Consider the following 57,671-nt stretch of genomic DNA (forward strand, 5'->3'; position numbering starts at 1 on the left):
GGGTGCTTCGCACCGCCGACCAGCCGAACGCCGGCATGCTCATCGACGTGCTGCACTTCGCGCGGTCAGGATCGAGCGTCGACGAGCTCCGCGCCCTGCCGCGCGAATGGTTCCACTACGCGCACGTCTGCGACGCTCCCGGCGAGATCCCGACGACGACGGCCGGGCTCATCCACACGGCGCGGTTCGAGCGGCTCTATCCGGGCGACGGCGATCTCGACATCCACGCGATCCTGGGAGCGCTGCCCGCGGGCATCCCGTACGCGCTCGAGATCCCGCGCGCGATGCTCGTCGCCCAGGTCGGCGCGAAGGAGCACGCGCGGCTCGCGATCGGCGCCGCCCGTCGCGACCTCGACGACGTGGCGGCTCTCGCCGCGATGTGAAGCACCCGCGGGCTGATGCTCGCGGGTGCTTCACCACAGCCGGGGTCAGTCGGTCGCGACGTGCTCCAAGCTCGCGCCGGGCGAGTAGATGTCCATGATGTTCCAGTGCCCCGCGGTGGGCGTGGGGACGTTGACCATCGACACGTCGATCACCACGGGGCCGCCGTCGGCGATGGCACGCTCCAGTGCGGGCTTGAACTCCGCGGCGGACGACACCTTTATGCCGGTGACACCGTACGCCTCGGCGATCGCCGCGAAGTCGGTGTACATCGGATCGCCGTCCGTGCCGAACACCGTGCCGTACGTCGTGTCGAAGGCCGCCTTCTCGAGGCCCGCGATCGTGCCGAAGGCGTTGTTGTTCATGACGACCCAGACGGCCGCGACATTCTTCTCGCGAGCGGTGGCGAGGACGGCCGGATTCTGACCGAAACCGCCGTCGCCGACGAGCGAGACGACGACGCGGTCCGGACGGGCGATCTTGGCGCCGACGGCCGCCGGCGCGCCGAAGCCCATCGTCGCGAAGCCGCCCGGGGTGAGGAACGTGCCGGGGGTGAGGATGTCGAACTGCTGCCCGACGCCGTTCTTGTTCCATCCCACGTCGGTGGTGATGATCGCGTCGGCGGGGAGCACCTCCCTCGTCTCGGACAGGATGCGCTCCGGCCGCATCGGCCAGGCGTCGGATGCCTGGGCCTCGGTGTTGCGACTGCGCTGGTCGGCGCGGTCGGCCGCGATCTTCGCCAGCAGCTCCGGGCGGTCGACGCCTGCGGGTGCGAGGCGCCGGGCGACCCGCAGGAGCACGGTGAGGGCCGCCTTGATGTCGGCGATGGCGCCGATCTCGAGCGGATAGTTGCGACCGAGCTCGGCAGGATCGATGTCGATCTGCATGAGCTTCGTCGCGGGGATGTCGAAGGTGTACTCGGCGTACCACGAGCTGGAGTCGGCCTCGGCGAAGCGGGTGCCCAGCGCGAGGATCCAGTCCGCGGTGCGGGTGGTCTCGTTGACGAAGGCCGTGCCCCAGAATCCGGTCATGCCGAGGACAAGCGGGCTGTCGTCCCGGAGCGCGCCTTTGCCCATGAGACTGTGAGCGACCGGGAGCGACAGGAGCTCGGCGAACTCCTCCAGCTCGGCGGCGGCGTCGCCGCCCACGATCCCGCCTCCCACGTAGAGCACCGGCCGATTTGCTGCGAGCAGGTTCTTGACGATCCGCTCGGCGACGTCCTCGTCGAGACTGGGCTTGACGAGCGCCCTCGTGTTGCTGAGCACCTTGTCGAAGAGGGCGGTGTCGACCTCCGCCGAGAAGACGTCCATGGGCACGTCCACGAGGACCGGACCCGGCCTGCCGCTCTCTGCGAGGGTGAACGCCTTGTCGAGCACCTCGGCGACGAGGTGCGGCTGGTCCACGCGCCAGGCGCGCTTCACGAACGGGCGATAGATCTCGTACTGCGCGGCATCGGCGTGGAGGTTGATCTCCTGGTGCGGGTGCTTGCCGAAGTAATGGCTGGGAACGTCGCCGGCGATCACCACCATCGGAATCGAGTCGAGGGCGGCGTTCGCGACGCCGGTCGCGGCGTTCGTCATGCCGGGTCCGAGGTGGGTGAGCACGACGGCGGCGCGCTGAGTGACCCGTGCGTAGCCGTCGGCGGCGTGGGCGGCGATCTGCTCGTGGCGCACGTTGACGAACGAGATGCTCTCGCTCTTCTCCAGTGCAGCCAGCAGAGCGATGTTCGTGTGACCGCACAGGCCGAAGATGTGCTCGACGGCGCGCGCTTCGAGATAGCGGACGATCTGGTTCGAGACCAGGTCTTTCATGGCGTGCTCCTTCATTGCTCGCGCTCGAGGGGAACGGATCGGCGTGCCGGCCCGGTGTACGTGTAACCGATCGACTTCGGGGTGGGTCCTTTGATGCGGCCGCCCTGCAGCAGCTGCTCGTTCGCGTGGGCGAGGATGCCCACCGAGCGCGACAGGATGAAGACGCCGCGACCGAGCTCCGGAGTCAGGCCGAGCTCGCAGTAGATGACCGCTGTCACACCGTCGACGTTCATCGGGATGCGCTGCGGGCGTCCTTCGCTGATGGCGTCCTCCACGGCGCGCCCGATGGCGGCGAAGCGTCCGTCGACGTCGTCGCTCGCGCTCGCGGCGTCGACGAGGGCGAGCAGCCGCGGGGTGCGCGGGTCGAGCGGATGCCAGCGGTGGCCGAATCCGGGGACGTAGCGCTCGCCGGCGTCTCGTCTGCGCTGCAGCACGGTGCGGACCGCCGACGCGAGGTCGCCGTCGTCGCCGAGCTCCGCGTCGACGGCGTAGTACAGCTCCATGCACTGCTGTCCGGGGCCGCCGTGCACGTCGTCGAGCACGTTGATCGCCGACGCCATCGCATTGTTGATGCGCGCACCGCAGGTCATCGCCATCCGCGCGATCGCGATCGACGGCGCCTGCGGGCCGTGGTCGACCGAAGACACGAGTGCGGCTTCGAAGAGCGCGGACTGCGCGCGTGTGGGCAGGTCGCCGCGGAGCATGAGCCAGATCGCGTCGACGAAGCTCACGTTGCCGATCAGCTCCTGGACCGGATATCCGCGCAGGTCGATCTCACCCGGGCGCACCTCGATGATCTCGGTCTGCCACCAGCGACGCGCTTCGTCGACGAGTTCCTCGGGCGTGCCGCCGGTCATCGCCCGGTTCCCGTCGCCTCGAGCGCGGAATCGTAGAAGTCCCCGAAGAGCTCTTCGTCGGACGGGCGGTCCTCCGCGATGGTGCGTGAGACCCAGGTCGAGTTGAGGTAGTGGCGCAGCGAGACGTTCTCCGAGGTGATGTTGCCGCCCCAGGTGCCGCATCCCATCGACGAGGTCATCGGCATGCCGTTGGTGAACGAGCCGGCGTTTGCCTTGGAGTTGGGCTGGCGGACCATGATGCGCGAGACCGGCATGTGCCGCGCGAAGTAGTCGATGTGCGCGTCGTCGGTCGACGCGATGCCGCACGAGTGCCCCTTGCCGCCGATGTCGTAGAGCCGCTTCGCGACCTCGACGCCGTCTTCGAAGCCGCCGTCGTACGGATGGACGGCCATCAGCGTGGTCAGCTTCTCTTTGCAGAACTGCCGGTCCTCGGCGATGCCGTCGCCTTCGACCACGATGAATCGCCTGTCGTCGGGGATGTCGAAGCCTGCCGCCCGCGCGAGAGCTTGAGGCGACACGGCGACGGTGTCGGCGAGACGGTGCCCCTCGGCATCCCACATCACGGACTTCAGGGCTGCCCGCTCTTCGGACGTGGCGAGATACCCGCCCTCGGCCACGAGCGCGTGGAGCATGTCGGAGTAGCGGGATGCCGGCACCAGCACGTTGCCGTCGGCGGAGCATCCCGAGCCGAAGTCCGACGTCTTCGAGAGCATGCAGTTGCGGGCGGTCTCGGCGATGTCGGCCGTCTCGTCGACGAACTCGGTGGCGTTGCCGGCGCCCACTCCGTAGGCCGGCGTGCCCGAGCTGTACGCGGCACGCACGAGACCCTGACCGCCGGTCGCGATCACGAGATCCGACCGGCGCATGATCTCCTGCGACGCCGTGAGGCTCGGGAGCGTGATGCACTGCAGGATGTCTGCCGGGGCGCCTTCGGATTCGAGGGCCTCACGCATGAGGCGCACCGTCTCGAACGTGGTGTTCTTCGACCGCGGATGCGGCGAGAACACGACGACGTCACGCGCCTTGATCGCGTAGATCGCGTTGCCTGCGGGCGTGAGGTCGGGGTTCGTCGTGGGGACGACGCATCCGATGATCCCCACCGGCTTGCCGTACTTCACGAGGCCCCGCGCAGCATCCTCCTCGATGATCCCGACCGAGGGGCTGCGGAGCGCGTCGCGGAGCACACCGCGGATCTTCATGCGCTTGTTCATGCGGCTCCCGTAGTCCCCGAGGCCGGATTCCTCGATGCCCATCTCGACGAGGCGATGGAACGAGGAGCGGTTCGCCACCGCCCAGGCGACCGCGCGGATGAGGCGATCGACGCGCTCCTGGTCGTAGGTCTCGATGACAGCCAGAGCAGCGCGGGCGCGCTCGAACACATCGTCGAGCTCCGCCTCCTGCTCGCTCGAGAGCACTCTGCTCGCCGGTTCAGCCATGACAACTCCGTTCATCGGCATCGATGTCGACGGCCGAATGCTATTGAGCCGCCGACGGCTGCGGCAAAGCGTGTCTCACTGGGCAGGAATCCAGGCTCGACGACCGCGGTGTCGACGCCGCGTGTACCACTCGCTGGGCCGAAGGGTTGCCGCCGCCAGGGAGCGGGAATAGCGTCCGAGCGCTGACCGTCCCGGCCGATTCCCCAGATTCGCCGGAGCGATCGCACCCAGTGAGATGACGGAAGGCGCCTCCGCTCGACGTCATCGGATCAACGACGATCAAGGAGTCATCGATGCGCAAGCGACTGACCCGGCGGTTGGGTGCTGCAGGGATCGGAGCACTCGTCGTGCTCGCCCTCGCGGCCTCACCCGCGTACGGAATCGGGAGTCCCGCCGAGCCCGTTCCCCCAGCAGGACTGTCGGGACTGGATCCCACGGGTGCCGACATGCCCACTGTCGGCGGCAACCTCGGCAACCAGCACTACTCCGGGCTGACCGACATCACCAAGAAGAACCTGAAGAAGCTCGCGCCGGCGTGGCGCACGCATCTCTCGGAGGTGGCACCCGCTTCCGACGACGTCGGTCAGCAGACCACGCCGATCGTCGTCGACGGGATCATCTACCTCGACACGCCGAGCGGGGGAGTCATCGCCGTCGACGGCGCTTCGGGCGCACCGGTGTGGAAGTGGGAGAACGACGTCTACGGCCTGTCGGGCACGCGCCGGGGCGTGGCAGCCGGAGACGGGAAGATCTTCACCCTGGGGGGCGGCAACCGCGTCGTCGCACTCGACCAGGAGACCGGCGCCGAGGTGTGGGCGGTGCAGCCCACCGGGCCCGCGGGCGAAGACCTCGGTCGCGTCGGCAAGGTCGCGACCGTCTACTCGGACGGCATCGTGTACGCGCACGCCGCCGACGGTGACCGCGGCGCCGTCGTCGCGCTCGATGCGAGCGACGGCTCGTACGTCTGGCACTTCTTCGGCGGCCCGCCCCGCGGCGAGGTGTTCACCGGGCTCGACGGCGTATCCTTCGACGCGTCGGCGACCTGGGGGCCTGTGCTCGCCGACGGCACCGACTGCTCGGAAGAGGGCGGGGCGACGTCGTGGATGCACGGCGCCGTCGACCCCGAACTGGGCATGTACTACATGACCTTCGGCAATGCGCGCAGCTGCACGTCGTCGCAGAACGGGTCGCTGCGGCCGGGCGACAACCTGTTCTCGAGCACGCTCGTGGCGGTGGATGCCGCGACCGGCGACTACAAGTGGCACTACCAGTCGATCCATCACGACGTGTGGGACATGGACAACGTCCACCCGCCGACACTGGCCGACATCGAGATCGCGGGCGAGGAGCGCAAGGTCCTCTTCTACGGCAGCAAGTCGGGCCACCAGTTCGTCCTCGACCGCACCGACGGCACTCCGGCGCTCCCCGTCGTCGAGAAGGAGATGATCACGGACTCGCGCCAGGCTCACTCTGCGACGCAGCCGTTCCCCGAGAACCGGCTCCTGCCGGACTGCGTCGTGTGGGAGAAGCTCGACCCCGACAACATCCCCGGCGATCCCTGGCGCGCCGTGCCCAACTACAACGGCTACCAGCCCGACGCCGAGGGCAACCTCGTCTTCAACCCCGACAGCTACGTCGCGGCGGACGAGCCGTTCCTGACGTATCCGGCCGGTTCGGCCGATCACCGCGAGGGATGCATGTACGACCCGCAGTGGGATCTGCCGATCCTGTCGACGACGAGCCAGAACGGTGGCGCGGACTGGTCGAACAACGCGTACAGCCCGCGGACGAACCTCGTCTACTACCCCTACGGCACCAACCCCGTGGCCCACTGGAACGGAGCGGCGGCCAACGGTCAGCGCGCGATCGGCCAGTACCAGACGGGTGGCATCCTCGCCTACGACGCCTCGACGGGCGAGGTCGCGTGGCAGAACCACCTCGGCACCGACATGTCGCACGGTCAGGGGCCCCTGGTCACGGCGACCGATCTGCTCTTCGCCGGGCAGATCGACGGGCGTCTCCTCGCGTTGGATGCGAAGAACGGCAAGCAGCTGTGGGAGTTCCAGACCGGATCGGGGATCGCGGGAGCGCCCGTGACGTACGAGGTCGACGGCGAGCAGTATGTCGCCGTCATCGCGGCGGGCTCGACGAACCCCTACGGCGCATCGGTGACGCAGGGCGACTCGCTGTGGGCGTTCAAGCTGGGCGGCGACCACGTCACCGCGTCGGGAAGCCAGGAGGGGCCCGACACGGCACCGCTGACGATCCGGCGTCCGGTGAGCGGGGCGGCTGTCGAGGGGGCGACCGTCGGGAACACCGTCCTGCTCGCGCGCAGCAGCCGTACGGCCGACACCGCGGCGGCACGGGACAGTGTGGCGCAGAGCGCGATGCAGCCGACGCACCTGCGAGTGCCGGTCGGCAGCACCGTGACCTTCCTCAACCCGGGGGCCGAGACGTTCCCGAGCTTCCCGAACGTCAAGGCGCACTGCGCGACGCAGTTCTTCGAGGGCGAGTTCAACGTGCGGCTCGAGCCGGGGGAGTCGTACCAGCACACGTTCGACCGTGCCGGGGAGTACTACTTCAACGACTGCACCGACCCGCGACCCACGGGCAAGATCGAGGTGTACCTCGAGGCGGAGGATCGTCCCGGTGCACTCACCTTCATCCCGAAGCGACTGGATCTCGGGGCTCGATCGGGGCTCTTCACCGATGTGAAGGGTCTGGTGATCGCGCACTTCGCGGTTCCGCGCGGCTATCGCTACGACGGTGGGGCGATGCTGACAACCCCCCTGTCGGACAGCCCGCTCCCCGCCGGGAAGGTGGTCGGCCTCGGAAAGCATCTCGTCGTGACGTTCGACAAGGCCGCTCTCGACAACAACGTGCCCGAAGGAGAGGTGTCGTTGACGCTCGTCGCCGACTTCACCCATGACGGTGTCCAGAAGCGCCTGTCATCGACCGCGACGGTGACCGTCGTCAAGTAGGCCGGCCCGCCCGAACATCGGTCCGTCCTCGCCGCCACGGCGGGGGCGGACCGATGTGCGCGAGTGGTGTCCCATTCGGCGAGACTGTGCTTTGCGCGCATCGAATGGGCGGCCAGAGTCGCAGGGGCGGCAGCGTGTGCGAGCATGTGCCGCCCCCCGCATCAACAGAGAGGTTGACTATGCACCCCGACACCGTGGCGGTTGCGCCATGACCGAGAAGGATCCCGGGGACAAGCCCGAGGAACCGTCGGGCGTCGACCCCGCCGTGGCCGCGGAGTCGGGCCTCGGCGACTCGATCTACGGGCACACCAACACCGTGTTCACGGTTCCGAAGTTCAACCAGGATGTGCCACCCGACCCGCGCGTGCTGCGCGTGCTGTCCGCCATCGAGATCACGGTCGGGGTCACGCTCTTCGCACTCATCGTCATCGGCGTGATGTACCAGGTGCTCGGGCGGTACTTCCCCGGGGTGTCCTGGGTCGGCGCAGGCGAACTCGCGCTGCTGTCGATGGTGGCGATGACCTTCGTCATGACCGGTTATCTCGTCGGCCGCAACGGGCACATCGTCCTCGAGGTCTTCGATGAGCTCCTCGCGGGTCGGAGGCTGTTCGCGGTCCTCCGGATCGTCTCGGCGGTGATCATGGTGGTCACGTGTCTCGCGCTCGCCTACGAGGCCTGGGTCAAGATCACCATCGAGTGGGGCCGAGCCAGCGCCGCGATGCACATCCCGTTCGGCGCGCTCTACATCTTCGCTCTAGTCGGGTTCCTCTCGGCGGCGATCCACTCCGCGTGGAAGATCCCGTACGCGAACCGCCCCGAGCGCAAGCTCGACATCGGCGAGATGGAGGGCTAGGTCGTGGATCTCTGGCTCTACATCCTGCTGCTCGTCGTCTTCCTGCTCCTGCGGGTGCCCGTCGCCTTCGCGATGATCGCCGCGAGCATGCTGTACTTCTACAGCCACGACCTGTCGGCCGGCTACGCGATCACGTCCGTGGTCAACGGCATCAACAGCTTCCCACTCCTCGCCGTGCCGCTGTTCATCTTCGTCGGCACCATCGCGAACAACCTCGGCATCGCCACCCGGCTCTACGACTTCGCGCGGGCACTCCTTCCTCGTCTCCCGGGGAACCTCGCGTACGTGAACCTCGGCACGGCCATCGGCTTCTCGTGGATCAGCGGCTCCGCCCTCGCCGATGCCGCCTCCACGAGCAAGGTTCAGATCCCGCAGATGCTGAAAGCGGGATACCCCTACGGCTTCTCGGCGGGACTCACGGCGTCGGGCTCGCTCATGAGCACCGTCATGCCGCCGAGCATCCCGGCCGTTCTGTTCGCGGCCACGGCGTCGATCTCGACCGGCGCCCTGTTCGCCGGATCGATCATCCCGGCCGGCCTGATGGCGCTCGGCCTCGCGCTGTACGTGTTCGTCTGGGTCCGCTTCCACCCCGAGGTCGCCTCGAGCCGTCCATTCGTCGCGGCGATGCTCGGCAAGGCGAGCGCGCGGGTGATCGGGCCGGCGCTGCTTCCGGTGATCATCCTCGGCGGCATCTTCAGCGGGTGGTTCACGCCGACCGAGAGCGCGGGCATCGCGGCCGTCTACATGCTGCTGCTCGGCCTCATCTACCGCACCCTCACCTGGCGGGTGTTCTGGAAGGCCGCGAAGGAGACGGTCATCATCTCGGGCGGCATCCTGCTGATCCTCGGAGCGTCGAACCTCATGGGTCAGGTGCTCGCCCGCGAACAGGTCTCGCGGGCGCTCGGGGAGTGGCTGACGGGGCTCACCGACAACCCGATCGTGTTCCTCCTGCTCCTGAACGTGCTGCTCATCCTGTTGGGGATCTTCCTCGAGGCGCCGCCGGTCATCCTGGTGCTCGTGCCGATCCTCATGCCGATCATCGGGCAATTCGGGATCGACCCGGTGCAGCTCGGCGTGATCATGATCCTGAACCTCATGATCGGCTCGCTCACGCCACCTGTCGGCGCCGTGCTGTTCGTCGTCGGCTCGATCACCCGCAGACCGATGGGAGAGCTGTTCCGCGGCATCCTCCCCTTCCTCATACCACTGGGCGTGGTGCTCCTGCTGCTCACGATCTTCCCCGTCGTCGTCACGCTGGTGCCGACGCTGCTCGGGTTGATGTAGCGCCACGAGCGTCGATCCCGAGGACCCCCGTGGCGTGCGAAGCCGGCGCCGCGGGGGCCTCGCGCGTGCGCGCCGGTGCCCGGGAGCGTGGATGTTCCACTCGACGGGACATCGCTATGCGAAGCGGCGGAAGTCCGCGAAAGTCGGCACTGGCACGAGACAGTCTCCCGACAGCGCGGTCGACGTGAACCCGCCTCCGGGCGGGGGAGGATCGACCCGGATGCCGCGAGCCGACAACCGAAAGTCACATCCGCACCTGCACGATGGCGTGCACACAGTAAGAGGAGAGTCACATGGGCACAGCCCGATCGACGCGCCGGAGCCGGTTCGCGGCGTCGGTGCTCGCAGCATCCGCCCTCGTCGTCACCGGCTGCGCCGGCGGCGGCACCCCCGAGAGCACGACGAGCGAACCCGCCGCCGAGAGCGAGCCGGTGACGCTCACCGTCGCCACGAGCCAGAACGAGGAGACCCCGAACTACTACTGCGGCGTAGAGCTGCTGAAGGATCGTCTCGAGGCGGCCGACATCGGCTTCACGGTGGAGCTCTACCCGGCGAGCCAGCTCGGTCCCGACGCCGATCGCTTCCCCCTCGTGCAGGCGGGTGACATCGACATCGACCTGCAGGGCGCATCGGCGCTGAGCTCGACGTTCGAGCCCATCGGCGTGGTCGACGCCGCCTACGCGTTCGACGACGTCGACCACGCATTCCAGTGGATCGACGAAGGCTCGGAGGAGCTGTTCACGTCGTTCCACGAGGCGACCGGGGTGAACATCGTCGACGGCTGGTTCTTCGGCAACCGCACCTTCACGACCAAGGACGTCGCGGTGACGAGCCCTGACGATCTCGATGGCGTCGCGATCCGGTTCCCGAACTCGCCGCAGTTCCTCGCGAACGCCGAGGCGCTGGGGGTCACGAACCCCGTGTCCGTCGCCGTCGAGGAGGTCTACTCGGCGCTTCAGCAGGGCATCGCCGTCGGCCAGGAGAACCCGATCGTCGCGACCCACTCGTCGAGCTACGACGAGGTGCTCAACACGGCGGTGCTCAACAACCACAACGTCGGCATCCACTGGATCCTCGTGAGCGACAAGACCTACGAGAAGATGAGCGAGGAGCAGACCGCGCTGCTCGAGGAGACCATCCACGAGATCCGCCCCGAGAACGAGACCTGCGTCGACGAGGCGACCGAGGAGATCCTCGACGACTACCGCTCGAACGCGGACTTCACGGTGATCGAGCAGGAGGACATCGACATGGATGCCTTCATCGAGAAGGCCGAGGAGTTCTTCGGCACCTACTTCACCGGTGAGAACCTCGCGGCCTACCAGGCCATCCGCGACATGGCGGACTGACCGAGAAGTGAGGGAGTGGCGGGTGCGGATCGCACCCGCCACTCCTTTTTTCTCCGGGTCAAGACACGTGGTCCGCGGCGATCGCGCGTCCGAGCGCAATGCCGGCCGCCCGCACCGCGGGAGCGACACGTTCGGGGGCGACATCGGCGATGAGGCCGGTGATGGAGATCGCCACGAGCGGTGAGGAGACGGCGCCGACTGCGGTACTCGCCACGCACAGCCGCCCGGGCATGCACTCCTCGCGCTCGACGGCGACGCCGGCGCGCCGGATGTCGGCGAGCTCCTGCTGCAGCACGGCCGGGTCGCAGATCGTGCGGGGTGTGAGCGGCCCGAGGCCGGCGCCGACGACGCCGGCGACGACAGCGTGGGGGGAGAACGCGAGGAGTGCCTTGCCGAGTGCGGTCGCGTGGGCCGGGAGCCGTCCGCCGACCCGCGTCGGCGGCTTCGATGTCGGCTCCCCGCGCACCGTGGCGACGATGATCACGTCCGCCGCCTCGAGCACCGCGAGATTGACGGTCTGACCGGTGCGGTCTCGCAGCTCGTTCATCACCGGAAGGGCGGCGCGGCGCAGTCTCCGCGGCATCTCGACGGTCTGACCGAGCTCGAACAGCCGAACCCCGATGTACAGCCTGTCGCCGTCTCGGTCGAGGAATCGCTGCCCGACGAGGTCGGCGGCGATCCGCGACACCGTCGACTTCGGCAGATTCGCGCGGCGCGCGAGCTCTGAGACACCGAGTCCGTCGTCATGCTCGCCGAACGCCTCGAGCACCGCGGTGATCCGATCGAGGACGCTGACCGAATCGGTCCAGCCTGATGTGCGCACGGGCTATGCGGCGGAGAGTCGTCGGGTGAGGGTGGCACCGGCGGCGCGAACCAGCGGTGCGAGGCGTTCGGCGTCCATGGTCGAACTGGGCCCCGCGAGCGAGAGCGCGCCGAGCACGGCATGATCTGCGGCGAGGACGGGGCTCGCGACCGCGAGGATCCCCGGGTAGGCGACCTCGCGATCGATCGCGACGACCGACGAACGAACGTCGTCGAGTTCGTGGCGGAAGTCGTCAGCGGCGTTGCGGACGAGCGGAGCGCTGAGCCTGTCGATCAGGCTCTGATCGGCGCAGAAGGCGAGGTAGGCCTTTCCGCTCGCCGTCGTGAGCGCGGGCGAGCGCGTGCCGGGGCGGCTCGGGAGCATCGGAAGGCGTCCCGCGAGCGTCGCGAGCGCGACCATGTCGTCGCCCTGCTGAACCCAGAGTCCGACACGCTCGCCGGTCGCGTCCCGTAGGTTGCGGATGACCGGGGCTGCTGCCGCGAGCAGGCGCCGGGGGATGCTCGCACGCGCGCCCAGCTCGAACAGTCGCAACCCGAGCGTGACGCCCGAGGGCGTTCGCGCGAGGTAGCGCTGCCGGTCGAGGTCTGCGACGAGGCGCGACACTGTGGACTTCGCCATGCCGGTGCGCAGGGCGATCTCGGTGATCGAGGTCGATCCGTCGTCGCAGTCTCGGACCGCGTCGAGGATCGAGATGATGCGTTCGAGCACGGAGACAGGAGCGCCCGACGCTGCGGGGGTCGTGTTCCACTCGGCGGGACTCGTCATCGAGGATCACCTTCCAACCGGTTGAATCGTCGTCGATCACCTGGTGGATTCGAACGTACTAGTTAGTACGTATCCATGCAATGCTGTTCGGAGATCGCGCGGCACCAGCGTCGGTGACCGCAGGAAGGCGTCATGCGCACATCGATCGACCACCGACCGTGGCGCGGACGGATGCCCGGGGTCGCGGCGTGATCCGTGTCGGTCTCGTGGGGCAGGGCATCACGGCCTCCCTCACCCCTCCGATGCACGAGGCCGAGGCTGCAGCGCTGGGCCTCGCGTACGAGTACCGGATCTTCGACCTCCTCGATCTCGGTGTGCCCGCCGAGCGCGTCGGGCGCATCCTCGAAGAGGCGCGGGAGTCAGGGTTCGCGGCGATGAACATCACGCACCCGTGCAAGCAGCTCGTGTTCGACATCGTCGAAAGCCTCGATGACGATGCCGCGCGCCTCGGCGCGGTGAACCTCGTCGTGTTCGCAGACGGGCGGCTGGTCGGCTACAACACGGACTGGATCGGCTACCGCGACGGACTCGTCGCGGGGCTCGCCGGTGCGTCGTTCGAGCGTGTCGTGCAGATCGGGTGCGGGGGCGCCGGGGCGGCCACGGCGTACGCGCTGCTGTCGCACGGCACTGCGCATCTCGTCCTCACGGACGCGGACGTCGACCGCGCGGAGGAGCTGACTGAGCGGATGCGTCCGCACTTCCCCGGGCAGGTGGTCGAGACGGTGCAGCCTGGCCGGCTCGAGGCGGCGATCAGGACGGCGACCGGGGTCGTGCACGCGACGCCGATGGGCATGCTGCACCATCCTGGAGTCGCGTTCGACGTCGGGCTCCTCCAGCCCGCCGCCTGGGTCTCGGATGTCGTCTATCGACCGCTCGAGACCGCGCTCGTCCGCGAGGCGACGAGGCGCGGGCATGCGGTGCTCGACGGCGGTCTCATGGCCGTCGGGCAGGCATGCGCTAGTCTCCAGATCATCACGGGCGCGAATCCTGATCGCGCACGGATGGAGCGGCATTTCCGGGCACTCATCGGCGCCGAAGAACAGGCCGCCGGAGGGAGCATCCGATGACGGGTCGCCTGGGAGAGGTGCGCGAAGGGGGCGTGACGCAGCGGGCCGAGCGCACCCGGGAGGACATCCTCGAGGTCGCCACGGCGGAGTTCGCCGCGAACGGCTACGCCGGGGCGCGGGTCGACGAGATCGCGGCCCGCACGCGCACGACCAAGCGCATGATCTACTACTACTTCGGCTCGAAGGAAGGGCTTTACCTCACTGTCCTCGAGCGCGTCTACGCACAGATCCGCCAGGTCGAGCGCGGGGTGGAGATCGACGAGCTCTCACCCGACGAGGCGCTGCGACGACTCGCCGAGGCGACCTACGAGCACCACACCACGCATGAGGCGTTCATCCAGCTCGTGAGCATCGAGAACATCCACCGCGCAGAGCATCTGCGTCAGTCCGAGACGATCCTGCGCGAGAACATCGCGGTGATCACCCTGCTCCAGCAGGTCATCGAGCGGGGGGTGCGGGAGGGGATCTTCCGCGACGACGTCGACGCGCTCGACGTGCACATGATGATCAGCGCCTACGCCTGCTTCCATGTGGCCAACCGGCACACCTTCGCCGCGATCTTCGATCGCGACATGCTCGCGCCGGCGCTGCAGGAGTCGCATCGGAGACTCATCGGCGACATGGTCGTCGCGACGATGACCGACCCGCGAGCCGTTCCTCACGGGTGATCGAGGGCGGCTGCCCGTCGGTGCGCGTCAGCGCTCGGCGTCGAGCACCATACGGCGCGTGAGTGCCAGGGCGGTCTCGTGCACCGACGCCGCGGTTGCCCGAGGATCGAAGACCTCCGCGTCGCCCGACACCGCGAGCGCGGCGACGAGCGTCCCCGACGCCGTGAACACCGGGCTCGCGACTGCCGAAGACGTTGCCGAGAACTCCCTCGCCTCCACGGCGAACCCTGCGCGGCGGACGCGTGCGAGCTCCCGTCTCAGCTGAACTGGGTCCACGATCGTGTGCGGCGTCCACGGCGTCAGCGCCGCCGCGATCACGGCGTCGAGATCGGCAGCCGTGGCGTGCGCGAGTTCGATCTTGCCGAGCGCGGTGGCGTGCAGTGGGACGCGGGTGCCGATGCGGATCGCGATCGGTGCCGCGAAGCGTCCGCGCATCCCCGCGATGCAGACCATCTCGTGCCCGTCGCGGATCGCCAGGTGCACACTGTGGCCGGTCCTGTTGCGGAGGTCGGCCATGACCGGCGACGCCGCCGTGCGCAGGGCGCGTGGCCGCTCGGCGAGCTGACCGAGTTCGAAGAGCCGGAGTCCCAGGTGGATCCGGCGTCCGTCGCGTTCCAGGTACCGCTCGCGGACGAGCGTGGCGACCAGTCGAGAGACTGTGGACTTCGGCAGGTCGGCGCGTACGGCGAGCTCCGAGATGCCGAGTCCGTGGTCGTCCTGGTCGAACGCTTCGAGGATCGATGTGACGCGGTCGAGGACGCCGAACGGATCGGAGCCGGCGTCGTCGAGCACGATCACGCCACCTGCAGGGCCAGACGGTGCGTCAGGGCGAGAGCCGCGTGCCTGACGAACGGGGCGACGCGACGGGGGTCCATGTCGGTGACAGGTCCGGCGACGGAGATCGCGGCGACCGGGATGCGATCGGGCGACAGGACGGGGCTCGCCACCCCGACGACACCGGGGAAGGTCTCGCACCGGTCGATGGCGACCCAGCCGGCGCGGACTCCCGCGAGCTCCTTCTCGTACGAGTGGCGGGTGCCGGGATCGAACTCGCCGATCACTCCGCGCAGGACCAGATCGTCTTCGGTGAATGCCAGCACGGCCTTCCCGAGCGCCGTCGTCGCTGACGGAACCCGCACGCCGGCGCGCGACGGCACCGGCCGCAGACGGCCCCGCACCGAAACCACCGAGAGCATGTCGCACCCCTCCTGGACCGCGACGTTGAGGTGCTCTCCCGTCGCGTTGAAGAGCTCGGCGAGCACCGGCAGCGCTGCCGCGCTGAGGCGTCGAGGCGTACTCGCCCGTGCTCCGAGCTCGAACAGTCTCAGCCCGATCGCCACGCCCCCGGCCGATCGCGAGAGATAGCGCCGGCGCACGAGATCGCCGACCAGGCGCGAGACCGTCGACTTCGGGATGCCGGTGATCACGGCCACCTGCGTGATCGTCGTCGTTCCGTGGGACTCACGCACGGCCTCGAGGATGGCGAGGATCCTGTCGAGCACCGACACCGGCTCGCCCTGGGGCGCGGATCGCATGTGTGCAGTATCCGACGCTGTCGACGCAGGCGGCAAGCATCCCGCGATGAGATCCGTGCATCGTCCCGCTGAGTGGAACACCGAGCATTCGGTGCCCGGCGGCCGGCGGCCGGCGCTCGGCGCTCGGCGGCGGGCATGCCGAGAGGGCCCGGACCTGCTTCGGGACAGGATCCGGACCCTCTTGCGCCGGCGGATCGAGCGATCTGCCGGCAGGCCCTCAGGCCGCGCAGAAGGGCTTGATGCCCATGGCGCTCTCGAGGCCCTCCATCACGTGCTGCTTGAAGAACTCGTCGCCCGCGAGCGGCGCATCCGTCCACGCCGCGGCGTCGTGGCCGAGGGTCGTCAGCCAGGAGCGCCCGCCGTCGTAGTACTGGCACCAGCTCACCGGGTGCGACTTGCCGTGACCTGCCACGGTGGCCTCGCTCGTGGCCTGGTCGACTTCGAGGAGCACATTGACGTAGCTCGGGTACGGCACGAGGTTGTACCACTCGTCCTTGAACGCCCACGTCTTGGGCATGAACTTCGTCGACACGTCCTTCTTGTTGATCACCTCGACCGTTCCGTCTCGGTTGGGACCGTGGTTGTAGAAGTTCGCGCCGCCGAGCAGCCCTTCGTAGTACGGCCAGTGGTACTCGGCGCCGAAGGCGTTGTGGATGCCGACGAAGCCGCCGCCGCCGCGGATGTACTGCATGAGAGTCGTCTGCGTCGTGTCGTCGAGCGTGTCACGGTTCGAGCTGAGGAACACGACCGCCTGGTAGTTGCCCAGGCGGAACTGCGACAGGTCCTCGGTGTAGTCCGCGGCGATGCCGCGCTCGGCCGCCCAGGCGATGAGCGCCTTCTGCGCGATGTTGTTGTCGGCGAGCGGAGGGTTGAGTCCTGCGGGGAGCGGTGAACCGAGGTGCGCGTGGCGGGGGCCCGCGGTGCGGCTCCAGATGAGGATGCGCTTCGCCTCGCCTTCGGTCCATCCGTTGCCCCACTCGTTGTAGCAGGAGGTGTCGGTGCCGCGGCACACGCCGTAGTCCTTGACCTCGTCGAGGTAGATCTGGCTCGCGGTCGCCGGCTGACCGCGTCCCTTGCCGTCGCCGCGGTCGTCGTCGCCGCGCCCGCCGTTGCCCAAGGCGGCGCCCCCGACCACGAGGCCGGCGCCGAGCGCAGCGGCCGCGACGAGGGCGACCCCGGAGCGAATGAGCGATTTCATGTGATCTCCTTTGATCGGTTCGAGCGGTGCCCCGGGCGATGCGGTGACCACCCGACCCCGGGGCTGGTGCGAATCTAGGCGTGGGCGAATTCCACGGGCAACGCGCGTTCCACCCAGTAAGCCGACGCGCCCGCACACGCTGCGTCGGCGCGCGCGTCGGCGCCCGGCATGGCACACTGGCCCGATGGCGACCCCAGTCACCCCGGTTCAGGTCGTGCGGGTGGGCGCTCGCGTGGTGCTCGCGGGCTTCCTCGTCTACACGGGGCTGGCGCACCTGTTCTGGGCGCGGCGCGGCTTCCAGATCGCCGTGCCCGACTGGGCGCCACGGGCGACCGGTCTCGACAAGGATGCGATCGTCGTCGCGTCGGGAGCCGTCGAGATCATGCTGGGCGGTGCGCTGGTCGCCCTGCCCGCGGAGCGGCGCACCATCGGCGCGACCGCCGCAGCATTCTTCGTCGCGGTGTTCCCCGGAAACGTGCACCAGTGGCGCACCGGGCGGTCGGCGCCGATGCTGCGCACCGACCGCGCCCGGTTCGTGCGGCTGTTCCTGCAGCCCGTGCTCGTCGCCTGGGCACTGTGGAGCACCGGCCCATGGCGGCGGCGCTGATCACCCCAGTCGTACCGACAGGATCCGATCGTCGCCCTCGCGCGGCGATCCGCGCCCGTCGGTGTTGTTGGTGAGGAGCCACAGCGTGCCGTCGGGCGCGAGCACGGCATCGCGCAGCCGTCCGTACTCGCCGCGGTAGAACGCGGTCGCCTTGGAGGGAGCCGTCGTGGCCGTGGTCCACAGCACTTCGCCGCGCAGGCTCGCGATGAACACGGTGTCGCCGACGATGGCGACACCGCTGGGGCTGGCGTCGTCAGGGGTCCACTGCAGCACCGGGTCGACGAATCCGTCCTCGCCGCCGCCCACCCCCTCGACGATCGGCCAGCCGTAGTTGCCGCCTGCGACGATGATGTTGAGCTCGTCCCAGGTGTCCTGCCCGAACTCGCTCGCGAACATAGTGCCGTCGGCCGCCCAGGCGATGCCCTGGGGGTTGCGGTGACCGAGCGTGTACACGAGCGATCCGGGGAACGGGTTGTCGGCGGGGACACCTCCGTCGGGGGTCATCCGGAGGATCTTGCCCGCGAGCGAGGCGGCGTCCTGCGAGGTTCCTCCGTCTCGCGCGTCGCCGGTCGTCGCGTAGAGCATGCCGTCGGGCCCGAACGCGAGGCGCCCGCCGTTGTGGAAGCGGGCCGCGGGGATGCCGGTGAGGATCGCCTCGGGATCGCCGAGGCGCAGTTCCCCGGCCTCGCCGAGGAGCGGCAACCGGTCGATGCGGTTCTCGGCGCCGACCGTCGAGTACACGTAGAGGCGGTCCTCGTCGTCGAGCGCCAGACCCAGCACGCCGCTCTCGCCGCTCTGGCCGCCCCCGCCGACGACGCCGATCTCGCGCGTCGTGCCGCCCGGGAGAACCTCGAGGATGCGGCGGGTGTCGCGCTCGTCGACGATGGGCGTGCCGTCGGCCGTGAAGACGATCGACCACGGCGCCGCGAGACCGGCGACCACCACCTCGGGGTCGCCGACCGGGAGGGGCTTCTCGATCGCGGCCGCCGTCGGAGACGCGGTCGCCGTCGGCGTGCCCGCAGCGGTCGGCACGCTCACCGAGGGCCGCGGCCCGGCCTCGGGCGGAGTGCCGGCGCTGCACCCGGTCAGCAGCATGGCGACGGATGCCGCGGCGGCGACGAGCGGTCGCCAGGACGGGCTGCGGGTGTCGGTGAACCGGCTCGCGGGTGCTCGCATGCCCTCACGCTACGACGGATGCGGGCGCCTCAGGGCCGGAGCCGCTCAGCGAGCCACGCACGCGCGCGGTCGAGAAGCCCCTCGGCGAGGGCGGAGTCGGCAGCCCAGGCTTCGAATCCGTGTGGGGCGGCAGGCACGACATCGAGCTCGACATCGACTCCTGCGGCCTTGAGGCGCCGGGCGTAGGCGATGTCCTCGTCGTGGAACAGCTCGATGTCCGAGGTGTAGATCCAGGCGGGCGGCAGGCCGGTGAGGTCGGTACGACGCGCGGCCGCGGCGTACGGCGGCAGCGTCGGGGCGCCGACGCGCTCATCACCGAGATACGAGGTCCAGCCGACGAGGTTCGAGCGGTTGTTCCAGATGAGGTGGTCGCGCTCGTCGAGCCTGCGGTCGGCGGCGGTGCGGTCGTCGAGCATGGGGCAGAACAGCCACTGCGCGGCGAGGGGATGTCCGGCGTCGTGCACCCGCTGAACGAGGCTCGCCGCGAGTCCGCCGCCCGCGCTCTGACCGCCGATCGCGAAGCGCTGCGGGTCGAGGTTGCGGCCGACCGCGTTGGTCTGCAGCCACTGCCAGCCCGCGAAGCAGTCGTCGATCGCGCGGGGGAAGCGGTGCTTCGGAGCGAGCCCGTAATCGACCGACACGATGGTCGCCCCGGTCTCGAGCGCCGTCTCGCCGCAGAGCACGTCGTCCATGGCAGCGGCGCCCAGGACGAGTCCGCCGCCGTGGATCCACAGCAGGGCCGCCCCCGTCGGACGCGCCGGCGTGTAGACCCGCAGGCGCAGGTCGCCGTCGCGGACGATTTCGCGCTCGACGCTGTCGACCCGTCGTCCGCGCATCAGCGCACCGCTGCGTCCCGCCAGCGCCAGCAGGAACCGGTTCTCCAAGTTCATCTTCGGCAGTCTCTTCGCCGCGGCGCGCAGCGTCGGATCGATCTCGGCGATGTCCACGTGGCTCTCCCTCGAGGCGGCCGCGACGGCATCGGGTGCTGCCGGATTTCGCGGACGATGCTGCAACGATACGGTCAGCCGACGCTCTCGTCGTACTCGCGCCGCAGGTAGTTCGGCGCCTGCACCCGCCACGCCTCGATCACGAGCTCCGCCAGATGATCGACGTCGATGTCGGCCATCCGGAACGCGATCTTCGGCTCACCCCATGGAGTCGTCGCTGGGAGGAACACGCGCGGCTCCATCTCGCGCAGGGCGAGGGCGTCGATCGCGTCGGCGATCTTCACGCCCACGACGAGTTCGGAGGCGATGATGGCGCGGACAGGCTCGGGGGTGCTCGGCCACGGGTGGCACTCCCAGGCGTAGAGCTTGTTGCGGACGAACCACGCTGCGCCGCCGGTCGTCGCTCGCTCCTCGCTGCCGGGAAGGGTCGACGCGGTCGTGCGCAGGTCGTCGAGGGTGGCCACCGCGCCAGCGTAGACCGGGGTACCGACACGCGTGGGAGAATTCGACCCGTGCCCCAGCAGCCCGCCGAGACCCCCGCCCACCACGATGCCCGTCGCGACGCGCTGAGCTGGATCGGTCTCGCGGTGGCCGTCGCCGCCCTCGTCGTGGTCGTCTGGGTGTGCGTCACCGAGTGGGGCGGCGTCGTGCACGGGCATCCTGCGTACGCGATCGCCCTCGCCGCCACGGCCCTGGGCGCCGTCGGCTTCGGCGCCATCGCGCTCCTGCGCCGTGTTCGTCGTGGGGTGTGGCGGGTGATCGGCCGGGTCGCCCTCATCGTCCTCGCGGCGGTGTGGGTGGGTGCGATCGCCTGGATGCGCCCGCACACCGCGGTCGAGCCGGCGCTGTCGGCGATGGAGTCGGACTCCGCCGTCACGGTCACCGAGACGGCGACGCGGATCGTGCTCGAGCCGACCGGGGCGGGCGACGACACGGCGGTCTTCTTCCAGCCCGGCGCGCTCGTCGACCCGCGGGCGTACGCGGCTGTACTGCGCCCCGTGGCCGAGGCCGGGCACACCGTGGTGATCACGAAGCAGCCTTTCGGCATCGCGTTCTTCTCGCTCGGCGACTTCTCCGCCGTCCTGGCGGAGCACCCCGACGAGCGGGCATGGGTGGTCGGCGGGCACTCGCTCGGCGGCACCGTCGCCGCCATCCAGGCGAGCGGCGACGAGGCATCCGCTGCCGCAGGCCTGCTCTTCTACGCGTCGTATCCGGCCGACGACATCCGCGACTCGCTCACCGCCGCGGTGCTGTCGATCTCGGGCAGCCAGGACGGACTCGCGACGCCGGAGAAGATCGACGCTTCACGCGGGAACCTTCCGCAGGACGCGGCGTTCCTGCAGATCGAGGGTGCGTCGCACGCGCAGTTCGGCGACTACGGGCCGCAGTCGGGTGACGGCGAACCGGAGATCAGCCACGACGACGCGCGGGCGCAGATCTCGGCTGCCAGCGTGGAGTTCGTCGACGCCGTCTCGGAGTGATCGGCCCGGGCGCCCCCGCTCAGCGCGCGAGCATCGGCCCGGCGAACTCCACCTGGCGGAGCCAGTGCGCCGCGCCACCGCCCTCGTGCCCGTTGAACGGATAGACGACCATCTCGGCAGGTCCTCCGTAGTGGTTGAAGGCGGCGTACACCGTCGACGGCGGACACACCGCGTCGTGGAGCCCGACCGAGAAGAGCGCCGGTGCGGTGGCGCGCGCGGCGAAGCTCACGCCGTCCATGTACGACAGCGTCCGGAAGACGACCGCCTCGTGGCCGCGGTGCACGCGCAGATAGCGCACGATCTCGTCGTACGGGTCGGCGTCGGCGAACCCGACCGCCCGGTCGAAATGGCACAGGAACGGAACGTCGGCGAGACAGCGCGCGACCGACGGATGCAGACCGGCCGCGGCGATCGCGATGCCGCCGCCCTGACTGCCGCCGGTGACGGCGATGCGACGCGGATCCACCGCGGGGTGCGCGAGCAGGGCGTCGACGGCTCGGACGGCGTCGGTGAAGACCCGGCGGTAGTAGTAGGTCTCCGGCGCGGTGATCCCGCGCGTCATGTACCCCGGCACGGCCGGCCCGGAGCCGTGCGGGTCGGCCGTGCCGTCGCCGGAGTCCTGGCGTGAGCCCTGGCCGCGGGTGTCGACGACCAGCGTCGCGAATCCGCTGCTCGGCCAGGCGAGCCACTCGTGGGCGAGTCCGCGCCCTCCGCCGTAGCCCTGGTACACGACCATGCCCGGAAGCGGCGCGGCGGAATGGGGCACGAGCAGCCACGCTGCGATGGGGTCGCCCGCGAACCCGGGGAAGGACACATCGAACACGTCGATGCCGGTGAACGAGGCGGCGACGGGCGTGAACCGGGGCTCATCGCCGGCGGCGCGGGCATCCGTCAGGGTCGTCGTCCAGAACTCGTCGAAGTCGGCGGGTTCGGCGATCGTCGGCCGGTAGGACTGCAGGTCGGCCAGGGCCATGTCCAGGCGTGCCATCAGGGTCGCCTTCCTCTCGTCATGCCGGGCGACGGACCGTGCGGAAGACCGCGGCGTCAGGCCCCGACGGAACCGCGATGCGCACGACGCCGTCCGATCCGCCAGTGGTCTGCCACGCCGCCCCGACGCCGAACTCCTGCGAGATCGATGCGGCCCCGAGGTCGATCGTGCCCCCAGCGCCGCGCGACCACACGAAGACGAGGTCGGTGCCGTCGCCCAGGTGCTGGCCGAGCGCGAGCGTGTCATCGTCCCAGCCCGGGAGGCCCACCGGCCAGAACGGCGTCGAGCCCGTCAGCGCGGACCGGTGGTCGCGTGCGAACGCCACCGCCTCTGCGACAGACGCGAACGCGTCGTCTGACAGCTGGTCGAGGAACCCGGCGAGGTACAGCCGACCAGACAGCCCCGACACGAGCGTGACGGCCAGCTCTCCGGGCGTCATCGCCACGGCGGGATACGCCCAGTTGCCGGCCTGCTCGGGAAGCACGGTCGCAGGAGCGGATGCCGCGACCGCGGCATACCGGAGCGCATCCTGCTGGTCGCTCGTGGACTGGATATGGGTGACCGCGAGCAGGTGGTAGTCGCTGCGCATGGCGCCCGACGCGCAGTTCTCGATGAGCAGTGCCGGGTGCCGGCGCTGCACGGCGACGAGCCAGTCGCGGAGGGCGCGGGTGTGCTCGAGCAGTCCGTGCCCCGGTGCGAGGCCGTGCAGGTCGGTGCCCGACCCCGGCTCGATGTTGTAGTCGAGCTTGATGTAGCCGATCCCGTGTTCGCGCACCAGCCGGTCGACGACGGCATCGAGGTGCGCGCGTGCGGCCGGGTGGCGCAGGTCGAGGTGCTTGCGACGCTGTTGCACGACCGCTTCCCCGAAGCGCTGGAAGAACGCGTCGGCGGGGAGCGTGTCGGCGACGGGGGAGTCGAGCCCGACGGACTCGGGCTCGAGCCAGATGCCCGGCCGCATCCCGGCCGCGCGGATCTCGTCGATGACACCGCCGAGGCCGCCGGTGAATCGGGTGGGTGCGTCCTCCCAGGCGCCGACCTCCGACCAGTAGTCGGCGGTGTCGGTGAACCAGCCGGCGTCGATGCAGAAGTACTCGGCGCCGGCGCGTGCGGCGGCGGCGATGAGCGGGCGCAGCTTCTCGGTGGACGGCTGACCCATGAGCGTGTTCATGTAGTCGTTGTAGACGAGCGGCAGGGTCGACTCGACCGGATGCCCGCTGACATGGTCCGCGCGCAGAGCGCGCCGCAACCCGGTGAGCTCGCCGAACGCCCCGTCGCGGCCGTGATCGCTGATCACACAGGCGGCATGCACCGTCGTGGTGCTCTCACCGGGGCGCAGCCGCACCTCGGCCTGGTGTTCGCGCTCGGTGGGACCGCCGGCGCTGACGACGACACCGCCGTCGCCGCGCGACAGCGACCACTGCCAGCCGGCCGACGACTCGATCTGCCAGCCGAGCGCCCGGCCGTCGTGGGCGGCGAGCACGCCGACCGGGAGCACGCTGCCCGTCGACCATCCGCCCGAGCTGCTCTGGCCGAAGCCGGTGCGGTCGGGCTGGGCGACGGCGGCGAAGCCCAGTTCGGGCAGGAGACCCGCGACGGCATCCTCACGCCACCGGCCTTCGCCGAGCCACTCGCTCCTGCCCGACGCGAGCGTCAGCTCGGCAGGTTCGGCGGCCATGCGCACCGTGAGGGTCGGCAGCCCGAACAGCACCACGTCGCGCTCGCCGGAGTTGGTCGCGGTGTGGGCGATGCGCACACCGCCGGCGAGGAGCTCGATGCGGGAGTCCACGCGCAGGCCGGTGACCGGGTCGTGCTGGGTGAGGCGGACGGCGCCGCGGTCTGCGTCGACCTCGGCCGCGACCACGCGCAGCCGTGAGCCGATCGCGGATCCGACGTAGCCCAGCGTCATGCGATCGTGGCGCTCGGCGGCGGTGAAGACTTCGACGAGACGGTGCGGCGCGAGGACGCTCGGTGCATCTGCGCGGGCGAGACTGCGCACCGTGGCGGGAGCGGCGTCGCCGGTGTCGACGACGAGGGCGACCGCGTCGCGCGTGAGTTCGATCGCCGCGGGCACGACAGCGGTGGAATCGATCATCGGGTCACCGCCGCGTCGGGTCGCGCCCAGCCGGGGAGGCCCATGGTGGTGAGGTCGACCGCCGTGCCGGTCTCCAGCGAGAGGTTCCCCGCGATGCCCACGGCGATGGCGCGCACGCCGTCGCGGAAGTCGGCTCGTCGGCCGAGCGCATCGGCCTCCGGCTCGCGATGCAGGAGATCGTCGAGCATCCGCTCATCACCGCCGCCGTGGTTGCCGCCGCCGCCGGGGATCGGCACCTCGCGCGCCTCGCCCCAGTGGCGCTGCACGAGCAGGCGCTCACCCTCGGTGCGCTGCGGCGACTGCGTGCGCACGTCGCTGTAGCTCGGATCGACCACCGCCGGGCTCGACACCGCGGCCCGTTCGACGACCGTCAGTTCGGCGCGACCCTCCGTGCCGTTGATCGAGACGGTGTAGCCCTCCCACGGGGAGTGGGCATTGAGCGAGTACGTCATGGTCGCACCCCGCGCATAGTCGACGACGAGTGCGAGGTTGTCTTCGATCGTGATGTCGGCCGAGAACACGTCGAGGTCTCGCACATACCCGTCATGCGTCTCGTTGCGCAGATAGAGCTCGGCGAGGCCGGGAACGGTGCGCATGTCGAGCACGAACGGATCGTCCGTCGGTGCGCCGACGCTCCCGCGCTCGGGTCGTGCCCCGAGACCGCGTGAGGCGGCGTTGGCCGCACCGTAGAAGCGCAGTCCGCCGCTCGCGTAGACACGCCGCGGCGCATCGGCGAGCCACCAGTTGACGAGGTCGAAGTGGTGGCTCGACTTGTGGACGAGCAACCCGCCCGAGTTGGTCTTCAGGCGGTGCCAGCGGCGGAAGTAGTCGGCGCCGTGCACCGTGTCGAGCACCCACTCGAAGTGCACCGAGGTCACCTGGCCGATCTCGCCCGAGAGGAGCAGCTCCTTCAGGGCGAAGTTGCGCGGCGAGTATCGGTAATTGAACGTCGCCGTCACCGAGCGTCCGGTCTCCTCCGCGGCATCAGCGATCGCGCGCGCGCCCTCGAGGTCGGTCGTCAGCGGCTTCTCGACGATGACATCGGCCCCGGCGTGCAGCGCGCGCACGACGTACGCGGCGTGCGTCGCATCCGGCGTCGTGACGATCACGCGATCGATGTCGTGTCGCGCGATGACCTCCTCGAGGTCGTCGGGCGCGAACGTGACGACGTCTTCGGCGCCGGCTGTCGTCGCGACAGCGCGGAAGTGCTGGGCCCTGCCGGCGTTGACATCGCCGATGGCGTGGAGGGTGGCATCGGTGCGCCGGGCGTCGGCGATGCCGCGCACGTACGTCTCGGAGCGCGCGCCGGCGCCGAGGACGGCGTAGCGAAGCGGGCGGGTCGCAGCATCCATGGGGCGACAGTCCTTCGAATCGGAGGTGGATCAGAGAGAGGTGGGACGCGCGAGCTGGTCGATGTCGGGCTCGGGCGCATCCGATCCGCTCGTCGAGGCGCGCACGATGAGCCTCGGGGCGACGACCTGCTGGCGGGAGTCGAACGAGCGCCCGGTGTCGCCGAGCTCGTGCAGGAGCAGGTCGAAGGCGGTCTCGCCGATCGCTTCGCCGGGGGTGCTGATCGTGGAGAGCGGGATGGCGGCGACTGCGGCGATGTCGTCGCCGTCGAAGCCGATGACGGCGACGTCGCGCGGCACCTCCACGCCGAAGGAGGTGAGGCCGCGGACGACCCCGAGCCCGACGAGGTCGTTCACGGCGAAGACGCCGTCGGGGAGCTGATCGCCGCGGGTGGCCATCTCGACTCCCGCCGCGAAGCCTGCGCTCATGGTGCGGTCATCGGCGCGGAGCACGCTGAGCGACGCTCCGGGGAACTCCCGCACGGCACGGCTCGCGCCGTCGAAGCGCTCGCTGACCTGCTGCACGCTGAAGGGGCCGCCGACGAATGCGAGACGCCGTCGCCCGATCTCGAGGAGATGCCGGGCGGCGAGGTAACCGCCCTCGGCGTCGCCCGCGGAGACGGATGCCTGCTCCGCCGTCAGCGGGCGCCTGCCGGTGACGACGCTCGGAGTGCCGCGGCTGCGCATGGCGGCGAGGTGCGGCTCGATCTCGTCGAGGGTGGCGATGATGATCCCCGACACGCGCTTGCGCTCGAACAGTGCGAGGTACTCCAGCTGCCGCGCCGTCGATCCGGCGGAGTTGCCGATCATCACCGTGCGCCCCGTCTCGATCGCGCGCCGTTCGATGGCGTCGGCGATGAGGCCGGAGAACGGGTTCGTGAACTCCAGTGCGACGTAGCCGATGGTGCTGGTGTCGCCGGAGCTGATCTTGCGGGCGGCGTCGCTCGGAACGAACCCGAGCTCGTCGATCGCACGCGCGATGCGCCCGCGCGCAGACGGGGAGAGGATCTCGGGGCGGTTGAGGTAGTTCGACACGGTCGACCTCGAGACCCCCGCCGCCGCGGCGACGTCGGTGATGGCGACCCGCTTCATGAACCCCTCCAGTGAGTCGATGTGGTCCGACCCTAGCCTGTCGGCTCCGAGTCGCGAGGATTGAACTGATCCAGTTTTGCGAATTCAGGCGTCAATCGCTGTGAATCCTTGTCTCCAGTGATGTCTACCATACCGGCCTCGCCGCGAACGACTCGAGATTTTGAGGGGTTGTTGAACCGATCCAATTCCTGTACGGTCGACATCGCCTCGGCACCGTCGGAGGCGTTCCTGCAGCAAGAAACCTCGTGCGCCCGGCATCGGTGCCGCCGCATCCCATTACAAAGGAGTAAGTCCATGCAACGTCCCCTGCGACGCCCAGCCGTACTGGGAGCTTTCGCCTCCCTCGCCGCGACCGCGATCGTGCTCGCCGGCTGCAGCGCTGCCGACTCCGAGACGCCTGCCGAGAGCGAAGAGGTCGTGCTCACCGTCGGCGGCATGCCCGCCGCGACCGACGAGGCCGCGCTCGAGCTGTTCAACGAGAAGGTCGCCGAGTTCGAAGAGCTCAACCCCGGCATCACGATCGAGGGCAGCGAGACGGTGTACGACCCGACGACGTTCGCCGCGCAGCTCGCCGGCGGCACGCTGCCTGTGGTGATGGGCGTGCCGGTCACCGAGATCCAGTCGCTCATCGCCCGCGAGCAGGTCAAGGAGCTGGGCGCGTACTTCGAAGCCGACCCGGTGCTCACGACCCTGAACGAGTCCGTCACGGCCAACGTCGTCGGCCCCGACGGCGGCTACTACGGCATCCCCGTCTCAGCCTTCACGCTCGCCGTCCTCGTGAACCGCGCCGTCTTCGAGCAGGCCGGTCTCGACCCCGACGTCACCCTCGAGACGTGGGACGAGGTCGCGGAGGCGGCCGCGACGATCACCGAGAAGACGGATGCCGCGGGCCTGGCGCAGCTGACGACGACCAACCAGGGCGGATGGACCCTCACCGCGCTCAGCGCCGCGTTCGGAGGGCTCGTGCAGGAGACCGACGGCGGCGTCGCCACCTCGACGATCGACAACGACGCCACCGCCGACGCGCTCGAGTTCCTCTCCGACCTCCGCTGGGACGACGATGCGCTCGGCAGCAACTTCCTCCTCGACTTCGACGCCGCCGGGCCCGCGTTCGCGGCCGGCCAGTACGGCATGATGGTCGGCGCTTCCGAGTGGTATAACCCGATGGTCCGGAACTTCGGCATGGCGCCCGAGGACTACGGTCTGTTCCCGCTGCCCCAGGCTGCGGGCGGCCTCGGCTCGCTGGGTGGCGGATCCGTCTCGATCGTGCGCGCCGACGCGACCGAGGCCGAGACCGACGCCGCGGTGGACTGGACGAACTTCTTCTACCTCAACCGCTTCGCAGACGCCGACTTCGCGGCGGAGGAGGCCGCGGCGACCGCCGAGGCGGGCGGAACCGTTCCGCGCGTCGGTCTGCCGCTGGTCGCACCCGAGCAGTACGACGCGTACCTCGAGGCGATCGCCGACAGCATCAACGTGCCGCTCGAGAACCTCGAGACGTACTACTCCGCGACCCGCTCGCCCGACTTCGAGGTGGTCACCGAGCCCGCCGTCGAAGCCCAGCAGGTCTACGGACTGCTCGACACCGTGCTGCAAGCGGTGCTGACCGACGAGAACGCCGACATCGACGCCCTCCTCGCCCAGGCCCAGCAGCAGGCGTCGACCATCGTCGACGACGCCCAGGCGGAGTGACACGACGCGGGGGCGGCATGCGGATGCCGCCCCCGCACCCCTGCAAGGAGAACCCATGTCATCAGTCACGTCGCCGCCGGTCGTCCCCGCCGTCACCGCGATGGACGAGATCGTCGCACCGCCCCCGCAGCGGCGTCGGCGCCTGTTCCGGGGCGGAGCATCCGGACTTCTCATCGCCCTTCCAGCCGTGCTGCTGTTCGCGATGTTCTCGTGGTGGCCGATCCTGCGAGGCCTCGTCCTCTCGTTCCAGAAGACGAACCTGATCGACACCTCGTGGGTCGGCATCGAGAACTTCCAGCGGGTGCTGGCCGACCCGCTCCTCGGTCAGGCGCTCGCGAACACCGCCCTCTACGCGGCGCTGGCGCTGCTCATCGGCTTCCCGATCCCGATCTTCTTCGCCGTGCTGATCGCCGAGATGCGACGCTCGCGCCAGATCTCGAGCGTGCTGGTCTTCCTCCCGGTGGTCATCCCTCCGGTGGTCTCGATCCTGCTGTGGCAGGTGTTCTACGATCCGAGCTCGCGCGGCCTGTTCAACACCGTGCTCGCGACGGTCGGCATCGGTCCGCTGCCGTGGCTGCAGTCGCCGTCGACGGCGATGCTCTCGATCGTGCTCGTCGCGACGTGGGGGGCGTTCGGGTCGACCACGATCATCTACCTCGCCACGCTCCTGTCGATCGACACGCAGCTGTACGAAGCCGCCGAGATCGACGGTGCCGGCATCCTGCGACGCATCTGGCACATCACCCTGCCGCAGATGCGCGGCACCATCCTGCTCCTGCTCCTGCTCCAGCTGATCGGCACGTTCCAGGTGTTCACCGAGCCGTTCCTGCTCACCGGCGGCGGCCCGAACAACAGCACCGTCACCCTCCTCATGCTCATCTACCGCTATGCGTTCATCTACGGCAACTTCGGCCAGGCGGCCGCGCTCAGCCTGATGCTCGCGGTGGGGCTGAGTCTCTTCGCCGCGGTCTACCTGTGGCTCTCCCGGAAGTGGAGCAAGCGATGACCCTCACCGGATCCACGCGCACGATCGCCGCCGTCGCCCCGGCCGCCGCCCGGCGTCGCACCGGCTCGCGCTCGCTCGAGCGGTCGAACGTCTCGGATGCCGACCTCTCGCGCCGGAGCACGCGCATCGTCTTCCGGGTGCTGCTCGCCGTCGCGATCGGCCTCCTCGTCGTGATCTCCGCAGGCCCCCTGCTGTGGCTCGCCAAGTCGGCGGTCTCGACGACGCAGGACATCCTCACGCAGCCGTTCGCGCTGTGGCCCTCGGGCATCCAGTGGCACAACCTCACCGACGCCTGGAACCAGATCCAGATCGGCCGCTTCACCGCGAACTCGCTCATCCTGACGACCGGTGAGGTCGTGGTCGCCGTCTTCGCGTCGGTGACCCTCGGCTACGTGCTCGCCGTGCTCCGGCCGAAGTACGGTCCCGTCCTCAACGCGGCGATCATGGCGACGCTGTTCATCCCCGGAGTGATCTCGCTCATCCCGCTGTACCTGACGGTCATCGACCTCGGCCTGCTCGACTCGTACTGGGCCGTCTGGCTCCCGAACGGGGTGAGCGCGTTCAACGTGCTGATCATGAAGCAGTACTTCGAGACCATCCCGCGCGAGCTGTTCGAGGCTGCGCGCGTCGACGGCGCCGGGCCGGTCCGCATCCTGTGGTCGATCGTGCTGCCGATGGCGCGTCCGATCATCGGTGTCGTCGCGCTCCTCGCGTTCGTGGCCTCGTGGAAGGACTTCCTCTGGCCACTGCTCGCTCTTCCGACCCCAGGCAAGCAGCCGCTGTCGGTGGGCTTGAGCACGGTGGCGCCGCAGGCCGACCTCGCCGTGCTCATGGCGGGCATGTTCATCGCCGTCATCATCCCCATCACCGTCTTCATCGCATTCCAGAAGCAGTTCCTCTCGGGAGCCGGCTCCGCCGGCGCCGTGAAGGGCTGAGACGCATCCCGTTCGAGATCGAAGGAGATCCGCATGAATCCGTCACGCCTGCGCCGCCTCGGCGCGGCCCCCGCGCTCGTCGCCGCGCTCGTGCTCGGCACGCTCGCCGCCACACCTGCCGCCGCCGCCGATCCGCTGACCGTCGAGGGTGAGAGCCCGACGTCGACCAACATCACGCCGGGAGCGGCCGCGCAGAACGCCGCGAGCGGCGGAAGGTCGCTGCAGCTGTACACCGCTGCCGCGGCGCCCGCCGGAGGGTACGTCGCGAGCTACGAGGTGACCGTGCCGGCCGCCTCCCACTACCGCCTCGACGCCACGACGATCCCGGTGGGCGTCGCGTGGGCGTCGCCGTACCGGTTCCGCGTGAACGACGGCGCGTGGCAGGACACCTCGAAGGCGCGCCAGCTCGCCGTGGTCTCGCCGGAGCTCCGCACCTACGAGCTCGGCACCGTCACCCTGGCGGAGGGCGTGAACACGGTGACGTTCCAGGTGACCGAGCGGCGCACCTCGCCGAACACCAACTACGCGATGTTCCTCGACGCGTTCACGCTGACGCCGGTGCCGGTGCAGCTCGCCTCGGTGACCGCCCCCGACCGCTTCGGCGTGTTCGAAGCGGGCGAGTCCGTCTCGCTCGAGGCCGCACTCAATGCCGACGCTCCGGGCGAGACCGCGGTCGAGTGGACGGTCGCCGACTACGACGGCGCCGAGATCGCCGCCGGCACGACGACGGTCGCGACGGGCGGCACCATCGCCGCGATCGACCTCGGAGACGACCTCGACACCGGGGCGTACCGGGTGGAGGCCCGGCTCGCCGGTGAGACGGCGACCGTCACCGGCGCTTTCGCGGTGCTGCCGTCGTCGGCTGACCGTGCCGACATCGACGACAGCCCGTTCGCGGTCGACGTCTACGGGTCGAAGCTCATCGCGTCAGACGACGCCGAGGCGTTCGCACACGTGCTCGAGCTCACCGGCGTGGACTGGATCCGCGATCGGCAGCGCTGGAACGACGTGATCAACCCCCGCCCCGGAACCATCGACTTCTCGGGCGAGCAGCAGCCGCAGGCGTGGCTCGAAGCCGCCGACGCCGCCGGGCTGAAGACGATGTCGTCGTTCCACGACGGCCCGTCGTGGACGCGGACGAGCACCCGCGAGCTGCCTCAGGACCTGCGCGACATGTACGCGTTCGCGCTCGCCGCGGGGGAGCATTACGACGGACTCGTCGACGCGTGGCAGCTGTGGAACGAGCAGAACCGCAAGTTCGCGCTCGAGTCCGAGGGGGCCGACCGCTACGCCTCGGTGATCAAAGCCGCGGCCCTCGGGTTCCTCGACTCCGGCACCGATGCGCAGATGATCGGCGGCGGCCTCGCCGGCGTCGACCCGCACTACGCGCAGTGGCAGTTCCGCAACGGCATCCTCGACTATCTCGACGCCTACGCGTACCACACGCACACGACCGTCAACTCGATCGCCTCGGGCAACGCACACCCGGACTTCAGCAGCCAGATCTCCGCCGCCGAGGCGTTCGGCGGCGACGCGAAGGGCCGCTGGGTGACCGAGGCTGGCATCGCGCTGAACACCGCCGACGCCACCCAGCTGCCCACCGCCGGCCAGGAGAAGCTGCAGGCCCGCTACATCGTGACCTCGGCCGCAGAGTCGCTCGCGCAGGGCAGTACGAAGCAGTTCTTCTTCATCGCCGCGCCGTACCGAGAGGGCGTGTCGTACTGGAGCATGTACCGCAGCCCCGATGAGCCGATGGCGGCTCTGACGGCGCAGTCGGTGCTCACCGCCGAGCTCGGCGAGGGCCGGTACGCGGGCCGTCTGTCGGGGCTTCCCGAGGGGGTCTCGGCATACGTCTTCGACACCGGCGCCGAGCCGACGGCCGTGCTGTGGGCGGACGTCGACACCGAGGTGTCGATCCGGGTCAAGGGGAACACTGGCGCCGTCACCGACCTGATGGGCCGCCCCGCCGACGCCGCGGTGAAGGGTGGGAAGGTCACGCTCACCGTCGGACCTGACCCGGTCTACGTCTCGGCCCCGAAGGGCTTCCGCGGTGTCGAGGCCGCCCCGGCGCACGTCGCTCCGGCGGCCGCGGTCACCGCTGACGGCTTCACCGACGCCGAACGCGTGATCGTGCAGCAGGTCTTCGACGCCGACACCTCGAAGAACGCGCAGCTCTACGGCTACGGGCTGTCGACCACCGCGCCGACGGCGCTCACGGCCGAGCTCTACAACTTCAACGACCACGATGTGACCGCCGTGGTCAGCGCGACCGCCGAGGGCGGGTGGCAGGTGGCCGGCGCCGGCACCGGTGTCGGCATCCCGGCCGGGGGGCGGGTCGAGGTGCCGCTGACGATCACCCCCGGGGCTGATCTGCAGCAGAGCATCGCCGATCTCACCATCGTCGCCACGGTCGACGGTGAAGCCTCCTCGCCGTCGGTGACCGAGCTGCGCCCGCGCACGGCGGCGCTCGCGGCTGCACACATCGTCGTCGACGGAGAAGACCGTCTCCGCGTCACGTACACGAACGCGACGGGGGCCGCGCAGCACATCTCGCGTGCCGACTGGTCGTTCGGCGACGACTCCGACTCCACCGCCGAGTCGATCGAGGTGGCCCCGGGCGCTCGTGTCGCGCTGGACTCGCCCGCGGCGCCCGCCGGAGCGGGGGAGACGGAGTACCGCGTGGCGGTGCACGTGGACGGCGTCGGCGTGGTCTCCACGCGTGGCATCCTGTCCGCCCGCGATCACGCCGATGTGGCGACCGTGGCCGAGCGCACGATCGTCGTCGACGGCGTGCGCGATGACCTCGCGGATGCGCCCGGGCAGCGCCTCGCGGCACCGGGCGTCGACGCCGACAGCATCGCGGCGACGGCGTGGTTCACCTGGGACGACGAGCATCTCTATCTGACCGCCGAGGTGCGAGACGACATCCACACGCAGCCGTTCACCGGGAACGCGACCTGGCAGGCCGACGGGCTGCAGTTCGCGATCGCCCCGGGGTGGCCGGGTGAGACCGCCCTCCGCCCCGAGATCCAGCCCCGGATCGAGTTCGGATTCGCCCGCACTCCCGCCGGCCCCCAGCTCTACCGCTACGCGTCGGGCTCGGTGGGCGGGTTCCTCACCGACCTCGACATCGCCGCCGTCCGCGACGAGTCCACGGGCGTCACGACCTACGAGGCCGCGGTGCCGTGGAGCACCCTGTCTCCGATCGGGGTCGGGCCGGCCTCTGCCGCCTCGCTCTCGATCGTGGCGAACGACGCCGACGGCGACGGGACGCGCGGCTGGGTGCAGTGGGGCGGCGGGATCACGACGGCGAAGGACTCGGAGCTGTTCGAGCCGGTGATCTTCGGATGATCGAGGCCTACCGACTGCGCGTCAACGCGCGCGACAGCCCGAGCGAGGTCGACGAACCGCGCCCGACCTTGTCTTGGTCGCTCCGGGGAGATGGCGGCGCTGCGGAGAGCGTGCGCGTGCGCGTGCGCCCGCTCGCCGGGGATGCGGCTGACTGGACGAGCGAATGGATGCCGGGCGATCGTGTCTCGACCCGCTACGGCGGACCCGACCTCGAGCCCGAGTCGACGTATCGGTGGATTGTGGAGGTGCGCTGGCCCTCGGGGGAGACCCACTCCGCGGAGGCCGCGTTCGAGACCGGCGTCACCGACTGGGCTGACGCGCGCTGGATCGGCCGTGACCCCGAGCCCAACGGCGCGGTCGACGCGGCCGATCGCGACAGCGTCGCGGCGGTTCGACTCACGCCGCGCACGACGAACCTCGAGCCGCCGCTCCAGCTGCGCCGCTCCTTCGCGATCGACGTTCCCGCCGAGCGCGCGCGGCTCACCGTCACGGCGCGCGGACTGGTGCTGCCGTACGTGAACGGCGCGCGCGTCGGCGCGGACGAGCTGCTGCCGGGCTGGACCGACTACCGCACGCGCATCCAATACCGCACCTTCGACATCACCGAGCTCCTGCGGATCGGCGAGAACGTGGTCGCCGCCGAGGTCGCCGAGGGCTGGTGGTCGGGGTTCCTCGGGTTCGACCATCGCCATCATGCGCACCACTACGGCACGGCGCCGCAGCTGCTCGCTCGGCTCGTGATCGACCACGTCGACGGCACCCGCACGGTCGTGGGGACGGATGCCGCGTGGCGCGAGCACGCGGGCCGTCGGCGGTGGGCCGACCTCCTCATGGGCGAGCACATCGACGCGCGATTCGGCACTCCGGGCTGGACCGGACGCGGGTTCGACGATGCGCGCTGGCGCGCCGCCGTCGTGCTCGACCCCGAGATCGGTCCCGTGATCGGCCAGCGCGACGAGCCGGTCCGCGCCGTCGCCGAGCTCGCGCCGGTCACGATCGACCGCACGCCCGAGCGCACGATCGTCGACTTCGGGCAGAATCTCGTGGGGCGCCTCCGGGTGCCGGCGAGTCCTGATCAGCCGCTCCGGGTGCGTCACGGCGAGGTGCTCGACGCCGACGGCGAGCTGTACGTGGAGAACCTGCGGTCGGCGGAGGCGATCGACCACTTCCGCACGACGAGTCCGGCCGAGCCCGCGTTCACGTTCCACGGCTTCCGCTATGCCGAGCTCTCCGGCGCCGACGTGGACGCCGCCGACGTGCGGGCGGTCGTGCTCTCGTCCGACGTGGAGTGGACCGGACAGGTGACGACCTCGTCGCCGTTCCTCAACCGGCTCATCGAGAACATCCGGTGGGGTCAGCGCGGCAACTTCGTCTCGGTCCCGACGGATTGCCCGCAGCGCGACGAGCGACTCGGCTGGACCGCCGACGTGCAGGTGTTCGCGCCGACGGCGACCCTCAACGCCGACCTCCAGGCGCTGCTGCGTCGCTGGCTCGCCGACCTCGTCGCTGCGCAGCTGCCGAACGGATCGGTGCCCGACGTCATCCCGCGCTCCCCGGGGACGACGCTGTTCGACTACGGCGCGCCGGGATGGGGCGACGCGATCGTGCTCGTGCCGTGGACCATGTACCGCACGTACGGCGACGTCGAGATCCTGCGCGAGATGTTCGAGCCGATGCGTCGCTGGCTCGACTATGTCGCGGTGCGCAATCCCGACGGCGTCTGGTGCAGCGGCCGGGGGAACGACTACGGCGACTGGCTGTCGGTCGACGAGCACACGCCGAAGGAGGTCGTCGCCACGGCGTACCACGCGCACGCGACGGCGGTGGCCGCGCGGATCGCCGGCGTGCTGGGCGACGACGCCGCGCAGGCGTCGCTCGAAGCTCGCGCCGCGCTGATCCGGCGCGCGTATCGCGAGACGTTCCTCGCCGAGCGCGGACGCGTGACGGGCGACTCGCAGACGGGCTACCTGATGACGCTCGCCTGGGACCTGGCGCCCGAGGAGGACCGCGATGCGCTGTTCGCCCGACTCGTCGAGAAAGTCGAAGATCGCGGCGCGCGCCTGACGACGGGCTTCCACGGCGTGGCGCTGCTGTGCCCCACGCTGGCGCGGTTCGGTCGTCCGGACCTCGCTTACGACCTGCTGTTCCAGCGCGAGTTCCCCTCGTGGGGGTTCTCCATCGACAACGGCGCCACCACCATCTGGGAGCGCTGGGACGGCTGGACGCCCGAGAGCGGATTCCAGACCCCTGAGATGAACTCGTTCAACCACTACTCGCTCGGCTCGGTGGGGGAGTGGATCTACACCGACGTCGCCGGGATCGCGCAGGCGGCGGAGTCGGTCGGGTTCGCCGATGTCGTCATCGCCCCGCACGTGGATCCACGGCTCGACTGGGTCGAGGGGAGCCTGCAGACGGTGCGCGGCCGGGTCGCGTCGCGGTGGGAGCGCACCGGAGACGAGATCGTGCTCACCGTCGTACTGCCGCCCGGAGTGCGGGGCACCGCCCGACTGGGGCAGGTGACGGCGCCGCTGCAGAGCGGAACGACCGTCGTCCGTACGCTCGCGACATCCGCGGCGTCGTGATCAGAGCTCGGCATCCCAGCGGGTGAGCCAGTCTGTACAGAGGCCGGTCCACGCCGCAGCAGCCGTGCCGCTCGCGAGGCCGACGCCGTGGATGTCGCCGGGGAAGACGTGCAGCTCATGCGGCACCCTCGCGGCCGCGAGGGCCTGCGCCAGCACATAGCTGTGCTGCACGGGCACGTCGGCGACCGACGGATCGTCGCCGACCAGCACCGCACGCGAGCGCACGTGCGGCGCCCCGACGAAGCTCGTCACCGGGTACGAGAGAACGGCGAAGTCGGGCCGCTCGTGCGGTGCGGAGGGCGCGAGCGCGGCGTGGCCGGCGAGATGGCCGCCTGCGGAGAACCCGATGACGCCGACGACGGATGCGCCCGCAGCGCGTTCCGCCGCCACCTCGGCACGCACGGCGTCGAGCGGCATCGGGTGCCGCACCCCGACGGGGTAGCGCACGACGCGCGCGTCCCACCCGAGTCCGCGCAGCCAGTGCGCGATCGGTTCGCCTTCGTGATCGGCGAGGCGGCTGTACCCGCCGCCGGGGAGCACCAGGATCGTGCCGCGGGTGGTCGTCATCGGGGTCTCCTTCGCCGCGGCCGGCACGATCGCGTCATCAGTGTAGGGCGACGGCAGACGTGCTCCGCGCCCCGGCGCCCGGTGCGCGCCTAGGCTCGAGGAATGGCCGAGTCGACTCCCACCCCCAGCGCCGCCCCTGAGACCCGCACCCCCGGTGGCCGGCCGCGGGGGGTGCAGTGGGTGTTCGAGGTGGTGCGCACCGAGCGCATCGCCCCGCAGCTCGTGCGCGTGCACCTGGGTGGCGAGGCGTTCGCCGGGTTCGTCGCGAACGCCGACCCGGCGAACCTCGCGCGCACCGACACGTACGTGAAGTTCCTGTTCGCCAAGCCCGAGCTCGGTCTCGAGCCGCCGTACGACCTCGACGACCTCCGGCAGACGCTCGACCGCAGTGATCTGCCGGTGCGTCGCACGTACACCGTGCGCTCGATCGACCACGAGACGCAGACGATCGCGGTCGACTTCGTCGTGCACGGCGACGAGGGCCTCGCCGGTCCGTGGGCGGCCCAGGCTGCACCCGGCGACACGGTCGCACTGTCGGGTCCGGGTGGCGGGTACGCCCCGGCGGCCGGCGACGTCACGTACGTCTTCGTCGCCGACGACTCGGCGATCCCCGCGCTCGCCGCGGCCATCGAGGCCCTGCCATCGAGCGCCCGCGGAATCGCGTTCGTCGAGGTCGCCGACGAGGCCTCCCAGGTCGACCTCGCCGCACCCGCCGGCGTGGACGTGCGGTGGCTGCACCGGGCGGGCGGTGGGCGCACCGCACAGTACGGCTCGCTGCTGGTGGACGCCGTGGCTGCGCTCGACCGGCCGGCGGGCGAGATCGACGTCTTCGCCCACGGCGAGCGTGAGGCGATCAAGCGGATCGGCGCGATCCTGAACGGCGAGTGGGGCATTCCGCGGCAGGCCATGTCGCTGTCGGCATATTGGGCGTACGGCCGCACAGAAGACGCGTTCCAAGACGAGAAGCGTGCACCCATCGGCCAGATCTTCTCCGACTGAGAAGGCCGGATCTGTCGCTTCCGTACAAGTGCACGGGAAGTGTCACCGACGTGCCCTAGGGTCGTCGCCATGGGAACGACGGCGTCCGCGTACCTGACCGGCTTCGGCAGCTATCTGCCGGGCGAGCCGGTCGGCAACGACGCCATGGCGGCGCACCTCGGCGGCGACGATCCGGTGACCGAGCGCATCCGCAGACGCATCCTCGACTCGAACGGCATACGTCAGCGGCACTACGCGCTCGACGACAGCGGCGAGCCGACCGAGCTCAACGAGGAGCTCGCGGTGAAGGCGCTGCAGGCGGCACTCGCCGACCGGGGGATCGCGGCGACCGACCTCCGCATGCTCGCCTGCGCGACCACGATGGGCGATGTGCTCGTGCCGGGGTTCGCGTCGATGGTGCACGGCCGGCTCGGCGGTGGACCGATGCAGCTGCTCTCGGCATCCGGCGTCTGCGCGTCGAGTCTGGCCGCGCTCGATGCCGCGGTCAGCAAGATCCGCCTCGGTGATCACCCGCGCGCCGCGGTGGTCGGTTCCGAGCTGTCGAGCCGCAGCCTGCGGCAGCGACGGTTCGACGGCATCCGCGCCGGCATGGACTCCCACTTCCTCCGCTGGATGCTCTCCGACGGGGCCGGAGCGGTCGTGGTGGAGTTCCAGCCGCACCCCGATCGCCCGTCGCTGCGGGTCGACTGGGTGCGCCAGGTCTCGCTCGCGCACGAGCACGATGTGTGCATGCGCGCGGGCATGGCGGGTCTCGATCCCGTCGTGGGCTCCACCTGGCAGGACGTCGACCTCGCCACGGCCGAGGCCGCGGGCATGTTCGTGCTGCGGCAGGACGTGAGCGTGCTCGACGACCTGGCCTCGGCGGGGCTCCGGCAGTTCGAGGAGCTCGTCGACATCGGACTCGTCGACGTCTCGCACCTCGATCACGTCGTGTGCCACTACAGCACGAACATGTTCCGCGATCTCGCGTTCGAGGGACTCCGCCGTCGCATCCCGACCCTCGACACCGACCGGTGGTACTCGAACCTCGAGACGCGCGGCAACACCGGGTCGGCGAGCATATTCATCGCCCTCGAGGAGGCGTGGCGCACCGGGCGTTTCGCGGTCGGTGAGACGATCCTGCTCGCCGTGCCCGAGTCGGGGCGCTTCTCGTTCGCGTTCGCCCACCTCACGGTCGTCGCTCCGCCGGGACCGCACCCCGCCCCGTCCACCTCGCAAGGAGAACAGTCATGACGATCGACACGACGACGGATGCCGCGGCCGACGCCGCAGCGACGGCGGGCGACCTCGCCGAACGGCTTGCAGACGTCTGGATCGAGCTGGAGGAGCGGCTCGACGCCGTGCCGGTGCTGCGACGGCTGGCCGAAGGCACCGTGACGCTCCACGACTACCAGCGGCTGCTGTTCAACCTGCGCCAGCAGGTGGTCGACGGCTCGCCGTGGATCTCGCGCGCGGCATCCAACTTCGACATCGAGCACTTCACCCTCCGTGCGGCGGCGATCAAGCATGCCGAGGAGGAGCACCGTGACTACCTCATGCTCGAGCGCGACTACGTCGCGGTCGGCGGCTCGCTCGAGGAGCTGCGGGCAGGCCGCAAGAACCTCGGCTCGGAGGCGCTGTCGGGGTACATGTTCACGTATGCCGACCGTCCGAACCCGGTGGGTCTGCTCGGGGCGATGTTCATCATCGAGGGGCTGGGTGCGAAGCGCGCTGCGGGATGGGCTGCGCGGTTCCAGGAGACGCTGGGACTCGCCGACAGTCAGGTGCACTTCATGCGGTACCACGAGGTGGCCGACGGCAACCACACCGGCGACCTCGAGGCCATCCTCACCTCCGGCATCGTCGACGCGGCGGCCGCCGACGAGATCGTGCGCTGCGCGCAGGTGGTCGCGCGCCTGTACGCCCTGCAGTTGGAAGAGCTGGACCGCTGATGGCCAAGCGCCCACCGCTGCCGGTCATGCGGGAGTTCGTCCGCTCCGACCCGAGCATGTGGGAGGCGATCTACGCCGATCCGTCGGTGCCCCTCGACCGGGCCGTGGTGCGGCAGATCCTCAACGACCAGCGGCGGCTCTCGCGCCGGTGGCTGTATCCGCTCGCACGCATCCTCTCGCGGATCGTCGTGGCGGTCGTCTCGATCGTCAAGCGCGTGCTGCCGTTCCGGTGGATGCCGCTGCGGGTGATGGATGCCCTGTGCGTGTGGTTCCTGCGACACTTCGTGTCGCCGAGCGCCGTCGACCTGCTCATCCGGCACTTCGTCATCGAGACGAACCTCGTGAACTTCATCATCCGGAACACCGATGTCGACATGGCTCCGGTGACGCTGCGCCCCACCGCGCTCGCCGGTCTCGGCGATCAGGCCGTCGTCGAGCACGACGTCAACGTCTACGACGTGCTCATCGCGCTCGACAAGGTGAGGCTCGCCGAGCGCGAGACGCTGGACTTCACGCAGCTCGACATCCCACCGCTCGACGCGGAGCGGCACATCCGTCGCATCATCCGCCTCGACATCCAGACGGCGCTGTGCTTCATGAACATCCCGTTCTCGATGGCGCTCACGGTCGAGGAGTACCGCCGCGCGGTGCACTCGATGAAGTTCGACGATTCGTTCCTCGAGATCCTCACGGCGATCACCGGCGACGACACGTTCCGTGCGTGGAAGGTGGGCGCGCTGAGCCTGTGGATGGACTCGAACGTCGACGTGCCGCAGATGGTCTATCGCCACGCCCTCGTGTGCGAGTACGCGCACGCGCACCTGGTGAAGCTCGCGGGCGGCGTCTACCCGCGAGACACCCCCGCCGTCCGCGACTGACTTGTCCACAGGGCGCCATCGCCCCCTTCCGGGATCTGACACACTGTGCGCACCCGAACCGATGGAGCGTCGATGAAGTCTGTCCGTCGTCCCGTCGTCGCGCTCGCGACGACGGTGATCCTCGTCGCCCTGCAGGCGTTCCTCGACCCCACCGGGCTCCTGGCCCTCGTCGGCTGGTCGGGTGCGCTCCCCGCCCTCGATCGGGGACTCTGGCCGCTCGCCCCGTACGTGGTCTTCGTGCCCGTGCTGCTCGTCACGGTGTGGTGGGCCGCGCTGCGTGCGGGCGATCGGTACTGGACGCTCGTCGCCGGCGTCGTGCTCGCGGTGGTGCTCGCCCAGGCGGTCACCTGCCTTGCGATGACGGGCGACCTGGCGAACTCGGCATGGGCAGCCGGCTACGTCACGGCGAAGGCCGTGCCGGCCGCCCTCCTCGTCGCCGCGATCACCCGTCTGTTCGGCGGACGCACCGAGAAGACCCGCACGACGCCCGGAGCGGTGATCGCTCCCGCGCTCCTGTTCGCGGCCACCGCGCCGCTGCTGGCCGGGCAGTGGTGGACGGCGGTCGTGTACGCGCCCGGCGTGCCCGTGGCGCGCCCCGACCGCGGCATCGTCTCGACCCTCGTCGCGGTGGTGCTGCTCGCCGCGATCACCGCGGTGTGCCTCCGGTGGATGCGCGCGCGGGTGTCCGGCGTGCTCGGCGGATGGCTCGCCGCCCTGGTCGGCGCCGCAGCCGTGGGGCTCGTGCAGGCCGTCGTCGCGCTGATCGTCGAGGGCATGCCGAGCACCGACCTCTGGCCGCTCATGAGCGCGTACGTCGCCGTCGCCGACGGGGTGTCGTTCGGCGCGTGCCTCGGCTGGGTGGCGGGCGTCGGCGCGATCGCGGCCGATCGCCTCGCCGAGCGGGGCATGCGGCGGGTGCCGCTGCTCGCGGCCGCGGTGGTCACCGTCGCCGCGCTCGTCGTGACGGTGGTGACCGCTGTCGCACCCGCGAGGGGGACGGATTCCGCGGCATCCGTCCCCGACGGGTTCCTCCGTGCCGAGGGAGGCGTCATCACCGACGGTGACGGCGATCAGATCCTGCTGCGCGGGGCGAACGTGAACCAGCTCGTGGACTTCTACGCTCCGAACCCCGACGTGCCGGTCACGACCCCGCTCACCGAGGACGACTTCGCGCAGATGGCGGCACAGGGCTTCAACGTCGCGCGCCTGGGCATCTCGTGGTCTGCGCTCGAGCCGGTGCGCGGCGAGATCGACGAGGACTACCTCGCGCAGATCGTCGCGGCGGTCGAGTGGGGTGGGGAGCACGGCGTGCGCACCGTCCTCGACATGCATCAGGACTCGTGGTGGAACGAGGGCACGCCCGAGAGCGAGGCCTGCCGGGCGGGCACGGCGCCGATGTGGGGCTACGACGGGGCCCCGGGGTGGGCGACGATCACCGACTCGGCGCCGCGCTGCCAGTTCGAGGGCCGTGACATCTCGCCGGCATCCGACCGCGCGTTCCAGAACTTCTACTTCGACACCGACGGCGTGCAGTCCGCCCTCGTCGAGACGTGGGCGCGGCTGGGTGCCGAGTTCGCCGACGAGCCCGCGGTCGCGGGCTTCGACCTGCTCAACGAACCCGGCTTCGGCGAGACCGCGCCGGTGACCACGTCGTTGCAGCTGGGGCGGTTCTACGACCGGGCGATCACGGCGATCCGAGAGGCCGGCGCCCCGCAGATCGTGTTCATCGAGCCGAGCATCCTGTGGTCGGGGCTCGGGTTCGACACCGGGCCCGCGGTCGGCTTCACCGACGACGACAACATCGTCTTCGCGCCCCATCTCTACGCCGAGTCGATCACGATGGACCGAGCGCTCGGCATCACTCCGATCGTCGGGATGGAGCGGCAGTTCGCCCTCGCGCAGCGCGCGGCCGACGCCTACGGGTACCCGCTGTGGTCGGGGGAGTACGGCTACTGGGGCGAGCAGCCCGACCGGGAGGCGCGTCTCACCCGCTACGCCGCACTCGAGGACGAGTACCGCATTGGCGGGGCGTACTGGGTGTGGAAGCAGGCCTGCGGCGATCCGCAGAACGGCGTGCAGCCGATCGGCGACGGGCTGATCATCCAGGACTGCGAGGAGGACGGCTGGGTCGGTCCGAACCAGGGCATCCTCGACATCCTCTCCCGCGCCTACCCGCGCTCCGCCCCGGGTGAGCTCACCTCGCTCGCGGCCGACGGCGCATCGATCGCTCTCGAAGGCGGGTCGCCGTCGCGATCGTGCGGCCTCGACGTCTGGGTGCCCGGCTCGGACGAGCCGGCGGTGGTGAGCGAGGGGCTCAGCGACGTCGAGGTGAGCGCCGTCGACGGCGGCTGGACGATCAGCGGATGCGCCGACGGGGCTTACGCGCTGACGGCGGGCGCGTCGACGCCGTAGCGCCGGAGCGGGTGCGGGTGCGCGGGCGCGCTCGTGCGCGCTCGTGCGCGCGCGCTGCCGGCGCGCGCCGTCGATCCGCGCGCCGCTCCTGGACCGGCGCGCAGTGGCCGCGTTACAGCGCGACCGGGATGCTGGTCGTCACGAGCCCCGCGTCTGCGAGGAAGCGCTCGAGCACGATCATCGCCACGCCCGTCGCGACCGAGTTGCCTCGCACCGTCGACACGTCGAGCTCGGCGCCGACGATGGCGCCGCCCGGCGACTGTGCGACCAGATGCCTGCGCGTCGCCGCGACGAGGCTGTCGCCCAGCGCCCAGGTCGTCCAGCCCGTGAGCAGCACCAGCTCGGGGTTCACGACGGCGACGAGGTCGGCCAGCGCCGACCCGAGGTAGTACGCGGTGCGGTCGATCGTCTCGAGCACGGCGGGGTCGGGGTCGGGGCCGTTCGCGACGGCGGCGAGGGCGGTGATGAAGTCGGATTGCGCGTCGAGGTCGGCGAGGGCGTGACCTGGTGCGATCTCGCGCAGGGTCAGCTGGATGCCGGGAGCGCCGACGTACGCCTCGACGCAGCCGTTGCGGCCGCAGCGGCACGCCCGTCCGTCGAGGGCGAGCAGCGAATGCCCCCACTCGCCCGCCGAGTTCGTCGCGCCGCGCAGGATCCTGCCCTCGAGCACGATGCCCGCTCCGACACCGGTGCCGAGGTTCACGGTCACCAGGCTCGAGCAGGATCGGCCGCGCCCGAGCCAGAGCTCAGCGGTGGCGATCGACTTGAGCGGATTCTCGATGACCAGCGGCAGGCCCACGCGCTCGCGCAGGTGGTCGAGTTCGACCTTGTGCCAGGTCCAGTGCGGCACGACGATCGACACGCCCGTCGGCCCGTGGATGAGCCCCGGAAGCGCCACACCGACCCCGAGCACGTCTTCACGCGGCACCTCGTTCTCGGCGAGCAGGCGGTCGATCGTGCGGCCGATGCCCTCGACCACGGCGTCGGGATCGAGGTCGTGCTCGTCGCGCGCGTCTTCGACCGAGGCGATCTGGCCGAGCGCCGTGTCGAAGAGCACCGCGCGGATGTAGGTCTCGGCGACGTCGATGCCGACCACCCGGGTGCGCTCCGTGCTCATGCTCACGGTCGCCGTCGGACGGCCGATCCGGCCGGGCGTCGATTTCGTCTCCTCGACGATGCCGCCCGCGAGCAGCTCGCCCACGATCGTCACGACGGTAGCGGGGCTGAGGCCGGTGGCCTGCGCGATCTCGTTGCGCGTCGTCTCACCCGCCGAGAGCACAGCATGGAGCACGTCGAGCCGCGAATCGCTGCGGATGTCGCGCGACGTACGTCTGGGCACACCCATGCTCATCCCCTGGAACGTGGCGGCTGTCGATTCTCGTCCGGATGCCTGACCACCCGCGGCGGGTGCGTCGACCGATCTCCGTGAGTATTTCACCTCGGCACCTCCACCCGCACGACGGGCAGCCCGGTGGCCGTGAGCGTCACGGTGGTCGACTGCCGAGTCTCATCGGAGCGGGGAGGCGTGCGGACGAAGACGATCAGGCGACCGTCGAGTGTGCGACGGGAGGTCGAGGAGTAGGGCGCATTGTCGGCGAGGTCGCCGTTCTCGATCCCGCGCAGCTCGCCGCCGTCGACCTCGACCGAGACGACGGCGTCGCTTCCGGCGACCGCACCGCTGTCGTCGAGCAGCGTGCACTCGATCTGGATCACGTCGCCGCGATCGATGGCGGCGGCGTCGCAGCGAGCGGATGCCTCCTCCGGCGCACGCCACACGACGGCGTCGATCCGCGCGGCAGCCCGCGGCGGGCGCAGCTCGTCGCGGGCGACGACGCGTCCGCCCACGAGTGTCTCGAGCACGAGGAGCGTCGCGTGAGCCGAGACCGTCGCGGTCCAGCATCCGGTCTCCTCGTCGCGTGCGAGCGGCACGGCGACGTCGTCGACCGTCAGTCGCTGCTCGTCGCCGCCCGCGAAGCAGAGCACCTCGAGCAGGTCGCCGCGGGCGGCATCCCATCGTCGCGAGACGGGGTGCGACCAGAACGTCTTGCGGTCGGCGGCGCCGGTCTCGGCGCGCACCACCAGCCGGGCGACCGGAGCGTCCGACCACCAGCTGCGCCGCAGGTGCCATTGCTCCTTGGGGAAGCCGGCGACCGTGAGCAGCCCGGCGCCCGAACCGTGGATGGGCCACCCGTGCGCTTCGCCGAGGTAGTCGATCCCGGTCCACAGGAACTGTCCTGCGACGTAGTCGTTCTGCTCGACCTGCAGCCAGTCGGCATAGCGGTGGGAGTTCTCGCTTCCGATGAACGGGTGGTCGGGGAAGCGGATGTGGTCGTCGGCGTACAGGTGCTCCTTGTAGTTGTAGCCGATGAGGTCGAGGCGATCGAGCAGTCCCGTCCGGCTCGAGAGCTCGGGGAAGGCTGCGGCGAGAGTCGCCGGCCGTGTCGGATCGAGGTCGTGCACGATGTCGACCAGGCGGTTCGAGATCGTGGTGAGGCGGCGGATGTCGGGACGATCCGGGTCGTACAGCCGCTCGGCGGCGGGCTTGTTCGCATCGTTGTTGCCGGTCATCTCGTCGAAGAGCGGGCTGGCGTACGGGTCGTTCGGATAGTCGACCTCGTTGCCGATGCTCCAGGCGATGATCGACGCGTGGTTGCGGTGCGAGAGCACCATCGCGGCGAGGTCGCGCTCGTGCCATTCGGGGAAGTGCTCGGCGGCACCCTCGTGGCGCGGGGGGTACACGTTGTGGCCGTGCCACCACTTGTTCTTCGGGTTCTCCCACTCGTCGAACGCCTCGTCGATGACGAAGAAACCGAGCGCGTCGCACAGCGCGTACAGGTCGGGGGAGTGCGGGTTGTGCGCCATGCGCACCGCGTTGCAGCCCATGTCCTGCAGGGCGAGGAGGCGGCGCAGCCACACCTCCGCGGGCACGGCGACGCCGAGGGCTCCGGCGTCTTCGTGCAGGCACACGCCGCGCAGCTTCCGCGTCTCTCCGTTGATCGAGAAGCCCGCGTCGGGGTCGAAGCGGAAGGTGCGGATGCCGACGGTCTCGGTGTACACCGCGGTGCGCTCCTCGCCGCCTTCGCTCCACACCAGGGTCGAGGTGAGCCGGTAGAGCGATGGTGAGGTGTCCGACCACAGGTCGGGCTGCGGAACCTGCGTCGTCACGACGAGGTGGGCGGAGCCGCCGGCGGCGAGTTCACCGGTCGTTTCGAAGGTGTGCGTCCGGCCCGACGTCAGCGAGCGCAGCTCGTTGAGGGCACGTACGGTCACCGCCTCCGTCGCGCTGCTGACGAGGCTGTGCTGCACGGTGACGGTCGCCGCGTCGGCGTCCGCCGACACCGTCGTGAACGCGGTGCCGTGCTCGCGCAGCCGCACCGCGGAGTGCACCTCGATCTCGACGGCACGGGTGATGCCGGAGCCGTTGTACCAGCGCGAGTCGGAGATGTCGGTGTGGTCGACGCGCACGCTGATCACGAGGTCGTCGTCGGGGGCGTAGCCGAGGATCTCGGTGAGATCGAACGAGAAGGGGGCGTAGCCCGAGGGGCGGCCGCCCAGGTGATACCCGTTCACCCAGACGTCGGCGTTCTTGTACACGCCGTGGAAGGCGAGACGCACGTGCTGCCCGTCGCGGAGTTCGAGCGGGGCGAGATCGACGTGCGCCCGATACCAGCCGATGCCGCCGGGCAGGTACCCGGTGCCGCTGGAGTGCTCGACGGCGAACGGCTGCTCGACGCTCCAGTCGTGCGGCACGGTGACCGCCCGCCACGCGGAGTCGTCGTAGCCCTTCCCCGAGGCGCCGCGCTCATCGGTGAGCGCGAACTTCCAGCGGTCGATCGGGGTGGTCTGCATCGGGGAGTACCTATTCCTCTTCGTCTTCCGCGGCCGGGACGACCAGCTCGGGGGCATAGCGGTTGAAAACACGGATGAAGACGACGGCGCCGAGGAAAGCGATCCCCGCGAAGCCGATGGCGAGCCACAGCAGTCCGTAGCCGGTCGCCTGCGGCGAGAAGATGCTGACGACAGCCAGCAGGGCGGTCAGCGCGATGACGGTGAGCGGAGGGAGCGGGTGCCGCAGCGACATCAGGCGCGCAGTGCGCAGCACCTCGCGGATCGTCCCCTCGAAGGTGGCGAGGTAGGGGAACACGTACAGCGCCGCCATCGTGAACATGAAAGTCAGCACGAACCACACGGCGAGCAGGATGAACCGGAGCACCGGCTCCGTCACGAGGACGGTGACCACGATCCACCATCCGGCGAGCACCGCGACGAGGAGCACCAGGATGCCGAACAGCAGGGTCGCCTGCCGGAAGTTGCGGCGGAACGAGCGGAAGTAGTCGCCGGTGATCGTCCTGTCGGAGCCGGCGGCGATGCGCAGTGCGACGGAGTTGAGGGCCGTGAGCGAGGCGCCGAGGGTCACGATCGGTAGCGACGTCACGATGAAGAGGATGTTGAGGATCGCGAGGTCGGCGATGCGCGTGAGCACGCGCATAAGCGCGGAGTCGGGCGCGAAGATGGCGTTCATCCGGTGATCCTCTCGTGTCGTGGGTGTGGTGTCCGGGAGTGGGATCGGGCGGGTCGCGGTGCGCGACCCGCCCGATCATCGATCGCGGGTCAGCCCTGTTCGGCTGCCCAGGTGTCGATCTGGTCCTGCACGAGGGTGCGGGCATCCTCGTAGCCGACATCCGTCAGCTTCTGACGCATCTCGGCGACCGCGGCTGCCGGGTCGTCGAACTTGCCGAAGGCCAGCTGCGGGATGTACTCCGAGAGCACGCCGCCCATCGCCGCCAGGATCGGGTCGAGCTGCGACTTGTCGAGCACCAGCGTCGAGTACGGGTAGTCCTTCGCGACGGCGTCGAGCTCGGCGTAGACCTCGAGCTTGTCGGGGTCTTCCGTCACGCGGGCCGGCTCGAACTCATCCATGCGGCCGGCCCAGAAGTTCGAGCCCAGCGCGTCGGTCGACGAGTCGTAGCCCTCGGGGAAGCCGAGCTTGCCGTCGTCGGTGAGGACGTAGTCGGTTCCCTCGATGCCGAAGTTGAGCAGGTCGTACGCGACCTGGTCGTTGCGGATGAGGTCGTAGACCTCGAGAGCCTTCTCCGGGTTCTTCGAGTTGGCGCTCACCGCCATGGCACCGTGGGTCTTGATGTCCTTGAAGAAGTTGCCGTTCTCCTGGCCGAACACGAACATCTTCGGGTCGGAGCCGGGCTGCTTCGTGGTCATGTTGTTCCAGATCTGCGTGATGAAGGTCTGGGTGTGGTGCTGGTCGGTGCCCGACAGCCCCGCGTAGAACTCCTCGCGGTTGTCGCCGTCGTAGTTGATGGCGTCCTCACGCCACACGCCCATCTCGTTCCACTCCTTGGCGAGCTCGGCGGCCTCGATGATCTCGTCGCCCTCCATGTACCACGAGCCCACGGTCTCGGGGTCGGCCTCGGTGGTCTGGAACGGGTAGTAGACGCCGGCGCTGACCTGCTGGATGGTCTGCCCGTCGGTGTGCCCCTGCAGGTAGCCCGTCAGCGGGTACTCGTTGAGGCCCGCGACATCCCACGGGTAGGTCTCGGGCTTGTTGTCCTTGATCCACTGGAAGTAGTCGGTGAAGTCCTCGAACGACGTGATCTCGCCGCCCTCGAAGCCGGCCTCCGTCGCCCAGTCGCCACGGTAGAAGAAGCCGTGGTTGGTGTACTGGGTGTAGTTGTCCTCGGGGATGAACATGATCTGGTCGTTGAGCTTGGTCAGCTCCCAGTCGCCGTCCGCGTCGACCTGCTCCCACGTCTTCGGAGCGTGCTGCTGGAGCATCTCCTCCGTCAGCGGCAGGAAGGCGCCCTTCTCGGCGTTCTCCCACGCGTACAGCCAGTCGGTGGCGGTGGTGATGAGGTCGACGTTGTCGTCGCCCGACAGCAGCTGCAGGTTGTACTGCGTCTGCCAGTCGGCCCACTCGACGTAGAACAGGTCGAGGGTGGCGTTCGCCTCCTCGGTGAGGTACTCGTTGAGCTGCTCGAGCATCGCTTCGAGGCGACCGTTGGTGGGCTTGTCGCCCAGCACCAGCATCGTGATCTCGGTGGGCTCGCCCGACGACTCCTCACCTCCGCCCGCCGAGCAGCCGGCCAGGACGGCCGCGGTCATGCCGACGGCGGCGATCGCCGCGCCGGTCCTGATGAATTTCCTTGCCATGTGAGGCTCCTTCGGCTCTCATTCAGGGTGCATTGCAGGGGTGCCGCAGCAGGTGCTTCGGCAGGGGCATCCGGTCATCGCTGACCGGGCGCGTGTGTCGGCGGTGGCGATCAGCCCTTGACTGCTCCGACCGTGATGCCGCTGACGAAGTACTTCTGGACGTAGGGGTAGAGGAGGAGGATGGGGCCGGTCGCGAGGACCGCGCTGGCCATCTTGAGCGTGTTGCTCGGAAGGTCCGTGATGCTGACGTTCGAGCCGGCCACGGAGTTGCGCAGAGCGTTCGCCGTGTTGATCACGTTGTAGAGGTAGTACTGCAGCGGTTTGAACTCGACGGTGGAGCCGAGATACAGCGACGACAGATACCACTCGTTCCAATAGCCGAGGGCGAGGAAGAGGCCGACCGTCGCGAGCGCCGGCTTCATCATCGGCAGCGACAGCTGCCAGAAGATGCGGAAGTCGCCCGCGCCGTCGACCTTGCCCGACTCGACGATCTCGTAGGGGACCGTCTTCATGAAGTTCTTCATGAGGATGATCAGCCACGGCGTCATCAGCAGCGGAAGCCAGACGGCGAGGTAGCTCCCGCGGAGCCCCAGCGTGCGGCTGACCCAGATGAACGTCGGGGCGAGACCGGCCGAGAACAGCGTCGTGAAGTAGATGAAGAACGAGATCTGGTTGCGGAACGGGAAGTCGGGGCGGTAGAGCGCGAAGCCGGTCATCGCGATGATGAACAGCCCCACCGCGGTGCCGGTGACGGTCATGGTGATCGTCACCACGTACGACCCGATGATCTGCTGCGGCGCACGGAAGATGTACTCGTAGGCGGTGAGCGTGAAGTCCTTCGGCCACAGCCCGAACCCGGTCTGCATGATCGCCGACTCGCTCGAGAACGATGCCGAGACGATGAGCACGAACGGCAGCAGGCAGAACAGCGCGAACATCGTGATGAAGACGTACGAGATGCCGCGCAGCACGTAGTCGCTGCGGTCGAGCTTCACGGGGCGGGCCCGATTCGATCGCGAGTACCAGCGCCGCTTCCGCGACAGCGTGGTGATGGTCTCGGTCGCCCCCTCGGGGATCGTCTGGGTCGCCGAGGGCAGGAGCAGATCAGAAGAGCGCATAATCCTTGTTCATCTTCCGGACGATCCAGTTCGCCAGCATGACCACGGCGAAACCGAACAGCGACTGATAGAGGCCCACGGCTGTGGACGTGGTGAAGTTGTTCTGCGTCATGACCATTCGGTAGACCGCGGTCTCGAGGATGTCGGTGGTCGCGAACAGCTGGGCGTTGTTGCCGACGAGGTTCCAGAACAGGCCGAAGTTGCCGTGCATGATCTGGCCCATCGAGAACAGCAGCAGGATGATGAAGGTCGGCTTGAGGCTCGGCAGGATCACGTACCGGATGCGCTGCCACGCGGATGCGCCGTCGATCGCCGCGGCTTCGAACAGGCCCTTGTCGATGCCCATGATCGCTGCGAAGTAGACGATCGACCCGTACCCGGTGCTCTGCCAGAGGTGCACCAGGATGATGATGATCGGCCAGGCGCCGGCCATCGAGTAGATCTTGATCGGGTCGCCGCCGGTCTGCTCGATGAGCGTGTTGAGCGCTCCGGTGTCGTAGTTGAACAGGTTGAAGGCGATGACGCCGACGAGCACGACCGAGATGAAGTACGGCAGGAACATCACGCCCTGCGAGACCTTCTTGAAGTACTTCAGCCGCACCTCGTTGAACATGATCGCGATGGCGATCTGCAGGATGTTGCCGAGCACGATGAACGCGACGTTGTAGAGCACCGTGTTGCGGGTGAGCAGCCACAGCTGGCCCGACTTGATGAGGAACTCGAAGTTCTGCAGGCCGACGAAGGGGCTGCCGAAGATGCCGTCGGTGTAGTTGAAGTTCGTGAACGCGATCCAGATCCCGGGGAGGGGTGCGTAGTTGAAGACCAGGAAGAACAGGATCGCCGGCGCGCACATGACGAGCAGCATGCGGCTCTCGCGCAGCCTCATCCACAGCGATCTGCGCCGCTGCGGCACTACCTCTTTCACAGACATCCGTCGCCTCTTCGCGTTGGGGGATCAGCGTCCTCGCTGACCTGCCTCATGGTTAACCTAACCATTGAATTAAGTCGGTTCCGCGATCATAACCACAGGCTCCGACCGACCGCAACACCCGATTTCGGGGTTGAGGGTCTGTGGGCCGCGGCGGTCCGAGCACGGGGTGGCCGCGGGCGGGCGAGTTCGCCCCGATCGGCCCGCGGGCGCGAGGCGGGCACTACGGTGTCATCCATGGACGGCCTCGAGAAGGATCCTGCCATCGCGCCCCGCCTCACCGACGCGCAGTGGGAGCATCTCATCGCGCACGGATCCGAAGAGGATGTCGCCGTGGGCGACTACGTGTTCCGCTCGGGCGACCGGGACTACGACCTGATCCTCGTCGAGTCGGGCGCGGTCGACGTCGTGCGCGATGCGCTGAAGTGGTCGGACGAGATCGTGCTGACCACGATGGGGCCCCGGTCGTTCGTCGGGGAGCTGGGCCTGCTCAACGGCCAGGGTGCGTTCCTGTCGGCACGCGTCGGCGAGGCCGGCCGCATCCGTCGCCTGCCGCGCGCAGAGCTCCGCCGCATCATGAACGAGGACGACGAGCTCTGCGACCTCATCCTCCACTCGCTGTGGGCGCGGCGCGAATCGCTGCGAACGGGCCCCGCGGCGATGACCCTCAAGTTCGTGGGCGAGAGCGGATCGAACGGATTCCTGGCGCTGCGCCGCTTCGCCGAGCGGCTCGATCTGGTGCACGCCGCGCACGCCGTGACGCCCGACGACCCGCTGGTGTCGTCGGTGCACGATTTCAGCGCAGCCGACCTGCCGGTCGCGTTCATCCAGGGCGAGCCGATCCGCCGCGCGACGCCCGGGATGGTCGCCGAGCAGCTGGGCCTCGCGTACGAGGGCGACGCCGACGAGGTGGTCGACCTGGTCGTGGTCGGCGGCGGGCCGGCAGGACTCGCCGCCGCGATCTACGGTGCGTCCGAAGGCCTCGAGACGGTGCTCCTCGACGCGATCGCCCCGGGCGGGCAGGCGGCGGCGACGTCGCGCATCGAGAACTTCCTCGGATTCCCGTTCGGAGTCAGCGGCGGCGCGCTCATCGGCCAGGCATCGCTCCAGGCCCTGAAGTTCGGGGTGCGGGTCTACGCGCCGTGCGAGGCCGTCGCCCTCGACCGCCGAGACGACGCGCTGCAGGTGACGCTCGCCGACGGGCGCGGCATCCGCACCCGCACCGTGGTCGTCACCTCAGGAGCCGCGTACCGACGTCTCGCCCTCGAGCGCTGGGACGAGTTCGAGCGCGCCGGCATCTACTACGCGGCGACCCCGCTCGAACTCCGCCAGGTGGCGGAGTCGCCGGTCGTCGTGGTGGGCGGGGCGAACTCCGCGGGGCAGGCCGCGCTGTACCTCGCGGCGGGCGGATGCGACGTGCAGCTCGTCGTCCGCGGCGGCGACGTCGGCGCGCGCATGTCGTCGTACCTCGTCGACCGGCTCGTCGACGACCCGCGCATCCATCTGCACACCGCATCGAACATCGTCGGCCTCGGCGGAGCGGGCGCCCTCGAGTCGGTGCGCATCGACACCGCGGGCGAGGTCGACGCGCGCGGCCTGTTCTGCTTCATCGGCGCCGAGCCCGCGACCCGCTGGCTGGGGGCCATCGACCGCGACGACGACGGGTTCATCCGCACCGGAACCGACATCGCGACGCAATCGCTGGAGCGCTGGCAGACGCTCGGGCGCGAGCCGCTGCCGTTCGAGACGTCGACGCCGCGGGTGTTCGCCGCGGGAGACGTGCGCCGCGGGTCGATGAAGCGCGTCGCCGCGGCCGTCGGCGAAGGATCGAGCGCCGTCGCCTCGGTGCACCGCGCGCTCGCGACCGCGTTCTGAGATCGGCAGTCCGATCCCCGCCGAGACCCGTCCGAGAGGAGCCGCCCGTGACAGACGAGACGCAGATCGACCCGCAGGTGCCGCCGTCGGGAACCGGATGCGGTGAATGCGACGACCACGGCGGATGGTGGGTGCACCTGCGCCGCTGCGCGGCATGCGGCCACATCGGCTGCTGCGACTCGTCGCTCGGCCGCCACGCGTCGGCGCACTTCGCCGCCACCGGGCATCGCATGATGCAGAGCTTCGAGCCGGGGGAGGACTGGTACTGGGACTTCGAGGCGGAGGAGACGCTCGAGGGCCCGGTCCTCGCCCCGCCGACGAGCCGCCCCGAGACGCAGCCGACACCCGGACCCGAGGGCCGCGTGCCCGCGGACTGGCGCGACGTGCTCCGGGCCGCCCGGGCCGCGAACTGACATGCGCTCGCCCGCGGCGTGGGTGCGCGGCATCCGTCACCCCGACGCCTTCCACGGCGACGGCATCGCTTCGGGATTCTTCGAGGGCTGGTACATCAAGCTGATCTCGGCCGATCGCTCACAGCGGTGGGCGGTGATCCCGGGGGTGTTCAAGGGACTGGATGCCGCGGACGGCGCGACCGACGAAGCCTTCGTCCAGGTGCTCGACGGGCTCACCGGCCGGTCGTGGTACCACCGGTTCGACGCGTCGGAGTTCGCGGCATCCGACCGCTCGTTCGACGTGCGCGTCGGGTCCAACCGCTTCGGACCCGACGGGGTCGACCTCGATCTGCCGCAGCTGCGCGGGCGCATCGACTTCACCACGCCGCTCGAGCCCTGGCCCGTGACGCTCCGCGAACCCGGCATCATGGGCTGGTACGCCATGGTGCCGTTCCTCGAGTGCTTCCACGGCATCGTGTCGTTCGGGCACGGGCTGGCCGGCGAGGTCGAGGTCGAAGGCGAGCGCGCCACGTTCGACGGCGGGCGCGGCTACATCGAGAAGGACTGGGGCCAGGCATTCCCGGCCGGATACGTGTGGCTCGCGAGCAACCACATCGACGCGGTCCGGGGCGACGGCGCCGACGCGTCGCTCATCGCGTCGGTCGCGATCATCCCGTGGCTCGGGAGGGCGTTCCGCGGCTCGATCATCGGGCTGCGTCACAGCGGACGCCTCCACCGCTGGACGACGTACAACCGCTCCCGTGAGGGCCGTCTCGAGATCACCGACACGCATGTCCGCTGGAGCATGACCGGGCCCGACGGCACCCTCGACCTCGACGCCGAGCGGGTGCGCGGCGGTCTGCTGCACGCGCCGCTGCGCACGGCCATGCATCGCCGGGTGGAGGAGACCCTGGATGCGAAGGTGGAGCTGCGCCACACCGCGCGCGACGGCACGGTGCTCCTCGAGGGCGTCGCGGACTGCGCCGGGCTCGAGGTGTTCGGCGACACCGCACGCCTGCTCGCGCTGCGCGCCTGACGCGCGTCGCCTGCGACCGCGGGCTCCGCCGCGCGAGAATGGAGCGCCACATCACCGAGGAGACCGCATGAGCACCTTCGCCGAGCGTCGCGCCGAACGCCGGGCCCTGCGCCGCGCCGCGCGCAGCGAGCTCAAGAACACCGCCTACGAGATCTTCATCGGCGTGCTCTCGATCCTCTCGATCGTGAACCTGGTGCTCGTGCTGGCACTGCAGGACGATCCCTCGCTGCAGCTCATCCTGCAGATGATGAATGCGCTGTTCAGCGTCATATTCCTGGGCGACTTCATCTACCGGATCGTGACCGCGCCATCGGCGTCGCACTACTTCTTCCGCGGGTTCGGATGGGCCGACCTCCTCGCGAGCCTGCCGCTGCCGCAGTTCAAGATCCTGCGGATCTTCCGCGTGCTGCGCGTGATCCGCCTCATGCGTCAGCTGGGCGTGCGGACGATCTGGTTCACGCTCGTCCGCGATCGCGCGAACAGTGCGCTGCTCACGCTGCTGCTCATGGGCGTGCTGGTGCTGCAGTGGGGCAGCATCACCATGCTCGCGATCGAGGAGGACGCCGACGGTGCGAACATCACGACGGCCTCCGATGCGCTCTGGTACACCGTGGTCACCATCTCGACCGTCGGCTACGGCGATCAGTTCCCGGTCACGAACCTGGGGCGCCTGCTGGGCGTGCTCATCATCATCGTCGGCGTCGGCATCTTCGGCACGTTCACCGGATATCTGGCGAACCTGTTCCTCGGACCGTCGCGGAACACCGACGCCTCCGGGGACGACGGCGACGACGAGAACGCCGACGATGAGGATGCACCCGTCGATCCGGCGCGGCCCGCGGTCCACGGTGTCGCCGCGGGAGCGGCATCGGGCGCGGTGGCTGCGGGGGTGGATGCTGCGGCGGACTCGGCTGCGCGTGCCGATGCCGCGGGTGCCGCCGGCGGCGTCAGCGACCCCGGCGACGATGCGACGGATGCGCCGGCCGGCGATGCGTCCGCGGCGGGGCACGACGCCGTCGGGCTCGATCCGGCCACGGCAGAGCGGCTCGATGCGCTGCTCCGGGAATCCGAGGAGACGATGGCCGAGATCCGGGCCCTGCTGAGCGCCGCTGGGCGCGGCTGATCCGCAGGCATCCGCCCGCGGCGCGATCTCGTGCTCAGGGGCGGCGTGCGAACACGGCGTTCGCGATGCCGGCGGCGAGCACGATGCCCGCGGCGGCGATCGGCAGCACGAGCGCCGCCTGCGCGCCTGCCGACTCCGCCACGAGCCCGGTGATCGCCGACGCCGCCGACTGACCCACCACCACGGCAGAGCCGAGCATGGTCATGACCGTGGCCGAGCGGCCGATCGGGCTGCGGGCGGTGGCGAGGCTGTACTGGCTCACGAGGGTCGGGCCGATGCCGATGCCGATGATCAGGAGGCTCCCGGTGATGCCGGCGACCGAGTGCACGAACGGCAGTGCGAGCGTGCCCGCGACGAGGATGGCCGCGAAGGTGAGCCACCGCGCGGTGAGCGTGAAGCGCGCCGGGAAGAAGGCGACGCCGAGTGCCAGCGCGGCCGAGCCGATGCCCATCGCGCCGTACACGAGTCCGGCCTGCTCGGGAGCACCCCGCTCCGACATGAAGGCGGTGAGCGAGGTGAGCATCGCGCCGAAGAACAGGCCCATGCCGAGCGTGCCCAGGACCGTCGTCAGGAGTGCCGGGCGTGCGAGCTCGCGCGCCGGGGCCTGCTCGGGAACGCCCGCCGCGTCGCCCGCGGCGGTTCCGGTGGCGGCAGACGGATGCAGCGCGAACGCGCTCACGAACACCAGGGCGAGCACGGCAGCGCCGATCACCGGCGCGGCGGGGTCGAGCGTCGTGGCGAGGAGGCCGACGATCACGGGGCCGAAGACGAACACGATCTCGTCTGCGGCCGACTCGTACGCCATGGTGCCGTTGACCACGCGGGTGCGGTCGCCGGAGCGGAACGTGCGCGAGATGATGCCCACGAGGCGGCTGCGCGACAGCGGAGCGACCTGCGGCATGCTCGCACCGATCGCGAACGCGGCGATCAGCAGGGCGCCGTCGGCGACGGGTGCGAACGCGAGCCACGCAAGGGCGAGCAGCAGCACGCTGTTGGCCGTGCCGGCGATGAGGAGCACGCGGCGCTGGCCCCAGCGGTCGGCCGCCGCGCCCAGGAGCGGGCCGACGATCGCGGTGCCGAGGCCGGTCATGGCAGACGTCGCTCCGCCGAGGGCGAGCGAGTCGCGCGCGGAGACGACGAGCGTCAGCACGCCGACGACCATCATCGCGAACGGGAGGCGCGCCACGAGGGCGATCGGGAAGTACGAGAGCCCGGCTTCGCGCACGAGGCTCGGGCGGCGCGTGGACGCCAGGGTGGTGTGCATCGGTGGAGATTCCTGTGGTGGTCACGCCGCAGACACGCGGCGGGGGAGTGCCGCCTTCGTCCCGTGGGGACCAGGTGATGCACATCGCAGATGGCCCCGGAAGTCTACCGAGGCTTCCTGGGAGGGTGCGGGGTGCGTCAGCGGGTGGGCGCCGCCGTGGACGCGCGAACGACCAGATGCGTGGCGAGCGGGGTGTCCTCGGTGACGCCGTCGGGCTCTTCGACGGCGACCAGCACCTTCTGCATCATCAGCTCGCCGAGCGCCGAGAAGTCCTGCCGCACCGTGGTGAGCGCCGGGTACAGGTAACCCGCCTCCGGGACGTCGTCGAACCCCACCACGCTGACGTCTTCGGGCACCCGCAGCCCGCGTTCGCGCAGCGCCGACAGCAGTCCGATCGACATGTTGTCGTTCGCCGCGAACACGGCTGAGCCGGGCGGGATCTCGAGGCCCCCGGCCACGCGGTATCCGCTGGCGGCCGACCAGTCGCCGTGCTGGGGCTCGACCGCCTCCAGGCGGTGGGCGGCGAGCTCGTCGCGCCACCCGCGGATGCGCTCGAGCGCATCGGGGGCCTGCGGCGGCCCCGCCAGATGGAGGATGTTGGTGTGCCCGAGGTCGACCAGGTGCCGCACCGCCGCCCGCGCGCCGCGGTACTGGTCGATCGACACGATGAGGGGGCT

At 70.0% G+C, this 57,671-nt stretch carries 47 protein-coding genes (2 of these 47 cut by a window edge); 23 read left to right on the top strand and 24 right to left on the bottom strand.

What is annotated here, in order from left to right:
- A protein-coding gene (locus JOD63_RS00225) for a TIM barrel protein (RefSeq protein WP_211088013.1) crosses the window boundary here: on the top strand, positions 1–383 show its final stretch. It extends 2,368 nt beyond the left edge of the window; only the last 383 of its 2,751 coding nucleotides appear in the window; its start codon lies off the left edge, out of view; it ends in the stop codon at positions 381–383.
- A gap of 45 nt (positions 384–428) precedes the next feature.
- On the opposite strand, the gene JOD63_RS00230 is transcribed toward JOD63_RS00225, so the two are convergent.
- From JOD63_RS00230 to JOD63_RS00240, 3 genes are read right to left on the bottom strand one after another with little or no spacing between them, the layout of a single operon-like run.
- Positions 429–2,192: a thiamine pyrophosphate-binding protein gene (locus tag JOD63_RS00230; protein ID WP_045276365.1), complete on the bottom strand. Its 1,764-nt coding sequence runs from the start codon at positions 2,190–2,192 to the stop codon at positions 429–431.
- 11 nt (positions 2,193–2,203) lie between these two features.
- A complete protein-coding gene (locus JOD63_RS00235) occupies positions 2,204–3,049 on the bottom strand; it encodes a citryl-CoA lyase (protein WP_045276366.1) in 846 nt (281 codons plus the stop codon).
- Entirely contained in the window at positions 3,046–4,485 is a 1,440-nt protein-coding gene (locus JOD63_RS00240) for an aldehyde dehydrogenase family protein (RefSeq protein ID WP_045276367.1), read from the bottom strand. Before JOD63_RS00240 ends, JOD63_RS00235 begins: the two co-directional genes overlap by 4 nt.
- 293 nt (positions 4,486–4,778) lie before the next feature.
- On the opposite strand from JOD63_RS00240, the gene JOD63_RS00245 reads away from it, so the two are divergent.
- The 4 genes from JOD63_RS00245 (at position 4,779) to dctP (ending at position 10,952) form a co-directional block, all read left to right on the top strand.
- Complete coding sequence (locus JOD63_RS00245; RefSeq protein ID WP_052682554.1) at positions 4,779–7,466, top strand: outer membrane protein assembly factor BamB family protein; 2,688 nt, start codon at positions 4,779–4,781, stop codon at positions 7,464–7,466.
- A gap of 208 nt (positions 7,467–7,674) precedes the next feature.
- Positions 7,675–8,319, top strand: a complete 645-nt coding sequence (locus JOD63_RS00250) for a TRAP transporter small permease (RefSeq protein WP_052682555.1) — start codon at positions 7,675–7,677, stop codon at positions 8,317–8,319.
- Between the two features lie 3 nt (positions 8,320–8,322).
- Positions 8,323–9,603: a TRAP transporter large permease gene (locus tag JOD63_RS00255; protein WP_045276368.1), complete on the top strand. Its 1,281-nt coding sequence runs from the start codon at positions 8,323–8,325 to the stop codon at positions 9,601–9,603.
- Between the two features lie 293 nt (positions 9,604–9,896).
- On the top strand, positions 9,897–10,952 hold the full coding sequence (gene dctP, locus JOD63_RS00260; RefSeq protein ID WP_045276369.1) for a TRAP transporter substrate-binding protein DctP: 1,056 nt from the start codon (positions 9,897–9,899) through the stop codon (positions 10,950–10,952).
- A gap of 58 nt (positions 10,953–11,010) precedes the next feature.
- Here the strand turns inward: dctP and JOD63_RS18120 are convergent, their stop codons facing one another.
- Both JOD63_RS18120 and JOD63_RS00270 read right to left on the bottom strand, forming a co-directional pair.
- Complete coding sequence (locus JOD63_RS18120; RefSeq protein WP_045276370.1) at positions 11,011–11,775, bottom strand: IclR family transcriptional regulator; 765 nt, start codon at positions 11,773–11,775, stop codon at positions 11,011–11,013.
- 3 nt (positions 11,776–11,778) lie between these two features.
- The gene (locus tag JOD63_RS00270; RefSeq protein ID WP_045276371.1) at positions 11,779–12,540 is read right to left on the bottom strand and encodes an IclR family transcriptional regulator; all 762 of its coding nucleotides are present in this window, start codon (positions 12,538–12,540) and stop codon (positions 11,779–11,781) included.
- Between the two features lie 188 nt (positions 12,541–12,728).
- On the opposite strand from JOD63_RS00270, the gene JOD63_RS00275 reads away from it, so the two are divergent.
- Entirely contained in the window at positions 12,729–13,607 is an 879-nt protein-coding gene (locus JOD63_RS00275) for a shikimate dehydrogenase (protein WP_045276372.1), read from the top strand.
- Positions 13,604–14,275: a TetR/AcrR family transcriptional regulator gene (locus JOD63_RS00280; protein ID WP_045276373.1), complete on the top strand. Its 672-nt coding sequence runs from the start codon at positions 13,604–13,606 to the stop codon at positions 14,273–14,275. The genes JOD63_RS00275 and JOD63_RS00280 overlap by 4 nt, the downstream gene beginning before the upstream one ends.
- Positions 14,276–14,302: 27 nt before the next feature.
- On the opposite strand, the gene JOD63_RS18125 is transcribed toward JOD63_RS00280, so the two are convergent.
- The 3 genes from JOD63_RS18125 to JOD63_RS00295 all read right to left on the bottom strand — a co-directional run bounded on the left by JOD63_RS18125 (position 14,303) and on the right by JOD63_RS00295 (position 17,008).
- The gene (locus tag JOD63_RS18125; RefSeq protein WP_045276501.1) at positions 14,303–15,067 is read right to left on the bottom strand and encodes an IclR family transcriptional regulator; all 765 of its coding nucleotides are present in this window, start codon (positions 15,065–15,067) and stop codon (positions 14,303–14,305) included.
- A 2-nt stretch (positions 15,068–15,069) separates the two neighbouring features.
- Entirely contained in the window at positions 15,070–15,810 is a 741-nt protein-coding gene (locus tag JOD63_RS00290; RefSeq protein ID WP_045276374.1) for an IclR family transcriptional regulator, read from the bottom strand.
- 217 nt (positions 15,811–16,027) lie between these two features.
- Positions 16,028–17,008 (bottom strand): ThuA domain-containing protein, encoded by a 981-nt coding sequence (locus JOD63_RS00295; protein ID WP_052682557.1) that lies wholly within the window; start codon positions 17,006–17,008, stop codon positions 16,028–16,030.
- Between the two features lie 184 nt (positions 17,009–17,192).
- Here JOD63_RS00295 and JOD63_RS00300 point away from each other — a divergent pair, with 184 nt between their 5' ends.
- Positions 17,193–17,615, top strand: coding sequence for a DoxX family protein (locus JOD63_RS00300; RefSeq protein ID WP_045276375.1), 423 nt, complete (start codon positions 17,193–17,195; stop codon positions 17,613–17,615).
- Here JOD63_RS00300 and JOD63_RS00305 read toward each other — a convergent pair whose 3' ends face one another.
- The 3 genes from JOD63_RS00305 to JOD63_RS00315 all read right to left on the bottom strand — a co-directional run bounded on the left by JOD63_RS00305 (position 17,616) and on the right by JOD63_RS00315 (position 20,202).
- Positions 17,616–18,791, bottom strand: a complete 1,176-nt coding sequence (locus JOD63_RS00305) for a PQQ-dependent sugar dehydrogenase (protein ID WP_084613623.1) — start codon at positions 18,789–18,791, stop codon at positions 17,616–17,618. It lies immediately after the preceding gene.
- Between the two features lie 29 nt (positions 18,792–18,820).
- A complete protein-coding gene (locus JOD63_RS00310; RefSeq protein ID WP_045276376.1) occupies positions 18,821–19,738 on the bottom strand; it encodes an alpha/beta hydrolase in 918 nt (305 codons plus the stop codon).
- Positions 19,739–19,812: 74 nt separating this feature from the next.
- Positions 19,813–20,202: a hypothetical protein gene (locus JOD63_RS00315; protein ID WP_045276377.1), complete on the bottom strand. Its 390-nt coding sequence runs from the start codon at positions 20,200–20,202 to the stop codon at positions 19,813–19,815.
- 48 nt (positions 20,203–20,250) lie between these two features.
- Between JOD63_RS00315 and JOD63_RS18130 the strand changes: the two genes are divergently transcribed.
- Positions 20,251–21,219, top strand: coding sequence for an alpha/beta hydrolase (locus JOD63_RS18130; protein WP_052682558.1), 969 nt, complete (start codon positions 20,251–20,253; stop codon positions 21,217–21,219).
- 19 nt (positions 21,220–21,238) lie between these two features.
- Here JOD63_RS18130 and JOD63_RS00325 read toward each other — a convergent pair whose 3' ends face one another.
- The 4 genes from JOD63_RS00325 to JOD63_RS00340 are packed head-to-tail and all read right to left on the bottom strand — an operon-like array spanning position 21,239 to position 26,740.
- Positions 21,239–22,207, bottom strand: coding sequence for an acetylxylan esterase (locus JOD63_RS00325; RefSeq protein WP_045276378.1), 969 nt, complete (start codon positions 22,205–22,207; stop codon positions 21,239–21,241).
- A 19-nt stretch (positions 22,208–22,226) separates the two neighbouring features.
- Positions 22,227–24,299, bottom strand: coding sequence for a glycoside hydrolase family 36 protein (locus JOD63_RS00330; protein WP_052682559.1), 2,073 nt, complete (start codon positions 24,297–24,299; stop codon positions 22,227–22,229).
- Positions 24,296–25,651, bottom strand: a complete 1,356-nt coding sequence (locus JOD63_RS00335) for a Gfo/Idh/MocA family protein (RefSeq protein WP_045276379.1) — start codon at positions 25,649–25,651, stop codon at positions 24,296–24,298. Before JOD63_RS00335 ends, JOD63_RS00330 begins: the two co-directional genes overlap by 4 nt.
- Positions 25,652–25,681: 30 nt before the next feature.
- The gene (locus JOD63_RS00340; RefSeq protein ID WP_045276380.1) at positions 25,682–26,740 is read right to left on the bottom strand and encodes a LacI family DNA-binding transcriptional regulator; all 1,059 of its coding nucleotides are present in this window, start codon (positions 26,738–26,740) and stop codon (positions 25,682–25,684) included.
- Positions 26,741–27,034: 294 nt separating this feature from the next.
- Between JOD63_RS00340 and JOD63_RS00345 the strand changes: the two genes are divergently transcribed.
- From JOD63_RS00345 to JOD63_RS00365, 5 genes are read left to right on the top strand one after another with little or no spacing between them, the layout of a single operon-like run.
- Complete coding sequence (locus JOD63_RS00345; RefSeq protein WP_045276381.1) at positions 27,035–28,432, top strand: ABC transporter substrate-binding protein; 1,398 nt, start codon at positions 27,035–27,037, stop codon at positions 28,430–28,432.
- Between the two features lie 55 nt (positions 28,433–28,487).
- Positions 28,488–29,438 (top strand): carbohydrate ABC transporter permease, encoded by a 951-nt coding sequence (locus JOD63_RS00350; protein WP_052682560.1) that lies wholly within the window; start codon positions 28,488–28,490, stop codon positions 29,436–29,438.
- A complete protein-coding gene (locus JOD63_RS00355) occupies positions 29,435–30,373 on the top strand; it encodes a carbohydrate ABC transporter permease (protein ID WP_045276382.1) in 939 nt (312 codons plus the stop codon). The genes JOD63_RS00350 and JOD63_RS00355 overlap by 4 nt, the downstream gene beginning before the upstream one ends.
- A gap of 33 nt (positions 30,374–30,406) precedes the next feature.
- Entirely contained in the window at positions 30,407–33,724 is a 3,318-nt protein-coding gene (locus JOD63_RS00360) for a sugar-binding protein (RefSeq protein ID WP_045276383.1), read from the top strand.
- Entirely contained in the window at positions 33,721–36,306 is a 2,586-nt protein-coding gene (locus JOD63_RS00365) for an alpha-L-rhamnosidase (RefSeq protein ID WP_052682561.1), read from the top strand. Before JOD63_RS00360 ends, JOD63_RS00365 begins: the two co-directional genes overlap by 4 nt.
- Here the strand turns inward: JOD63_RS00365 and JOD63_RS00370 are convergent, their stop codons facing one another.
- Complete coding sequence (locus JOD63_RS00370) at positions 36,307–36,873, bottom strand: alpha/beta hydrolase (protein ID WP_045276384.1); 567 nt, start codon at positions 36,871–36,873, stop codon at positions 36,307–36,309.
- Between the two features lie 102 nt (positions 36,874–36,975).
- Here JOD63_RS00370 and JOD63_RS00375 point away from each other — a divergent pair, with 102 nt between their 5' ends.
- The 5 genes from JOD63_RS00375 (at position 36,976) to JOD63_RS00395 (ending at position 43,093) form a co-directional block, all read left to right on the top strand.
- On the top strand, positions 36,976–37,872 hold the full coding sequence (locus JOD63_RS00375) for a siderophore-interacting protein (protein ID WP_045276385.1): 897 nt from the start codon (positions 36,976–36,978) through the stop codon (positions 37,870–37,872).
- A 69-nt stretch (positions 37,873–37,941) separates the two neighbouring features.
- Complete coding sequence (locus JOD63_RS00380) at positions 37,942–39,105, top strand: 3-oxoacyl-[acyl-carrier-protein] synthase III C-terminal domain-containing protein (RefSeq protein ID WP_045276386.1); 1,164 nt, start codon at positions 37,942–37,944, stop codon at positions 39,103–39,105.
- Positions 39,102–39,803: an iron-containing redox enzyme family protein gene (locus JOD63_RS00385; protein ID WP_045276387.1), complete on the top strand. Its 702-nt coding sequence runs from the start codon at positions 39,102–39,104 to the stop codon at positions 39,801–39,803. Before JOD63_RS00380 ends, JOD63_RS00385 begins: the two co-directional genes overlap by 4 nt.
- Positions 39,803–40,681, top strand: coding sequence for a DUF6999 family protein (locus JOD63_RS00390; RefSeq protein ID WP_245243859.1), 879 nt, complete (start codon positions 39,803–39,805; stop codon positions 40,679–40,681). Before JOD63_RS00385 ends, JOD63_RS00390 begins: the two co-directional genes overlap by 1 nt.
- A 72-nt stretch (positions 40,682–40,753) precedes the next feature.
- Complete coding sequence (locus JOD63_RS00395) at positions 40,754–43,093, top strand: glycoside hydrolase family 5 protein (protein WP_052682562.1); 2,340 nt, start codon at positions 40,754–40,756, stop codon at positions 43,091–43,093.
- A gap of 112 nt (positions 43,094–43,205) precedes the next feature.
- Here the strand turns inward: JOD63_RS00395 and JOD63_RS00400 are convergent, their stop codons facing one another.
- The 6 genes from JOD63_RS00400 to JOD63_RS00425 all read right to left on the bottom strand — a co-directional run bounded on the left by JOD63_RS00400 (position 43,206) and on the right by JOD63_RS00425 (position 51,307).
- Complete coding sequence (locus JOD63_RS00400; protein ID WP_045276388.1) at positions 43,206–44,438, bottom strand: ROK family transcriptional regulator; 1,233 nt, start codon at positions 44,436–44,438, stop codon at positions 43,206–43,208.
- An 89-nt stretch (positions 44,439–44,527) separates the two neighbouring features.
- A complete protein-coding gene (locus tag JOD63_RS00405; RefSeq protein WP_045276389.1) occupies positions 44,528–46,942 on the bottom strand; it encodes a glycoside hydrolase family 2 in 2,415 nt (804 codons plus the stop codon).
- Between the two features lie 10 nt (positions 46,943–46,952).
- Positions 46,953–47,615 carry a YesL family protein gene (locus tag JOD63_RS00410; RefSeq protein ID WP_045276390.1) on the bottom strand — a complete coding sequence of 221 codons (663 nt, stop codon included), beginning with the start codon at positions 47,613–47,615 and terminating at the stop codon, positions 46,953–46,955.
- Positions 47,616–47,704: 89 nt separating this feature from the next.
- Positions 47,705–49,258, bottom strand: coding sequence for a DUF3502 domain-containing protein (locus JOD63_RS00415; protein WP_045276391.1), 1,554 nt, complete (start codon positions 49,256–49,258; stop codon positions 47,705–47,707).
- Positions 49,259–49,368: 110 nt separating this feature from the next.
- A complete protein-coding gene (locus JOD63_RS00420; protein ID WP_084613627.1) occupies positions 49,369–50,376 on the bottom strand; it encodes a carbohydrate ABC transporter permease in 1,008 nt (335 codons plus the stop codon).
- Complete coding sequence (locus tag JOD63_RS00425) at positions 50,363–51,307, bottom strand: ABC transporter permease (RefSeq protein WP_045276392.1); 945 nt, start codon at positions 51,305–51,307, stop codon at positions 50,363–50,365. The genes JOD63_RS00420 and JOD63_RS00425 overlap by 14 nt, the downstream gene beginning before the upstream one ends.
- Positions 51,308–51,541: 234 nt before the next feature.
- Here JOD63_RS00425 and JOD63_RS00430 point away from each other — a divergent pair, with 234 nt between their 5' ends.
- The 4 genes from JOD63_RS00430 to JOD63_RS17960 all read left to right on the top strand — a co-directional run bounded on the left by JOD63_RS00430 (position 51,542) and on the right by JOD63_RS17960 (position 55,730).
- Positions 51,542–53,179: an FAD-dependent oxidoreductase gene (locus JOD63_RS00430; RefSeq protein ID WP_045276393.1), complete on the top strand. Its 1,638-nt coding sequence runs from the start codon at positions 51,542–51,544 to the stop codon at positions 53,177–53,179.
- Between the two features lie 47 nt (positions 53,180–53,226).
- Entirely contained in the window at positions 53,227–53,592 is a 366-nt protein-coding gene (locus JOD63_RS00435; protein WP_045276394.1) for a UBP-type zinc finger domain-containing protein, read from the top strand.
- A 1-nt stretch (position 53,593) separates the two neighbouring features.
- On the top strand, positions 53,594–54,607 hold the full coding sequence (locus tag JOD63_RS00440; RefSeq protein WP_045276395.1) for a tocopherol cyclase family protein: 1,014 nt from the start codon (positions 53,594–53,596) through the stop codon (positions 54,605–54,607).
- A gap of 67 nt (positions 54,608–54,674) precedes the next feature.
- On the top strand, positions 54,675–55,730 hold the full coding sequence (locus JOD63_RS17960) for an ion transporter (protein ID WP_052682563.1): 1,056 nt from the start codon (positions 54,675–54,677) through the stop codon (positions 55,728–55,730).
- Between the two features lie 34 nt (positions 55,731–55,764).
- Here the strand turns inward: JOD63_RS17960 and JOD63_RS00450 are convergent, their stop codons facing one another.
- A complete protein-coding gene (locus JOD63_RS00450; RefSeq protein ID WP_045276396.1) occupies positions 55,765–56,994 on the bottom strand; it encodes an MFS transporter in 1,230 nt (409 codons plus the stop codon).
- Positions 56,995–57,131: 137 nt separating this feature from the next.
- Positions 57,132–57,671 carry the 3' portion of a LacI family DNA-binding transcriptional regulator gene (locus JOD63_RS00455; RefSeq protein WP_045276397.1) on the bottom strand. Its footprint extends 477 nt past the window's final position, so the window shows 540 of its 1,017 coding nt (coding positions 478–1,017); its start codon lies off the right edge, out of view; it ends in the stop codon at positions 57,132–57,134.

The sequence above is a fragment of the Microbacterium terrae genome (genome assembly GCF_017831975.1).
Lineage (GTDB): Bacteria > Actinomycetota > Actinomycetes > Actinomycetales > Microbacteriaceae > Microbacterium > Microbacterium terrae.

Excerpts from the sequence above, each read along its gene's own strand:
- JOD63_RS00355 (WP_045276382.1), top strand. The coding sequence starts at position 29,435 with ATGACCCTCACCGGATCCACGCGCACGATCGCCGCCGTCGCCCCGGCC.
- JOD63_RS00335 (WP_045276379.1), bottom strand. The coding sequence starts at position 25,651 with ATGGATGCTGCGACCCGCCCGCTTCGCTACGCCGTCCTCGGCGCCGGC.
- JOD63_RS17960 (WP_052682563.1), top strand. The coding sequence starts at position 54,675 with ATGAGCACCTTCGCCGAGCGTCGCGCCGAACGCCGGGCCCTGCGCCGC.
- JOD63_RS00380 (WP_045276386.1), top strand. The coding sequence starts at position 37,942 with ATGGGAACGACGGCGTCCGCGTACCTGACCGGCTTCGGCAGCTATCTG.
- JOD63_RS00230 (WP_045276365.1), bottom strand. The coding sequence starts at position 2,192 with ATGAAAGACCTGGTCTCGAACCAGATCGTCCGCTATCTCGAAGCGCGC.
- JOD63_RS00450 (WP_045276396.1), bottom strand. The coding sequence starts at position 56,994 with ATGCACACCACCCTGGCGTCCACGCGCCGCCCGAGCCTCGTGCGCGAA.
- JOD63_RS00420 (WP_084613627.1), bottom strand. The coding sequence starts at position 50,376 with ATGCGCTCTTCTGATCTGCTCCTGCCCTCGGCGACCCAGACGATCCCC.
- JOD63_RS00250 (WP_052682555.1), top strand. The coding sequence starts at position 7,675 with ATGACCGAGAAGGATCCCGGGGACAAGCCCGAGGAACCGTCGGGCGTC.
- JOD63_RS00410 (WP_045276390.1), bottom strand. The coding sequence starts at position 47,615 with ATGAACGCCATCTTCGCGCCCGACTCCGCGCTTATGCGCGTGCTCACG.
- JOD63_RS00240 (WP_045276367.1), bottom strand. The coding sequence starts at position 4,485 with ATGGCTGAACCGGCGAGCAGAGTGCTCTCGAGCGAGCAGGAGGCGGAG.
- JOD63_RS00430 (WP_045276393.1), top strand. The coding sequence starts at position 51,542 with ATGGACGGCCTCGAGAAGGATCCTGCCATCGCGCCCCGCCTCACCGAC.
- JOD63_RS00395 (WP_052682562.1), top strand. The coding sequence starts at position 40,754 with ATGAAGTCTGTCCGTCGTCCCGTCGTCGCGCTCGCGACGACGGTGATC.
- JOD63_RS00400 (WP_045276388.1), bottom strand. The coding sequence starts at position 44,438 with ATGGGTGTGCCCAGACGTACGTCGCGCGACATCCGCAGCGATTCGCGG.
- JOD63_RS00350 (WP_052682560.1), top strand. The coding sequence starts at position 28,488 with ATGTCATCAGTCACGTCGCCGCCGGTCGTCCCCGCCGTCACCGCGATG.
- JOD63_RS00245 (WP_052682554.1), top strand. The coding sequence starts at position 4,779 with ATGCGCAAGCGACTGACCCGGCGGTTGGGTGCTGCAGGGATCGGAGCA.
- JOD63_RS00305 (WP_084613623.1), bottom strand. The coding sequence starts at position 18,791 with ATGCGAGCACCCGCGAGCCGGTTCACCGACACCCGCAGCCCGTCCTGG.
- JOD63_RS00295 (WP_052682557.1), bottom strand. The coding sequence starts at position 17,008 with ATGAAATCGCTCATTCGCTCCGGGGTCGCCCTCGTCGCGGCCGCTGCG.
- JOD63_RS00280 (WP_045276373.1), top strand. The coding sequence starts at position 13,604 with ATGACGGGTCGCCTGGGAGAGGTGCGCGAAGGGGGCGTGACGCAGCGG.
- JOD63_RS00235 (WP_045276366.1), bottom strand. The coding sequence starts at position 3,049 with ATGACCGGCGGCACGCCCGAGGAACTCGTCGACGAAGCGCGTCGCTGG.
- JOD63_RS00375 (WP_045276385.1), top strand. The coding sequence starts at position 36,976 with ATGGCCGAGTCGACTCCCACCCCCAGCGCCGCCCCTGAGACCCGCACC.
- JOD63_RS00385 (WP_045276387.1), top strand. The coding sequence starts at position 39,102 with ATGACGATCGACACGACGACGGATGCCGCGGCCGACGCCGCAGCGACG.
- JOD63_RS00300 (WP_045276375.1), top strand. The coding sequence starts at position 17,193 with ATGGCGACCCCAGTCACCCCGGTTCAGGTCGTGCGGGTGGGCGCTCGC.
- JOD63_RS00340 (WP_045276380.1), bottom strand. The coding sequence starts at position 26,740 with ATGAAGCGGGTCGCCATCACCGACGTCGCCGCGGCGGCGGGGGTCTCG.
- JOD63_RS00365 (WP_052682561.1), top strand. The coding sequence starts at position 33,721 with ATGATCGAGGCCTACCGACTGCGCGTCAACGCGCGCGACAGCCCGAGC.
- JOD63_RS00270 (WP_045276371.1), bottom strand. The coding sequence starts at position 12,540 with ATGACGAGTCCCGCCGAGTGGAACACGACCCCCGCAGCGTCGGGCGCT.
- JOD63_RS00440 (WP_045276395.1), top strand. The coding sequence starts at position 53,594 with ATGCGCTCGCCCGCGGCGTGGGTGCGCGGCATCCGTCACCCCGACGCC.
- JOD63_RS00325 (WP_045276378.1), bottom strand. The coding sequence starts at position 22,207 with ATGGCACGCCTGGACATGGCCCTGGCCGACCTGCAGTCCTACCGGCCG.
- JOD63_RS00360 (WP_045276383.1), top strand. The coding sequence starts at position 30,407 with ATGAATCCGTCACGCCTGCGCCGCCTCGGCGCGGCCCCCGCGCTCGTC.
- JOD63_RS00415 (WP_045276391.1), bottom strand. The coding sequence starts at position 49,258 with ATGGCAAGGAAATTCATCAGGACCGGCGCGGCGATCGCCGCCGTCGGC.
- JOD63_RS00390 (WP_245243859.1), top strand. The coding sequence starts at position 39,803 with ATGGCCAAGCGCCCACCGCTGCCGGTCATGCGGGAGTTCGTCCGCTCC.
- JOD63_RS00425 (WP_045276392.1), bottom strand. The coding sequence starts at position 51,307 with ATGTCTGTGAAAGAGGTAGTGCCGCAGCGGCGCAGATCGCTGTGGATG.
- JOD63_RS00370 (WP_045276384.1), bottom strand. The coding sequence starts at position 36,873 with ATGACGACCACCCGCGGCACGATCCTGGTGCTCCCCGGCGGCGGGTAC.
- JOD63_RS00405 (WP_045276389.1), bottom strand. The coding sequence starts at position 46,942 with ATGCAGACCACCCCGATCGACCGCTGGAAGTTCGCGCTCACCGATGAG.
- JOD63_RS00345 (WP_045276381.1), top strand. The coding sequence starts at position 27,035 with ATGCAACGTCCCCTGCGACGCCCAGCCGTACTGGGAGCTTTCGCCTCC.
- JOD63_RS00330 (WP_052682559.1), bottom strand. The coding sequence starts at position 24,299 with ATGATCGATTCCACCGCTGTCGTGCCCGCGGCGATCGAACTCACGCGC.
- JOD63_RS00290 (WP_045276374.1), bottom strand. The coding sequence starts at position 15,810 with ATGCGATCCGCGCCCCAGGGCGAGCCGGTGTCGGTGCTCGACAGGATC.
- dctP (WP_045276369.1), top strand. The coding sequence starts at position 9,897 with ATGGGCACAGCCCGATCGACGCGCCGGAGCCGGTTCGCGGCGTCGGTG.